Genomic DNA, 53,366 nt, shown 5'->3' with positions numbered 1-53,366 from the left:
TGGATCACGTCCTGGCTGACCGGCGCCGGGCCGCGCAGGGGCTTCAGCGTCTCGCGCCAGCCCTGCGGGGCGTGCGCCAGCGCCTTGCTCAAGGACACGCGCACGGTTCCGTCGGTGCGGCCGACCGCGCCCAGGGTGCGCGCCAGGCCGAGGACGGCGGCGACCAGCAGCAGGGCGGCCGCGCCGGCCCGCACCCACGGGTTGCCGGTCAGGCCGCGCAGGGAAAAGGCGCCGGCGGCGCCAGACAGGCGGGGAAGGTGGACAGCGGCCACGGCGGGGTGCTCCTCGCGGCGGAGACTCCCAAAACAGGGTTAACGATCACTTCAGATCGCGCCGGTTGGCGGCGGAATTCGCTTGGGCTGCGCGAATCTGCCGCCCCGGCGTGAACCGGGACGATCGGCGCTTAGGGCTGCTTCGGGGCCGTCGGCTTGGCCTCGGCGACCTTGGACTTGGACAGGATCGCGGCCAGACGCGCAGTGGGGGCGGCCAGCTTCGGCGTGGCGGCGACGGAGCCGTACTTCAGCACGTCCTCGGCGCGGGTCAGCTGGAAGTCCTTCTTGACGTCGAAGCCTTCCGGCGGCGCCTCGGCCGGCTCGTGGGCGCCCTTGCGGGCCTTGCCCTCGTCGGCGTTCAGCGCGTTCTTGAACGAGGCCTCTGAGAAGCCGAACGCCTTGTTGGCGATCTCCTGCGCCTCGTCCTTGCTGGCCGCCACCTCCAGGTCGGGCTCGATGCCGGTCTTCTGGATTGAGCGGCCGGAGGGCGTGTAGTAGCGCGCGGTGGTCAGCTTCAGCGCCCCGTCCAGGCCGCCGCGCAGCGGGATCACCGTCTGCACCGAACCCTTGCCGAAGCTGGTCAGGCCGACCACGGCGGCGCGCTTGCGGTCCTGCAGGGCGCCGGCGACGATCTCGGCGGCCGAGGCGGTGCCGCTGTCGATCAGCACCACCATGGGCAGGCCGTTGGTGATGTCGCCCGGACGGGCGTTGTAGCGCTCCACGTCGCGCGGATCGCGGCCGCGCTGGCTGACGATCTCGCCGCCTTCCAGGAACAGGTCGGAGATGCCGACCGCCTGGTCGAGCAGGCCGCCCGGATTGCGGCGCAGGTCGAGGATCAGCCCCTTCATGTGTGGGTTCTTGGCCTTGATCTCGGCGAAGGCGGCTTGCGCCTCGTCGGTGGTCTTCTCGTTGAAGCCCGAGACGCGCAGGACGCCATAGTCGCCGTCCAGCTTCGCGGTGGCGGACTTCTGCTTGATGATCTCGCGGGTCAGCTTGACGTCGAAGGGGTCGGATTTCTCGCGGGCGATGGTGAGTGTGACGCTCTCCCCCGGCTTGCCGCGCATCTGCTTGACCGCGTCGGTGACCGACAGGCCCAGCACGCTGTCGCCGTTCACGGCGGTGATGAAGTCGCCCGGCTTCAGTCCGGCCTTGGCGGCGGGCGTGTCGTCGATGGGCGAGATGATCTTCACCACACCGTCCTCGGTGGTGACCTCCAGGCCCAGGCCGCCATACTCACCGCGCGTCTGGTCGCGCATGTCGTCGAAGCCCTCGGGGTCGAGGTAGTTGGAGTGCGGATCCAGCGAGGTCAGCATGCCGTCCAGGGCGGCGTGGATCAGCTTGGTGTCGTCCACCGGGGTCACGTACTGGCGCTCGACGATGTCCAGCACGTCGCCGAACAGGCCCAGCATGCGGTAGGTGTTGGCCTTGGGCTGGGTCGCCGCGGCCTGGGCGTGCTGGCTCACATAGGCCATGGAGCCCGCGCCAAGCACGAAAGCCGAAACGCCGATCAGGAGGTACTTCTTCATCGCCTGCCTTAGGCTCCCTTGCGGCGCTGTCCTGCTGGGCAGACGCCGCCTGCAAAAACCAAGCCCCCTTGAACGGGCGCTTCCATAAGCCCGCTCAGCCCGCTTTGTTCAGCCAGCGCCCCGGATCGACTGGGGCGCCTTGTTCCCGGACTTCCAGGTAAAGTTCCCTGGGAGCCTTTTTGTCGCCGCCCTCAGATCCGCCGCCTTCAGACCTTGCGCCTTCCGGCATGAATCCAACAGCTTCGCCCGCCGCGACCGATTGACCGACCGTCACGGACGAGCGCTCCAAGCCAGCAAGCACCAAATGATATCCGCCCGCCAGCCTTAAAATCAGAATGACGCCCCAGCCTTTGACCGGGCCGACGTATTGCACCGTTCCCGCGCCGGGGCTGCCAACGCGGGCCCCGGCGGCGGCGGCGAAGGTCAGGCCGTTCGAACGGCCGCCGCTCGATAGGGCCTGGCCGAACCGCCGCACGATGGGGCCGCTGGCCGGGATAGAGAGGCTTTGCGGCGGGGTCATGGCTGCTTCTGGGACAGCGGCGCCATTGAGCGGCCCGCGCAGCACCGGCGGCGGGTTGGCCTCGGCCCGCTCGCTCTCGTTGGTGAACAGGGCCTCGCTTTCCACCGCCGCCAGCCGGCGCTGGCGCATCATCTCGCCGGCCTCGTGGGCGTAGCCGCTGGCGCGGGCCTGCAGGCCGGGGGTCATGGCCTTGACCAGGATGGCGGCGCGCACGGCGTCCTTGGCGTCCCGGGGCGAGACCAGGAGTGCGGGCGGCGGATCGCGCTTCAGCTCCTCCAAGACCGACAACAAGCGGGCGAGCTGATCCAGATTGCGGGTCTGCTCGACGGAGAGCTGGGTCTCCTCGGTATTCAGCCGCGCCAGGCGCTCTCCGCCGGCGGCGAGCGCCACCGCGCCCAGGGAAAGGGTGAGGAGCGCGGCGGGCAGGGCGTAGGCGGAGGGTCTCATCAGTCCCGATGATAGGGCGATCCGGCCAGGATTGTGACCGCCCGATAGACCTGTTCGGCCAACATGGCGCGGGCCAGCGCATGTGGCCAGGTCTGCGGCCCGAAGGCCAGCTTGCCATTGGCTCGGGCGAGCAGGGCGGGATCCAGGCCGTCAGCCCCGCCGATGACGAAGACCAGGCGGCGCACGCCGCGGTCGCGCAAGGCCGCAATCTCCTCGGCGAAGGCGCGCGAGGGCCGCGCCGCGCCATGCTCGTCGCAGGCGATGAGGTGCGCGTCGGCCAGGTGCGGGATAAGCGCCTCGGCCTGGGCGGCCTTGCCGGGCTTGCGGCTCTCCACCTCCAAGACCTCCACGGGGCCCAGGCCCAGGGACCGTCCTGCCTGGGTCCCCCGCTCCGCGTAGGTCTTCACGAGGTCGCTCTCCGGCGAGCGGGCGAGGCGGCCGATGGCGACGATAGCGATCTTCAAGGCCGGCTCTGCGGGGGCGGTTTCTTCGGCTTCTTCGCCGGCAGCGGGGCCACCGGCTGCAGCGGCGGCAGGGGCTCGGCGTCGTCCCAGGTCTGCAGCAAGGCCGTGACCAGCTCGCCGATCGAGGCGGCGGAATAGACGTTGGCCGCGCCGCCGCCGTTGCAGACGACAGGCGCGGTGGCCTCGGCCTCCGGGTCGCCATAGATCGGCGTCCAGCCGGCCTCGGCGTTGTCCTTGTGCAGCACCAGGGCGCCGAACCGTGTGTAGACCGAAAACGCCCGCCAGCGGCTGCGCCACTTCAGGCAGTCGTAGTCGCTGATGGTGCTGACATAGCCAGCCTGCCGGGGGCCGTCGGCGGTGATCGAGCGCTGGACGGCGACGGAGCGCACGCGACGCACCTTGCCGTCGCCAGGCACGGCCTCCACCGCCGAAGGATCGATCACCGTGACGGCGCTGGCGTTCGAGCGGACGACGTCGAACAGCGCCGCCTCAGCCCGCCCCGCGCCGAGCACGGCCGCGCCAAAGGCCACGCCGGTCAGGGCGAAGATCGGCCAGGTTCCGGTTTTCCAAGCCATCGGCGATTCCTGCCCCCTGACTGCCCGGCCCATCCTGCGTCCGACCCCTTAAAGTTAGGCTTACCGACGCGCGGTTGTAACGTTGCGGCAATACTCTGGACGCCTAGCCTTGCATGTCCGCGGGTCTTTGTGATTCGCGGCGCTAGAGAACCCTGGGAGAGAAATCTTGAAACTCATCACCCTGGCGCTCGCCGCCACCATCGCCCTGGCGGCCACCGCCGGCGCCGCCGCCGCCTATCCGCGTCACCACCACCACGTCGTGCATCACCGTATGCACCATCGCCACCGCTAGCAGCGACAGTCCCGGCCGCGCGCCGGCCGGGACTCGCCCGCCTTTCGTCTAGCCTGCCGGCCGCGCCGGCGGCGGCTCCTCGTGCGTCCAGCTGCCTGCGGCGCCGGGGAAGACCACCGGGCTTTCCCAGCCGTCGGCGCTGACCGCGCTGACGCCAAAGAACCAGTCGTCGATATTGACGTCCTTCAGCACCGCCTGGCCGGTGGGCGCGGCCTCGCGGCTGTAGCGCCACTGCGGGTCGGTGGTCGAGCGCCACCACAGGCGATAGCGCGCCGCGTCGGGCGACGGCTTCCACTTCACCGTGGTGTCGGCCGAGACCGCGCCGGAGATGTCGACGGCGGTCGGCGGGGCGGGCGCGCTGGCCAAGGCGGCGAGCGAGATCACGTTCAGGCGCGTGACGTTGGCCAGGTAGGCGAAGTCGACGCCTTCCAGCACGTCGCCGTACTTGATCCCCTTCTCGGTGCGCAGGTCCTGGTGTTGGCGGTTGTAGTTCTCGTTGGCCTCGGTGACCCGCACCGCCGGGAAGCCGGCCTTCAGCATCTCGGTCTGGTCGCCGCCGCGCCCGAAGCGGTCGGTGCGGTAGACCATGGTGACGTGGAAATTGCCCAGGTAGTCGTTGGCCATGCCGTCCATGAAGCGGGCGAGCTGGCGCGAGGGGCTGTCCACCTCGCCGCCGTTGTAGCGCCGCTTGTCGGCCTCGGCGGCGGTCTCGACGGTCTTGGTGCCTTCGGAGAAGACCCGCACGCGGGTGGTCTCGCGCACCCCGTTGATGCCCTCGGAATTGCCGACGATGTCGTTGTTCAGGTCGCCCTCCACGCGCCAGCCCTGCTTGGTCGCGTAGTCGGCGAGGACGTGGCCGCCATAGAGGCCCTGCTCCTCGCCGGACAGGACGGCGAACACCAGGGTGGCGGGGAACCTGTGCTTCGACAGCACCCGGGCGGCCTCGATCACCGCCGCTGTGCCCGAGCCGTCGTCGTTGGCGCCGGGGGCGTCGGCCGTGAAGTTCTGGACGTCGGTCACCCGGCTGTCGATGTGGCCGGAGATGACGATCACCCGGCCGGGATCGGTGGTCCCCTTCTGGATCGCCAGGATGTCCATCACCTCGGTGGGGTTGGGCACGCGCCGGCCGGTGACGGTCTCCGACGGGGTCTCGACGGTCAGGCAGCCGCCGCAGTCCTTGGAAATGGCGGCGAACTCCGAGGCCACCCAGCGCCGCGCCGCGCCGATGCCGCGGGTCTCGGACTTGGTGTCCGAGAGCGTGTGGCGGGTGCCGAAGGCCACCAGCCTGGCGATGGTCGCCCGCTCGCGCTCCGGGGAGACGTCGGAGGCCAACTGATGCAGCACGGCGTGTTCGTTGGGCGAGGACTGGGCGTGGGCGGCGAGCGGCAGGGCCGCGGCAAAGGCGGCGAGGACGGGCAAAATGCGGCGCAAGGGGCGGGCTCCAACTTGAGGCGAGCGACCTTCGCTTCAGCGGTGGGCTGACGCAAGGGGAGGAGCCGCTAAGTCCGGTGGCGGATCGGCCTTGGGGGCTGACCGCGTCGAGGACGAGCATAAATTGCTCGCCGTTTCGCGGCGGCGGCCCGACACTCACCGACCACTATGCGGAGGGCTGAGGACATGCGTCGCGGACTGTTGACCCTGGCTTTGGTGGTTTGTGCGGTGGCGGGCGTGGCGCGGGCGGCGCCGACGTGCGCGCCGCGCGGCGCTTCCAAGGACGTCGAGGCCGTGGTGCGCGGCTGGTTCGGCGCCTTCGCCCGCGACGACTATGCGGCCGGCTACGCCCTGCAGGCGCCCGGCTTCTATGCCTATGACAACGGCAAGCGGTTCGACGGTACGGCGCTGGGCGAACTGCTGCGCGGCGCCAAGGCGTCAGGAACCCGGGTCGAGTGGAACATCGGAAAAGTCGACGTCCATCTGAGCTGCGACCTGGCGTGGGCGGCCTGGGTCAATACGGGCGCGTCGGGCAAGGCAGGCGGGGCGATGGCGCCGGTGACATGGCTGGAATCGGCGGTCCTGCGCTACCAGGACGGCCGCTGGCGCATGGAGTTCCTGCACTCCGGACGTGTCGCCCCGCCGACCTAGTCCGGTCGTCAGCGGGGATAGTACTGGGGGTAGTTCCACGCGGGCGGCGAGGACGGCGGCGGGGGAATCTGCTGGCCGTTGTAATAGTAGTACTGGGCGGCCCGCTGCTGGCGGACCTGTTCGGCATAGCCCTGCTGCTGGGCCTGCTCGGCGTAGGCGCGCGCCTGCACCGCCTTGGCGGCGAGCTCATCGGCTTGGGCCTGGGCCCTCTGGGCCTCGGCGGCGACGCGCTGGCGCTCAGCTTCCGCGGTGGCGGTCTGGGCCCTGGCGGTCTTCAGCTGTTCGTCGGCCACGGCCTTGGCCCGGGCGTCGGCCAGCTTCCGCTCGCGCTGGGCGTCGAACTCGGCCTGACGGGCGCGGGCCTGGCCAGCCACCTGGGCGCCGCAGGTCTTCAGGTCGGCGAGGCCCTGGCTGGCCCCGGCCAGGGAGGCGCTCACCGCCTCGTCGGACAGCCAGGCCACCTGCAGGGTCTTGCCGCGGCGCAGCGCCGCCAGGGTCTCGTCGGACAGGTTCATCACCGCCAGGCCCTCTTCGCCGGTCCGCTGGACGAGGTTGGCGAAGGGTTTGCCGTCGACGCGGATCGGCAGGAAGGCCTGGCTGGGCACGCCGGCCTTGGTGAAGCGCAGGGCGACATGGTCGCCGTCGGACAGCAGCGAGACCGGCGCGATGGCGCCGGACCGCGAGACCAGCTCCAGATCGGTGTGACAGGCCGCGTCCTCGGGCGCGATCGCCCAGGACGGCGCGTCAAGGCTCGCCGTCGCCAACGCCGGCGCGGCGACCGCTGTGCCGGCGCCGAACGGTCCCGCAACCGCCGCGGCCACCAGGCTGAAGAAAACCCCTGCCCCTAGTCCACGCATCCTGACAGCTCCGAACCCAAGAGCCGTCCCTCGACCCCCAAGCTACGCCGGGCCGGGGCCGTCGCCTAGAGCCCGCTTTGTCACATCTCGTTAACTGTCAAGCTCTTGGGCGGCGGGGGACCCGCGTTCAGGCGGCCTGCAGGGCGTAGCGGCGGCAGTGGTCGAGATAGGCCGCCTCGTGGCTCTGGATCAGTTCGACGATCGCCGACCACAGCCAGAACGGCGCGTCGAGGGTCTTGGAATGGCCCCGCGCTAGGTCCTCGCCCCAGGCGGCCTTGGTCGCCGGATCCATCTGGCGGGCGTGGGCGCGGCCGACCACCAGGGCCAGGTAATGCGCCGCGCGCACCGCCTCGTCGCGGGAGAGGTGCTCGATATCCAGCTTCAGGTCCTGGGGCGTGAGTTCGCGGATCACCACCGGGCGGCGGCCGAGCTTGCCGGCCAGCATCCGGCGGCCCAGGAACGGCGACAGGGCCCGCGCGCCGGCCACCACCCGCTGGGCGTTGTCGGCGGGCATCTTCGCGCCGGGCGCGGCCGGGGCGGCGGCGGGCGTGGCCTCCTTGATGTCGACCAGCAGCGGCTCCTGGCGGCCGTCCTCGCCGCCGACGCCGACCAGCAGGGCGTAGCGCAGGCGGCCCAGGGAGCTGCAGCCCTTCATCCAGTAGGCGCCGTCCAGCACCTCGATGGGCGCGTCGTCCGGGCGGTGCTGCAGGCTGGTGATCAGCTTGCGCAGGCCCTCTTCCTCAGCCAGCGCGGTGAGCGTCGCGCGTTCGGCGTCGGACAGCGGCCAGAAGCGCTTGCCCAGCGGGATGGTCGGGCGCGGATTGTCGATGCGCTCGCGGGCCAGGTCCTTCCAGCGCCGGCGCAGGGCCTGCTTCAGCACCCGGCGGACCTCCTTGGGCGTGGTCTCCTCGTCCGGCGCCAGGGTCTCGCCCTGCAGGCCGGCGACGTAGCCCTCCACCATCCGCTCGGTCATCAGCGCGGTCGTGACGCCGGGCAGGTTGGAGCCGCGCGCGGCGGTGGCCAGCGACAGGCCCAGCCGGATCAGGTCGTGGGCGGGATTGCCGATCACCGTCTGGTCGAGGTCGCGGATCTGCACGGCGACCTGCCCGCGCCGGCTGGCGACGGGGCCCAGGTTGCCGGAATGGCAGTCGCCGCAGATCCACACCGGCGGCCCTTGCGGGACCTTGCCGGCGCTGGCCTCCAGCCACTCGTAGAATTTCTCGGTCGAGCCGCGCACATAGGCGTGGGCCGAGCGGGTCATCTTGTGGCGTTGGGCGTCGCGCAGCAGGGCGGCGCGCGCATCGGGCGCGGGATAGAGAGGCTTGGCCATATCCAGCCAAGGTCCGCCGTGGATGGAAGGTTCCCGTCGACCCGCGGGCCGGCGGCTAGGCCGCGTAGCTCATGGGATGCGGCTCGGCGCCGAGGCCGGCCTCGAAGTCCTGCAGCAGCTCCAGGATCTCGCCCATGGAGGCCATCAGCGGCTTGCCCTGCGGGAAGCGGTAACGCCAGAAGGTGGCCACGTGGCTGAGCGTGCCGGCGCCTTCGCCCAGCGCCATGAACATCTCCGGCGAGGCCAGCAGGAAGTCGCGGAAGGCCGCGGCGTTGCCCTCAGTGAGCTGCAGGAACACCGCGTCATAGGTCTTCAAGTAGCCCATGACCGCCTTGACCTGGCCCTCCATGGCCCCGCGCAGGCGCAGCTTGGACTCGTCGATCAGCACCATCAGGTCGCGGTCGCGCGGGCCGATGACCCTGAGCTTCATCACCTCGACCAGCACTTCCTTCAGCTTGGGCCAAAGGGTGTTCAGCACCCACTTGTAATAGAGGAAGCCCTTCCAGCTGAAGATGCCCTCGCGGTAGCTCTCGCCCTCGAGCTGCAGGGTGAGCCGCAGGGGCTCCAGCCGTTCGTCGGTCTTGGAGGAGAGCAGCGCTTCCACCAGGCGGCTGGTGGCGCCGCCGCTGCCCGCGCCGCCGTAGGCCAGCTCGATCAGGCGGGCGATTTCGCCGCCTACGAACCGCTGCATCTTGTCGGCGTCGCCGGAGGAGATGTCGAAGTGGGTGGGGCTGACCTCGAAGCCGCGCCGCTTCAGGTGCTCGCGCAGCAGGAAGGGGTCGAGGGACGGCAGCTGGTCGACGGCCTCAAGGATCTCGACGTCGCGGATCAGCTCGTCGGCGCCGCCGCGCAATTCCTGCAGGACCGGCATCCAGCCCTTCTCGCCCACGAAGACGGCGCGGCCGCCAAGCGACAGGTCAGACTTGTCGAAGGGCACGATCAGCTTGGTCGCCGTGCGGGTCAGGCCTTCGAAGAGGTCGGCCTCGTCGACGCGCAGGCGGTGTTTCAGCACCACCGAGCCGTTCAGGACGGGGCTGCGGAACAGGGGCTGGGCGGCGTGTTCGGGGTTGCCGGCGTGACGCACGGCCAGCGCGGCCAGGTTCAGCACCCGGCTGGTGGAGGCCGTCTTCTCCAGCCCGCGAAGGCTGCGGTAGATGCGTTCGTTGGAGCCTGCCACGGCGGCTGTCCGGATCCTGTTCAGGCCACCCCCTGCGGCCTTGACCCTCCCTGCATCCCATGGAAACCCGAAAGGACCGTTAAGGACGCCCGGCGAGCCTGCGGGTCCGGGGGCCTCAGGCGGGGTTCGGCGGGGCGACCACATGGGCGCTGACTTCGCCGGACGCCACCTCGCCGCGTAGGAAGACCCAGGTGTTCTCGCGGGCCGCCGCATGGCGGATCTCCGCCGCGCCGAACCAGGCCCGGTCGAGGGAAGGATCGGGGTCGAGCCGGATCGCGGCCTCGCCGCCCTCCTGCACCAGGCGGGTCAGGTCGGCCATGGAGGCCTCGATCCACAGGACCTCGAAACCCAGGCCGGTGAGTTCGGCCAGCTTGGCGCCGAGGGCGTCGGTGAGCCGCCAGGACGGTTCGGGCGCCACGGCGCGCTGTTGCGAGTGATTCGCCATGCCCGCTAAGGTAGCGCCTGCGGCGTCAGGCCTCAAATATCACGTTACACGGGTTGGCGAACCCGGGCCGTCACGTCCCTTTTCTCATCCGTTTCGCCAGATAGTAGAAAACTGAGAAGTTTTGCGCGCATTATCGCCCATGGCCACGAAGCTTGACCATGACACCGGGTGTGCAGACGCCGCGACGGCGTCGGTGACCTATCACCTGCCGGCCCAGGCCCTGCGGGGCGCCGTGACCACCTACTATCAGGTCAAGGTGACCGGGCCAGGCACAGTCTGGGACCAGATCTTCCCCGAATGGCCGAACTTCCGGCTGATCCTCGACGGCGATTGGGAGGCGCATTTCCCGGGCGAGCCCAACCAGTCGGTGCCGAAGATCGGCATGAGCGGCGCGCTGGAAAAGGCGCTATGGGCCGGCGGCTCGGCCGGGGTGATGGTGGGCGTAGGCCTGATGCCGGCGGGCTGGCCGCAGCTGGCGACCGCATCGGCCGACCTCTTCACCAACCGCCTCGCGCCCCTGAGCGAGGTCATCGGCCCGGCGGCCGACGAACTCTACCGCCGGCTTAGAGCGGCGCAGGGCGACGCGGCGATCTACGCCGTCCTCGACGAGGTGTTGCTCTCGATCCTCACCGAGCGGCCGGAGGCCGCCACCGTCGCCGCCGCCCACACAGCGCTGCAGGATCCCCACATGCAGACCGTGGCCGACTGGGCGGAGATCGTCGGCCTGTCGTCGCGCCAGCTGGAGCGGTTCTCCAACCGCTATTTCGGCATGTCGCCCAAGCGGCTGCTGCGCCGCCAGCGCCTGCTGCGGACGCTGGCCGCCATGCGCGAGGCGCCGGAAGGGACCTGGACGCAGTTCCTCGACGACCAGTTCACAGACCAGGCCCACTTCATCCACGAGTTCAACTACTACATGGGCCTGTCGCCCAGCGCCTATCTGGCCCGAGACCAGCCGTTCATGGCCGAGGCCTGGAAACGGCGGAAGGCGCTGCTCGGCTCGCCGGTCCAGGTGCTGCAGCCCCCGGAAAACCCCGCCGCCTGAGCGGTTGAAGCGATCGCCGCGGCGTGTCGCGTAATTACAATTCTCCACTCGCCGGACGCGGTTCACTGACTGTGCTTTTCGAGTCTGGCTGGTGGGTGAGTGCGATGATTGACAATGTGGACGTGGTGGTTGGACGGCGGATCCGGGCGCGTCGCCGGCTGCTGGGCTATTCACAACAGGACCTCGGCGTCGCCTGCGGGGTGACCTTCCAGCAGATCCACAAGTACGAGGCTGCTGTGTGCCGCCTGTCGGTGGTGATGCTGTGGAAGCTGGCCAAGGCGCTCGAAGTCGACATCGGCTACTTCTTCGCCGCCCTCTCGGAAGAGGAGGCCATCGTCATCCGCCGCCGCGAACGGACGATGGCGCAGCAGGTGAACGACGCGGCCTAAGGGCGGTCAGGGCTGGCCCGGATAAGGGCGTAGAGATAGAGCGCCGCGGTCCCGAAGATCACCACGCCCCGCGGCGGACCGTCGCTTAAATCCCGGGCATGGCCGCAAGCCCCTTGCGCTCCGCCCAGGTCTTGGCCGAAGAGATGGCCCCCGCGGTTGACAGAACGTGTTCGGCGACGGCCCCGGCCGCCTAGGCGTGCGAAGTGTCCAGGCCGCGCCGTTCTGTCGCCGTTTCCTTACCTCCCGAGTGATGTCCCAGCGTCCGCCTTCACCCTCCGACCGGCCGGGCACCGTCCAGGAAGCCCTCGACCGGGCCGTCCTGGCGCTGCGGGCGCAGCGCCTCGCCGAGGCGGAGGGCCTGGCCGCCGGCGTGCTGCGGTCGAACCCGGGCAATGTGGCCGCCGCCCAGGTCCTGGGGCAGGCGCTGCTGCTGCAGGGCCGCGCGAAAGACGCCGAGGGACCGCTCACCCGGGCCGCCCGCCGCAGCGGCGATCCGGCGATCGAGACCCTGCTGGCCCGGGCCCTGGCCGACCTCGGACGCGGTGACGAGGCGCTGGAGCGGTTGCGCCAGGCGGCTGCCCGGCGGCCGGCCTATCCGCTGGCCTTCCTCGAGCTCGGCGATGAGCTGCGCAAGCTCGGGCGCTTCGACGAGGCGCAGGCCGTGTTCGAAGAAGGCATTGCGCTCGCCCCGGATGCACCGGGCCTGCTGGTGGGGCTGGGTTACGTCCGCCTGAACCGCAACGACCGCGCCGGCGCGCGCCGGCTGTTCCTTGCGGCCCGCGCCGCCGCGCCGCAGCGGCACGACGCCCAGGTCGCGCTTGCCGGGGTGATGGTCCAGGACGGCGACTACGCCGCCGCCGCCGAGGTCTACCGCCAGGCGCTGCAGGCGCGGCCGGACGACGCGACGGTCCGGATCAGCCTTGCCAAATGCCTGCTGGAGATGGGCGAGCGCGCCGCCGGCGAGGCGAACTTACGCGCCGCCGCCCACAGCGCGGCGCAGATGGCCGGGCCCGCGATGACCGCCCTGGCCTCGACCGCGCACGGCCGCTTCTTCCTGCGCCCGAGCGCGGCGGCGAAATTCCTTGGGGCCGGAGCCTAGGCCCGGAACTGGCGGCGGTAGACGCCTTTTTCGCGGGCGATGGAATGCACCAGGTCGTGGGTGCGCTGGGTCTCTTCCTCGGTGAAGGCGGCGGTGCGCGGGACCCAGTTCTCCCGCTTCACCGGGAAGCACTGCGCCACCGGCGTGCCCTTGGGCAGCACCCCGCTGAAATTGGCGTCGTGCCAGTGGGCCGGGAAGTTGATCCAGGCGTCATGGTAGCGGTCGCAGTCGACCAGGCCGGTAAGCGTGGTGAAGGGCAGGTCGAAGCGGTTGACCGGGTGGGTGAAGAGCAGCGCGTAGCCCTCCGGCGCCTCGACGGTCCACAGGTTGTGGAACTTGATCAGGAAGCGGTCGGCGTCGAACAGCGGCGTGCCGGTGACCTGGCTGGCGTCATGGATGCCGATGGGCGATCGCGGGAAGCTGACGGCGCCCCCCGGCGGCAGGTCGTTGTCCCAGGTGAACTCGCCGTTCTCCACCTTCAGGTCGCAGATCAGCGGGATCAGGAAGCCCGAGGTCATGGCGTCGATGAACGGCGGGCAGCGCTTGGCGGTGTCGTCCTCGCCGGAGACCACCGCGCTGAACGCCTGGGCCGGCATGGTCTTCAACCAGCCGGGCAGGCCGGCCGCCGCCGGCACCGGGGGCGGCAAGAGGCCCTCCAGTTCCTTGGGGCAACGGAAGGTCAGCATCATGGGGTCTTGCTGCTCGAACATGATGCCTGTCAGCCGTACTCTATGTTCTAAGCCGCGTCGGTCCCAGAGAGCCGCGCCGCCGCCTCCGATACCCCTGCAGGTAGTATCTGGCAGGACGGAATCCAGGGGCAAAGCGCAAGCTTGCCGTGTGCCGTGGCGCGGCGCGCGCAGTACCGGACCTACGATTCGGCCATCCGTGCGACTGGCGTATTGCTGCCGGGCGGCAAGCTTGAAATCTGGGGCGGGGCGGCAGGGGTTGATCCGCCACCCACGCGCAGGCCGTTCTGGTCAGGCCTGCTCTCCTCAGAGGGCTGGCCGTCCTTAGATCCCATGGCCGCAAGACAAACGGGCCGCCATGGAATTAAGGGGAAATCTGGCCGCTTCCCTTAAACCGTCGTCCCCCGGATCGCCTCTGCGGGCGACCGGAGGACGACGATGCGAAGAGCGGAGCAGAATAGAACCGGCCGAGCCCCCGGTTCAAAATGCGTCGCAGCGATCGCCCCTCTATTCGTTGACACTCTGCGCTCGATCCGTATAAGTCCCGCCCTCTCGCCCGCGGGCCATCTCGCGGGCGCATTCCGTTTTGCACAAACACTAGTGATTTAAGGCGCGAACGATGTACGCGGTGATCAAGACCGGCGGCAAGCAATACCGGGTTTCCCCCGGCGACCTGATGGTCGTCGAGAAGCTGGACGGTGAGCCCGGCGCCAACGTGGCCTTTGGCGAGGTCCTGCTGGTGGGCGAGGGCGACGCGGTCGTCGTCGGCGCCCCGACCGTGGCCGGCGCGTCCGTGTCCGCGACCCTGGTGGAAACCCGCAAGGGTGAGAAGGTGAAGATCTTCAAGAAGATCCGCCGCCAGGGCTATCGCCGCACCAAGGGCCATCGCCAGCACGAGACGGTGCTGCGGGTGACCGCCATCGCCGGCGCCGACGGCAAGGAAACCAAGTGGGACGGCACGGTCGACCTGACCACCAAGGGTGAGCTGAACGCCCGCGCCCGTGGCCTGGTGTTCGTGAGCCCCGAGGCCCAGCGCGAAGCCGCCGCGGCCGCCAAGGTCCAGAAGGTCTCCGCGCCGAAGCCGGCCGCGCCTGCGAAGGCCAAGGCCGCGCCCAAGGCGAAGGTTGAAGCCGAAACGGTCCCCGCGACCGAAGCCAAGGCTGAGAAGGCTCCGGTCAAGAAGGCCGCCGCGCCGAAGGCCGAAGCCAAGGCCGACACCACCGAAAAGAAAGCCGCCGCGCCGAAGAAGGCCGCGGCTCCCAAGAAGGACAAGGACGCCGAGTAAGGCGTCCTCGCGTAGGACCTAGGAGAGCGACATGGCTCACAAGAAATCGGGCGGCTCCTCGCGCAACGGGCGCGATTCCGCCGGTCAGCGCCTCGGCGTGAAGAAGTTCGGCGGCGAAGCGGTGCTCGCCGGCAACATCCTCGTGCGCCAGCGCGGCACCAAGTTCTGGCCGGGCGACAATGTCGGCCTCGGCCGCGACCACACCCTCTTCGCGACCGCTACGGGCGCGGTGTCGTTCACGACCAAGCGGGACAACCGCACCTACGTGAACATCGTGATGGCCGACGCGAAGACCGAAAAGTAGGCGAACCAGCCTTTCTCCGGTTCGCCCACGGGCTGAACCGGACAGACGACCTCGCGGGGAGTCCGGACAGCCGGGCTCCCCGCTTTCGTTTTGGGCCCTGTACGCACCCTCGAAGGGCGAAGGGCCGGGAGGTGAAGATGTGTGCAGTTGACGTGAGCCCCGTCATATCGACGGAACGGCTGATCCTGCGTGGGCCGGTGATCACCGACGCCCCGGCGATCGCCAATATCGCCGGCGATTTCAATGTGTCGGCCATGACCACCTCCATGCCGCACCCCTATGGCCTGGAGGACGCCGAGACCTGGATCGGCAAGTGCCGCGGCCTCGACTGGCGCCGCGAGGCGATGTTCGTGATCGAGCACCGCGCGTTCGGGGTCGTGGGCCTCCTGGGCTTCGACCGCAAGCGCGGCTCGGGCACGGAGATCGGCTATGCGCTGGGCCGCCCGTTCTGGAACCGCGGTTACGCGACGGAGGCGGCGCGGGCGGGGCTGAAGTGGGCCAAGCGCGACTGGGGCCGCAAGGTCGTGGTCGCCGGCCACTTCGCCGACAACCCCGCCTCGGGCCAGGTGCTGATCAAGGCGGGCTTCCTCTACACCGGTGACGTCGAGCAACGGGCCTGCACGGCGCGCGGCGGCGAACTGGTGCCGACCCGGCTGATGGTGTGGCTGGCTTGACCCATCTGAGGTGTCATCCCGGAAAGACGCGAAGCGGCTTGTCCGGGATGACACCCGGTTTTCGTGTTAAAGGCCGCCGGTCATGAAGTTCCTCGACGAGTGCAAGATCTATGTCCGCTCCGGCAACGGCGGCGGCGGCGCTGTGTCGTTCCGGCGGGAGAAGTACATCGAGTACGGCGGCCCCGACGGCGGCGACGGCGGCAAGGGCGGCGACGTCTGGATCGAGGCGGTCGAGGGGCTGAACACCCTGATCGACTACCGCTACCACCAGCACTTCAAGGCCGAGACCGGCGTCCACGGCATGGGCCGCAACCGCCATGGCCACAACGGCGAGGACGCCGTCCTGCGTGTGCCAGTGGGCACCCAGGTGTTCGCCGAGGACAAGGAGACCCTGCTGGTCGACCTGCAGACGGCGGGAACGCGCGTGCGCCTGCTGAAAGGCGGCAACGGCGGTTTCGGCAACACCCATTTCAAGGGCCCGATCAACCAGGCCCCGCGCCACGCCAATCCCGGCCAGGACGGCGAGGAGTTGTGGATCTGGCTGCGGCTGAAGCTGATCGCCGACGTGGGCCTGGTGGGGCTGCCCAATGCGGGCAAGTCCACCTTCCTGGCGGCGGCCAGCGCGGCCAAGCCGAAGATCGCCGACTATCCGTTCACGACGCTGGCCCCCAACCTCGGCATGGTCGACCTGTCCGAGGGCGAGCGCTTCATCCTGGCCGACATCCCGGGCCTGATCGAGGGCGCGTCCGAGGGCGCGGGCCTGGGCGTGCGCTTCCTGGGCCATGTGGAGCGCACCGCGACCCTGATCCACCTGGTGGACGGGACGCAGGACGACATCGTCGAGGCCTGGCGCACCGTGCGCCGCGAACTGGAGGCCTATGGCGAGGAGCTGGGCGACAAGACCGAGATCCTGGCGCTTTCCAAGGTCGACGCCCTGGATCCTGAGACCCGCAAGGCCAAGGTCGCCGAGCTGAAGAAGGCCTCCAAGGCCAAGGTGCGGCAGGTGTCCGGCGTCTCCGGCGAGGGCGTGACCGAACTGCTGCGCGAGGCCTTCGCGCTTGTCCGTGAACGGAAGGGCGAGGCGGCCGCCGAGATCGCGGCGCAAGAGGCCCCCGACGCGGGCGGCTGGACGCCCTGATGGAGCTGGCGCGCGCCAGGCGGGTGGTGGTCAAGGTCGGCTCGGCCCTCTTGGTGGGCGAAGCCGGCGCCGACGCCCATTGGTTGGCCGCCTTCGCCGCCGACGTCGCCCGCCTGCGCGCGCGCGGCCAGCAGGTGCTGGTGGTCTCGTCCGGCGCCGTGGCGCTGGGGCGGCGGCGGCTCGCGCTCACCCGGCGCGCGCTCACCCTGCCGGAGAAGCAGGCCGCCGCCGCCGCAGGCCAGTCGGCCCTGATGCGCGCTTGGGAAGAGGCGCTGGAGCCGCACGGCATCGCCGCGGCCCAGGTGCTGCTGACCCGCGACGACACCGAGGTGCGCCGCCGCTGGCTGAACGCCCGCGCCACCGTCGAGACGCTGCTGGGCCTGGGTGTCGTTCCGGTGGTCAACGAGAACGACACCGTGGTCACCGAGGAGATTCGCTACGGCGACAACGACCGGTTGGCCGCCCGCGTCGCCCAGATGATCGGCGCGGACCTGCTGGTCCTGCTCTCCGATGTCGACGGGCTCTACACCGCCGATCCGCGCAACGATCCGTCAGCGGAGCATCTGCCGCGCGTAAGCCGGCTGACCCGCGAGATAGAGGCCATGGCGGGCGGCGCCAACGCCTCCGCCGGGGTCGGCACCGGCGGCATGGCCACCAAGCTTGCCGCCGCGCGGATCGCCAGCGCCGCCGGCTGCGCCACGGTGATCACGCTCGGCCACCGCCCCTCGCCGCTGCAGGCGGTGGAGGACGGCGAGCGCGCCACCCTGATCGAGGCCTCCACCACGCCGGCCGCCGCCTACAAGGCCTGGATCGCCGGATCGCTGGCCCCGGCCGGCGCCCTGGTGGTGGACGCCGGCGCGGCCGAGGCTGTGCGCCGGGGCAAGAGCCTGCTGGCCGCGGGCGTGCGCCGCGCCGAGGGCCGCTTCGACAAGGGCGATGCGGTGGTGATCCGCGATGAGGCCGGCCTGGAGATCGCCCGCGGCCTGGTCCGCTACGAGGCCGAGGACGCGGCGCGCATCCTGGGCCTGAAGAGCGAGGCGATCGAGCCGGTGCTGGGCTACACGTCCGGCCCACTGGTGCACGCCGACGACCTGGCGCTGGCGGCCGGTGTCGGGGCCTGAAGTCCCCACCGCCGTCATCCTCCGGTCGCCCGAAGAGGCGATCCGGGGGACCCAAGCGGCGTCGCCATTTTCTGAAGTTCGGCTTGGGTCCCCCGGATCAGCCTGCGGCTGACCGGAGGATGACGATCTATGCTGCACTGGGCGCCGGCCGGTCCGCCAGCCTGTCCACAGGTCTTGCGCAACAACCCACACAGCCGCTTGAGATTTAACCCCTCGGAAAGGTCTCGGATACGGCTTCTTAGGCATCATGGGCCCAACATGTGGGCTCGTTGGAAGCGCCCCGAGTCGCCTGCACAGATGACCCCGCCCCTCAGCAAGCTTGGCCTTGGAACCGGCCAGTTCGGCCTGGATCAGCAGGCCGGCCCCCGTGGCCGCCCGCGCGACCAGGAAGCGCGCGAGATCCTGGCCATCGCCGCGCGTTCGGGGATGACGGTGCTGGAGGTGGGCCGCCATCCCAACCCCGCCGAGATCACCCTGGGCCAGGTGCTGCCCAAGCCCCAGCCCTTCAAGCTCACCGTCACCACCGTGCGCCCCGACCGCGGCGCCGACCTGGTCGACGCCGAGATCCGCGCGCAGCTGGCGCGCCTGGGTGTGGGCTCGGTCGACGCGATCCTGGCGCCTTCGGCCACCGACCTGTTCAGCGCCCACGGGCCGGAGCTGTGGGACCGGCTGCGCAAGCTGAAGGACGAGGGCCTCACCAAGAAGATCGGGGTCTCGGTCTACGCCTCGGACGATCCGGTGGGCTTGGCCAGGCGCTTCAAGCCGGACCTCGTCCAGGCGCCGGCCTCCCTGCTCGACCAGCGCCTGCTGATCGACGGCACGCTGGCCGAACTGGCCGGCATGGGGATCGAGGTGCATCTGCGCTCGATCTTCCTGAACGGCCTGCTGTTCCTGCCGCCCGACCGGGCGCCCAACCATCTGAAGGCCGCCGCCGGGCGGATCAGCCGCGCGCGCCGCCTGATCGCCGAGGGCCGCTCCGATCCGCTGCAGGCCGCCCTGGGCTTCGCCCTGTCGCGCCCTGAAGCCGCCTGCGTCCTGGTGGGCGTGGCCTCGGCCGCCGAGATGTCGGCGGTGATCGCCGCGGCCATGAGCCCGCCGCCGGACCTCGACTGGGACGAGATGGCGCTGGACGATCCCGACGCGCTCGATCCCCGCGCCTGGGCCGCGGCCTAACGCCATCCGGGAAACGGGGGCGCTATTGCCAGCCCCTAGGGAATGCCGCCATCTCTCGTGAAAACGGGGGGATTTCATGGCGTATCGGGTTTCGGTTCTGCGCGCGGCCACAATGCTCGCGATGGCCTTGGCTCTGGGGGCCGGCGCGCCGGCGACCGCGGCGCCCAAGCAGGTCGACCCCAAGGTCTCATCCATCGTCCCGGGCGATCCCGCCGCGCTGGGCTTCGACCAGGCCAAGTTGAAGGTCGCCGAGGACGGGCTGAAGGCCGACGTCGCCTCCGGCAAGATCGCCGGCGCCTATCTGCTGATCGGCCGCCACGGCAAGGTCGCCTTCCAGGAAGGCTTCGGCGTCCAGGGCCCCGGCCAGACGGCGCCGGTCACCGACAAGACCATCTTCCGCGTCTTCTCCATGACCAAGCCCATTGTCTCGGTCACCGCCATGACCTTGGTGGAGGAAGGCAAGCTCGACCTCGACGCGCCGGTCTCCAAGTACCTGCCGGAGTACGCCAACCTGGTGGTCTGGCAGCCGGATGGCACGACGAAGCCGGCCACCCGGCCCATGCTGGTGCGCAACCTGATGAGCCATACTTCGGGCCTGATCTATGGCTTCATCCAGCCCAACACGCCCATCGCCCAGGCCTGGGCCAAGGGCGGCGAAAACCGCAACGACCTGACGGCGCGCGAATACGCCCGGATGTTGGCCAAGCTGCCGCTGCGCACCGAGCCGGGCACGGCCTGGTTCTATTCCCATTCCACCGACGTGCTCGGCGCCGTGGTCGAGGTGGCGGGCGGCAAGCCGCTGGACGTCCTGATCCGCGAGCGCGTCACCGGGCCGCTCGGCATGACCGACACCGCCTTCTGGCAACCGGAGAGCAAGCGGGCGCGGTTCGCCGAGCCGGTCAACACCGGGGGCGGCGGGCCGCTTGAGGGACTCTATTACGACTACGCCAAGCCCACGCCCCTGCTGTCGGGCGGCGGCGGCATCTCGTCGACGGCGGAAGACTATCTGCGCTTCGTGCTGATGCTGGAGGGGAACGGTCAGTACAAGGGCGTGCGGATCCTCAAGCCGGAGACCCTGGCCCGCATGCGCCAGGACGAGACCACGCCGCAGATCCGCCAGGCCGGGCTGTTCTTTCCCGGTCCGGGCATGGGGTTCGGCCTGGGCTTCAGCCTGGTCAACGACGACACCCAGCAGCGGCCCGGAAACGGGACCTTCAGCTGGTGGGGCATCGCCGGCACCGAGTTCTGGGTCGATCCGAAGAACGACCTCTTCATGGTGTTCATGGTCCAGAGCCGTGAGCTCGCCTCGCAGTACCAGCGTAAGAACCGCGCCTGGATCTACGACGCCCTCGTGAAGCCCTAGGGGGTGCGTTGGCGCCTGACGCTGGCGACCGCCATGGCGTTGGCGCTGGGCGCCTCGCTGGCCACGGCGGCCCCGACACCGCGGCGCTGCTGATCGACTACCTGGCCAGGACCTATCCGAAGCCCGCCGCCGCCGCCCTAGGTGGCGACTAGTTCTGCGGCCTGAACGGCTCGTCCAGGCTGGGCTGCGGCTCGGTGAACCAGGCCGCGCCGGTCTCCGTCACGTGGAAGTGGTCCTCCAGGCGCACGCCGAAGGCGTCGGGCACGACGATCATCGGCTCGTTGGAGAAGCACATGCCGGGTTGCAGCGGGGTCGCATCGCCGCGCACAAGATAGGGCGCCTCGTGGATGGAAAGGCCGATGCCGTGGCCGGTGCGGTGCGGCAGGCCGGGCAGGGCGTAGTCGGGGCCGAAGCCCGCGGCCTCAAGCACCCGGCGCGCCACGGCGTCGATCTCCTCGCAGGCCACGCCTGGCTTCACGGCGGCGAAGGCGGCGGCCTGGGCCTGCTTCTCCACGTCCCAGACCCGGCGCTGGTCGGCGCTCGGCGTCCCGAAGACGTAGGTGCGGGTGATGTCGGAGTTGTAGCCTTGCACCTTGCAGCCTGTGTCGATCAGCACGAGGTCGCCCTGCGCCAGGGCCTGCTCGCCGGGCAGGCCGTGCGGATAGGCCGAGGCCAGGCCGAACTGCACCGCGCAGAAGGACGAGCCGTCGTCGGCGCCCAGCGCCCGGTGCGCCTGGTCGATGAAGCGGCGCACGGCGGTGGTGGTGATCCCTGGGGCGAGGATCCGGGCGGCCCGGCGGTGGACCTCCAGGGTCATGGCCTTGGCCTGGCGCATCAGGGCGAGTTCGGCCGGCGACTTGATCATCCGGCAGCCGTCGACGATCGGAGCGGCGTTCATCATCGCCACCTGCGGCGCGGCCAGCCGCAGGCCGTCATAGGCGAAGAACGGCAGGGCGGGATCGATGGCGAGGCTGGCGGCCTTCGGGTCGCCCAGCACCGTCGCCGCCAGCGCGTAGGGGCTCTCGTGCTCCTCCCAGAGGACGATCTCCGCGGTGATCCCCAGCGAGGCCTGCAGCGAGCCCAGCTCGAAGCGCGGGCAGACCATCACCGGCGCGCCCGTGCGCGGCAGGATCATCGCCACCAGCCGCTCGGTGGCGTTCCAGCCGACGCCCGCGAAATAGCGCAGCGAAGGCCCCGCGCCGACGATCATGGCGTCCGCGCCGAGGTCGGCCATCAGGGCCTGGGCGTGGGCGAGGCGCTCGGCGCGCTCGGCGGGGGTGATGGCAGGTGCTGGGTTGGGCCACGGCTTTAGCGCCGCGAGTTCGGCCTCCGCCGTCGATCCGCCGATGCCGTGGGTCATCTCTCAAGTCCTCCGCACGGCCCTGAAGAGACCGCGCCTTAAATCCATGGGGGCCAGAATTGCTTGGGCGTCCGGGCAACTCAAGGACTGGCCTCCGACCAGCCGCTTCGCGGCGCGCCAAGGGCGCGTCCTTGACTTGCCCGGACGCCCAAGCTCGCAATCAGCCATGGACTTAAGGGTCAACAGCATCCTGGGAGGATGCTGGCGTTCGCCCCCGGTTTTCCCCGTCCGTCATGGCCGGGACAAGCCCGGCCATGACGGCCGAAACGAGAGCGGCTAAGAAAGCCCATGCCCGGAAGCCAGGATTTCGCCGCCGACCCGCGCAACGCGGACCTCAGGATCTACCTCAACGGCGACCTGGTGCGCCGCGCCGAGGCCAAGGTGTCGATCTTCGACGCGGGCTTCGTGCTGGGCGACGGCGTCTGGGAGGGCCTGCGCTTGCACAAGGGCAAGCTGGTGTTCCTGCAGGCGCACCTCGACCGGCTCTACTGGGGCCTGGCGAAGATCGAGCTCGACCTCGGCCTGACGCCCGCTGAGCTCACCGCCGAGATCGAGAAGACCCTGGCGGCCAATGGCATGGAGCATGGCGCGCACCTGCGGCTGATGGTGACGCGCGGCGAGAAGAAGGCGGTCAACCAGGACCCGCGCAACTGGCTGGGCCAACCCACCCTCGTGATCACCGCCGAGTACAAGGAGCCGTCGCCGGAGATCGTCACCCGCGGCCTGTCGCTGGCCACCTCGCAGGTGGTCTGCACGCCCGCCGAGATGTTCGACATGCGGCTCAATTCGCACTCGCGCCTGGCGCTGATCACCGCCCTCCTGGACGCGATCAAGGCCGGCGCGGACGAGGCTGTGATGCTGGATCCCGGCGGCCACGTCTCGAGCTGCAACGCCACCAACCTGTTCTGGGTGCGCGACGGCAAGGTGCGCACTTCGGGCGGCCAGTTCTGCTTCAACGGGGTGACGCGGGCCAATGTCATCGCGCTCTGCGAGGCCAACGGCGTGCCGATCGAGCAGGGGCATTTCCCCCTGGGCGACCTGCACGCGGCCGACGAGGCCTTCGTCACCGGCACCTTCGGGGGGCTGACCCCGGTGCGGCAGGTGGACGGCCATGTGCTGCCCGCCGCCCTGCCGGGGCCGGTGACGGTGCGGCTGCGCGGGTTCTACGAGGCGCTGAAGGACGCCGAAGCGGGCGTCACGGCATGACCGCTGTGCGCATCGCCATGTGGTCGGGGCCGCGCAACATCTCGACCGCCATGATGCGGTCCTTCGAGAACCGCGCCGACTGCGCCGTGGTCGACGAGCCGTTCTACGCCGCCTATTTGGCCCAAACCGGCCTCAGCCACCCGATGACCGACGAGGTGCTGGCCTCGCAGCCGCAGGACTGGCGGACGGTGGCTGACGCTCTGGTGACCGACGAACCCGCGCCGGTCTTCTACCAGAAGCACATGACCCACCACATGCTGCCGGACTTCGGCCTGGACTGGACAGCGGCCTGCCGCAACGCCTTCCTGATCCGCGATCCGGCTGAGGTGCTGGCCTCCTATGTCAGGAAGCGCGCCGAGGTGACGTTGGAGGACATCGGCGCCGTGCGCCAGCGCGAGCTGTTCGAGCGCGAAGCTGAGCGGCTGGGCCACGCGCCGCCGGTGGTGGAAGGCGCCGACGTCCTGGCCGATCCGCGTGGGACCCTGGGCGCGCTCTGCGCGGCGCTGGGGATCCCGTTCCGCGAGGCGATGCTGGCGTGGCCGGCGGGACGGCGCGACAGCGACGGCGTCTGGGCGCCGGCCTGGTACGAGGCGGTCGAACGCTCCACAGGCTTCGCCGCGCCGGATCGCGCGCCCGCGCCGCCGCTTACGGCCGCGCTGGCGCGCATCGCCGAGGCCGCGCGGCCGCACTACGAGGCCCTGGCCCGCCACCGCATCGGCGCATGAAAAAGGGGCCGCCCGGGAGCGGTCCCTCTCTCGACGTCGATCGCAGGCCGATCAGGCCGCGGTGGCCGCGGTGCGGACCTTCCGGCGCAGGGTCGCGCCGACGCCGCCGAAGCCCAGGATCATCAGCGCCCAGGCCGCCGGTTCCGGCGCGCCCGAGCCGACGTTCACAACGTTCTCCACCGACAGGCTCGGGTGGTCGATGCCGAACACCGAGTAGGTGATGGTGAAGGTGTCGTTCTTGTTCGGATTGTAGGCCGGGTCCAGGAAGGAGAAGCTGATCTTCTCGCTGTTCTGGAAGCCGCCCGGCGCGCCGGCGTTGGTGGCGTTGTCGCCAATCGCCGAGGGGTCGAAGCTCACCGAAAAGCCGAAGGCGTCGGTGACGGTGATCGATTGGGTCAGGCCGTCGGCGTCGACCTCGCCAGCGCCCACCGAGGGGTTGAACGAGTAGTCGAAGTTGAAGGTGTCGCCGAGCGGGATCGAATAGACGTCGCCGACCGGCGTGATCTGCGGATGGACGCCGCTGATCTTCGACCGCAGCCCGATCTCGATGCCGCCCGCCGTGTCGGTGGCGAAGGCGCCGTTCGGGTTGCCGGTTCCGAAATAGACCCCCGGCGCGGCCAACGAGGCGTTCGTGGCGCTTTGGGCCTGCGCGCCCGAGGCGGCGGCTGTCAGGGCGACGGCCGAAACGGCCGCCATGCAAACTGCGCTCTTACTCACGGGGCACCCCTATCTGTTCGGTTGACTTGATCTCCGGCGCTTGGCCAGCGTCGCACTATCGATCTCTTATGCGACAGAACAGCATTACCGGGGAGGAAATACTTCCCGAACCGCGCCCTTGAGTGCGAGTCCGGCGCCGCCGGACTCGCGAGACGCGGATTAGACCAGGTTGCGCTTGTAGAGCGCGGTCAGTTCCGCCCAGGCTTTTTCGGCGCCGGTCTCGTTGTAGACCGCGCCATTGTCCTTGACGCACCAGCCGTGGTTGCAGCCGTCGTAGACCAGGACGGTGGCCTTCTTGCCGCCATCGGCGAAGGCCTTCTTCAGCACGTCCTTGTCGGTGGGCGAGCGCTGGTCGTCGTTGGCGGCGACCGCCGAATAGACCTCGGCCTTCATCTTGGGGATGAGCAGGTGCGGGCTGGTGTCGGCCTTGGTGACCAGGCCGCCGCCGTGGCAGGTGACCGCCCCGCCGATGCGGTCGGGCAGGATGGCGGCGGTGCGGTAGACCAGGGGACCGCCCATGCAATAGCCCTGGGTGCCGGCCTTCTTCTTCTTGTTGGTCTGCGGCTGGGCGTCGAGGAAGCCCAGATAGGCCACCGCGTCGCGGTCGATGCCGGGCTCGTCCATGCCCTTGCGGTTGGCCGGGTCCATGATCTTGGCGCGGGCGACGGGATCGTTGAAGTCCAGCGGACCGTCGACCACCGGCGCCTTCTTCACCCGGTAGAACGGGTTGGGCACCAGGACCACATAGCCCTGGGCGGCCAGGCGGCGGCCCATGTCGCGGAACACCGGGCGCAGGCCGCCGATGTCGGTCCAGATCAGCACCGCCGGCCAGGTCCCCTTGCCCTTCGGATAGAACAGCGCCGCGTCGGCCATGCCGTCGGGCGTCTTCACATTGACGTCCTTCTCCTCAACCGTCGCCTGGGCGTGCGCCATGGTCGCGGCCAGCGCGGCGGCGGCCGCAGCCGACAGGCCGAACGCCCGACGCGAGACGTCGCTCATTTGGAAAAGGTCCGGACGGTTATGCTCGTCGCACATGTGGGCTGCCTCCCTGGATTGAACCGCGTAGGGTCGGCGCCAATGTTACGGCGTTATTTCCGCGGGGGAAGCGGCAGAATCCAGTCGCGTCTCGGAGACGTCAGGCGGCGTCGGCCTCGTCGATCGTCTCGTCGCCCGTTCCGCGGATGACGTCCTCCAGCCCCTGTTCGCGGACCTTGCGGTAGAGGGTGGAGCGGCCGATGCCGAGCCGGCGGGCCACCTCGCTCATGTGGCCGGCGTAGATTTCGATGGCGAGCTGGATCAGGTCGCGCTCGATCTCCTCAAGCGTGCGCAGGTGGCCGCGCTCGTCGAGGATGCGCACGGGCACGGTCTGCGGCGCGCCGGCCATCAGCTGGGCGGCGGTGGGCGGCAGGCCGGGTGAGGCGAGGCCAGGCGTAACAAAGGCGGGCGTGGCGGCCTCGAAGGCCGGGGCCGGCGGGGCCACGCCGCTGATCGCCGGGAAGTCGTGGGGCTGCAGATAGGGCGCGTCGGCCAGCACGATGGCGCGATAGACCGCGTTCTCCAGCTGGCGGACGTTGCCGGGCCAGTCGAAGGCGGAGAGATAGGCCATGGTCTCGCTCGTCGCGCCGACCACGGACTTGCCTTCCTCGACGTTGAAGCGGCGGACGAAGGCGTCGACCAGGGCCGGCACGTCTTCCTTGCGTTCGCGAAGCGCCGGGGCCTCGATCGGGAAGACGTTCAGCCGGTAGTAGAGGTCCTCGCGGAAGCGGCCTTCCTTCACCGCCAGCGACAAGTCGCGGTTGGTGGCGGAGACGATACGCACGTCGACCTTGATCGGCCGCTTGCCGCCCACCGGGTCGATCTCGCTCTCCTGCAGGGCGCGCAGCAGCTTGACCTGGACGTCGAGGGGCAGCTCGCCGACCTCGTCGAGGAACAGGGTGCCGCCGTTGGCCTCCTGGAACTTGCCCAGGTGCTTTTCGTGGGCGCCGGTGAAGCTGCCCTTCTCGTGGCCGAACAGGATCGATTCCACGAGGTTCTCGGGGATCGCGCCGCAGTTGACGGCGACGAAGGGCTTGCCGGCGCGCTCGGAGGAGCCGTGGACGGCGCGGGCGATGACTTCCTTGCCGACGCCGCTTTCGCCGGTGATCAGGATCGGGATGGCCGACCTGGCGGCGCGCTCGCCCAGGCGCTTGACCATCACCATGGCCGGCGAAGCGCCGATCAGGTCGCCGAAGCCGGTGCGGCCCGAGGCGTGCTTCTTCAGCCGGTCGACCTCGCCCTTCAGCGCGCCCATGGACAGCGCATTGGCGATGGAGACCATGATCCGCTCTGGCGCGGCGGGCTTGATGAAGAAGTCCATGGCCCCGGCCTGCATGGCCTGGACGATGGTGTCGACGCCGCCGGTGGCGGTGACCACGATCACCGGCTGGGAGAAGCCGCGGGCCCGCATCTCCACCAGGGTGTCCTGGCCGGACATCCCGGGCATGACCATGTCGAGCAGGATGATGTCGGTCGCCGCGCCGGACGCCAGGTGGGCGATGGCCGCATCGCCGTTCTCGGCGTGCGCCACGGCGAGGCCCTCGCGTTCGAGGACCGCCTGGATCAGCCGCCGCTGCGTCGGGTCGTCATCGACGACCAGGACCGTTTTAGCCATTTGAAGACACCACCATGACCGGCCAGCGCCTCATGGACGCGGGCTCCGTTGTCACGAATTGATACAGGCTCGGAGTAAAGGCCGAGTTTCGGAGAGCTGAGTCAGGCGTTAACGGCCGGCCGGCCGGCGCGGAACGGGCGCTCGGCGCTCGGAACAGGCCGCGTCAGCCGCCCTTGGCCGCCTTGCGGCTCTTCTTGGCGGGCGTGGCCGGGGGTGAATCCGCGGCTTGCGCTTCCGTCTGGGTGACGCCGCACTTCAGATTGACTTCCATGCCGCGCAGGAAGCCGCGCCGGGCGTAGCCGGCGGCGACGGCGTCGTGCAGGTCCTTGTCCTTCTTGCTGGCGCCGGTGACGAAGCGCAGCACGCCGCTGTAGGGGACGAGGCCCTTGGCCGCCTCCATGCCCCGGTGGGCCATGGTCTCCCCCGGTTGGGTGACGCCGGAGTCGAGATCAGGGCCGATGAGGTTGCTGAGCTGCAGGATCTCGGCGGGGATGGTGTCGCAGGCCGGCGCGGCGGGCGCCTTGTACGGATCGGCTTTCACCTGCACCAGCAACGCCGGCACGTCGGATCCCACCAGGCCCAGTCCCGCGGCTGCGTTGCTAAGGCTATTGCCGCCGCCCGTGCTGTTCTGCGCCAACGCCGGCGCCGCGATCAACGCGACGCTCACGCCGAGAACCGCCGTCATGCTGATGACGCGCATGCCCAACCCCATGCCCTAATCTTAACCCCAGATTAACCTATAGCACAGCTAGGGCCGGGAACCCAATCCATGGCTTGTCGCCGCCGCCTGCGGCATGTTGAAACTGTGTTGTCACGAAGCATCGCCATGTTGGCGGCATGCAAATCCTGAAATTCGCCGCCGCGGGCGCGATGGCCGCGGCGTTTTTGTGCGGGTTTCCCGCCGCCGCCGCGCCGCGCAATCTCATCATCTTTGTGGCCGACGGCCTGCGCTCGCACAGCGTGACGCCGGAGGTGGCGCCCGCCCTGGCCGCCGTGCGGTCCGAGGGCGTCGATTTCGCCAACAGCCACTCGCTCTATCCGACGGTGACCACGCCCAATTCCTCGGCCATCGCCACCGGCCATCTGCTGGGCGACACCGGCGACTTCGGCAACACCATCTTCGTGGGCGAGCCTCTGCCGCCGCCCTTCGGCGCCTCCATCGCCGGCATCGAGGACGACGACGCCCAGGCGGTGATGAACCAGCGGTTCGGCGGCGACTACCTGGGCGAGACCACGCTCCTGGCCGCCGCCCGGGCCAAGGGGTACGCCACCGCCGCCCTCGGCAAGCACGGCCCGACCGCCATCCAGGATGTGACCTCCCGCGACGGCCTGGGGACCATCGAGCTGGACGACGACACCGGCGGCCGCGACGGCGGCCACGGCATTCCGTTGCGCGCGGAGATCGCGGCGGCGATCAAGGCCGCGGGCCTCGAGCCCCTGCCGCCGGACCGCGGCCTGAACGGCGGCGGCGGGGCCTACAACATGGCCGGAACGCTGGTGGCCAATGTCGACCAGCAGAACTGGTTCGCTGGCGTGGCCACCAAGGTGCTGCTGCCGCGGTTCAAGGCCGAGGGCAAACCCTTCGTCCTGGTCTTCTGGTCGCGCGACCCCGACGGCACCCAGCACGGCCAGGGCGACAGCCTGAACGCGCTGGAGCCTGGCATCAACGGCCCGACCTCCAAGGCCGCGATCCGCAACGCCTCCAACGACCTGCAGGCCCTGCGCGACGCGCTGAAGGCCCTGGGCCTCGACGACAACACCGACGTGATCGTCACCGCCGACCACGGCTTCTCCACCATGTCGCGGCAGAGCCCGGCCAGCCCGGCGGCGAAGTTCCGCTATCGCGACGTGCAGCCGGGCTTCCTGCCGCAGGGCTTCCTGGACATCGACATGTCCATCGGCCTGAAGCTGCCGCTGCGCGACGCCACCGGCGACATCGTGCATCCGGAGCAGGGCTTCTATCCCAAGCACGGCTCGCTGCTGGGCGCCGATCCCAAGCATCCTGAGGTCGCCATCGCCCCCAACGGCGGCTCGGACCTGCTTTACCTGCCCGGTCCCGGCGCCAAGGCGCTGGCGCCCAAGGTGGTCGCCTTCCTGACCCGCCAGGACTACGTCGGCGCGATCTTCGTCAACGACGCCCTGGGCGCGATCCCGGGCAGCCTGCCGATGAGCCGGATCGGCCTGATCGGCTCGGCGCGCACGCCGCAGCCCTCGATCATGGTCTCGTTCAAGAGCTGGTCCACGGGTTGCGCCGACCCGGAGATGTGCGGGGTCGAGATCGCCGACAGCGGCCAGCAGCAGGGCCAGGGCATCCACGGCTCCTTCGGCCGTCAGGACACCCACAACTTCATGGCCGCCATCGGCCCGGACTTCAAAACCCGCTTCGTGGATCCCGCGCCGGTCTCCAACGCCGACTGGGCCAATACCCTGGCCCACATCATCGGGGTCCAGCTCTCCGACAACGGCCACCTGCGCGGCCGGGTGATGGGCGAGGCGCTGACCGAGGGCGCGGCGGTTCCCGAGGTCCGCCCGGCGACCCTGCGCTCCGAGCCCGCCGCCAACGGCTTCGTCACCGTGCTCAATATCCAGGAGGCCGGCGGCGAGACCTATTTCGACGCCGCCGGCATGCCGGGCCGCACCCTCGGCCTGAAGCCCTAGGGTCGGCCCCTTAGGATTGGGGCCTGCGGCCCGGCCGCGCCTGGTCGCCGATCCCCCAGCCGGCGGGGCAGGGCCCCAGGCGCTGGAAATGCTGCGACTGTTTGACGGGCTCCACCTCGCGGTCGAGGGCCACGAGGGCGAAGTCGAGCCGGAAGTCGCGGGTCCGGTCGCCGTGCATCGCCGAGCCCACCGAGAACAGCCGCCCGTCGACCTGGCAGCGCAGCGACCATCCGTCCGGCGTCGCCGCCGGGCCGCCCACGTCCAGGCAGGGCGCGCCGTTGATCTCGGCGCGGGTGCGCGTGAAGATCTGGGCGAGGCTGCTGTCGGCGCAGATATAGGTCGAAGCCCCCGGCGCGCCGTCGGGGCGGACCACCTCGATGCGCCAGAGGTGCGGCGGGTCGACGGCCTGTTGGCGCGCCAGCAGCCGCTCGGCGGCGTCGGGCCCGCCGCAGGCGGCGAGGCCCGAGAGGAGCAGGCTGGCGGCGGCCAAGCGCCAGCCGCCGGCGGCGGGTCCGGTCATGCGGTCGTCCTTGGGTCTGCGAAAGGCGTCTAGCGGCGCGCGGCGTAGTAGTGCGACCAGCGCACGATGCTCAGCTGGACGTGCGGCGCGGGATTGGGAACGGCGACGACGATCGGCGGCATGCCCTGCGCTTCGGCCATCGGCTGGGCCTTCCAGGCGACGAAGGCCGACAGCGCGACCAGGGCCGCCAGGGCGAGCGCCCCCAGGTCGCGGCGCTGGAAGGTGGGCATCGGCTGGCGCAGGGCCGCGATCCGCAGCTCCAGCGGGTGCGCCGCCGAACCGGCCAGCCAGTGGCAGCCGAACGGGGCGGCGACCGCGCCGAGCTGGGTCTTCAGCAGGGTTTCGGCGTAGCGGCGCTTCTGGCCGGCGCGGTGGCGAAGCACCGTGGCGTCGCAGGCCAGTTCCTGGTCCAGCCGCGCCTGATGCGCGGCCATGTGGACCAGCGGGTTGAACCAGCACAGGCATTGGGCGATCGCGATCAGAGCGTTGGCGCGTGGGTCGCCGCGCAGGATGTGGGTGCGCTCGTGGGCGCGGATCAGGGCGCGCTCGTCGTCGCTATAGAGGCGGTCGGCGTCGGCGGGCATGACGATGCGCGGGGCGATCACCCCGGCCACCGCCGGCCCCGCCAGGCCCTGGCGCGCCAGGTCGAGGAACCTGAGCTGGCCCGCCGCCAGGCCGATGGCCAGGCCGCCGCGCCCACAAGCCAGACCCCGATCAGGAGGGCCGCCGGCGCCTCGGCCAGCGTCCGGGACGCCAGGTAGACCGGGTCGAAATGCGGCCCAACACCCGGCGGGACGATGCGAGTGGCCGCCGCGGCGGGAACCAGGGTGGCCAGCGCGGCCATCGGCACGCAGGCCCACAGGCCATAGGTCAGCTCCGCGCCGAACGGACGGCGCGCCAGGGGCCGAAGCGCCAGCACCGCCAGCACCGCCGCGGCGGCGGCGAGGTTCAGGTGGAGCAGACCCGCCAGCACATCATTCGCCATCGTCGAGCTCCGCGATCAGGCGCTTCAGGCGCGCGACCTCCTGGGCCGACAGGTTGCGGTGCTTGGCGTAGTGGGCGACCAGCGGCGCGAGCTCGCCGCCGAACAGGCGGTCCAGCAGGCCCTGGCTTTCGCCCTGCACATAGTCCTCGCGGCTGACCAGGGCGCGGTAGCGGGTGCGGCCCTCGCTGCGTTCCGACAGCAGGGCCTTCTTCTTCAGGAGGCGGTTGATCAGGGTCTTCACCGTGGCCTCGCCCCAGCCCTGCGGCTGACCGACCTCGGCGACGATCTCGTCGGCGGCGAGCGGGCCTCGGCTCCACACCGCCTCCATCACCTGGCTTTCGGCAGCGGATATCTTGGCCATGCTCTTACGTCCGTGAATTCTCCCGAACGTTACATCCGTAAATTTTCTCGTCAAGTCACCGATCCGCGAGATTGACAGCCGAGCTTGCACACGGCTCTCCTCATTGGAATTACAAGCGTAATGTCGAGGGCGGGATGACCACGGACGGGACGGCGGCGATGCCCGGCGAGGCGCGACATCGGCGCGACATCGACGGCCTGCGCGCGCTCGCGGTGCTGGCCATCGTGATCTACCACGGCTTCCCGAAGTGGGTCCCGGGCGGCTTCGTCGGCGTCGACGTCTTCTTCGTGATCTCCGGGTTCCTGATCATCGGGATCATCGTCCGGGCGCGGGACGAGGGCCGGTTCTCCTATCTGAGGTTCTATCTGCGGCGGGCCCGGCGGATCGTGCCCGCCTATCTGGTGGTGTTGACGGCGATCGCGGGGCTCTCGCTCTGGCTGCTGCTGCCGCTGCGCCTGACTTGGGTCGGCGCCGCCCTGGCTGCCGCCGGCCTGTTCCTGACCAACCTCGGCTTCACGATCAGCTTCGGCTATTTCACGCCCGCGGTGCAGCAGAACCCGCTGCTGCACCTCTGGTCCCTCGGCGTCGAGGAACAGTTCTACCTGCTCTGGCCGCTGTTGTTGGCCTTCCTGTCGCTGGCGGCGCTTCGCCGCTGGCGTTTCGCCGTGGCGGCTGGGCTGGCGATCCTCTCGCTCGCCGGCGCACAGTGGCTGGTGAGCCACGACGGCGCGGTCTGGTCCTTCTTCCTCCTGCCGCCGAGGGCCTGGGAGTTCCTGGCCGGCGGGATCCTGGCCCTCGGCGCCACAGGCGGACCGCGCGGCGCCCTGGCGGCCAACGCCGCGGCCGGGATCGGCTTGGCGATGCTCGTCGGGTCTATGGCGTTGCTGAACGAAGCCACGCCATTTCCAGGCCTTGCGGCGGTTCCCGCCTGCCTGGGCGCGGCGCTCGTGCTGTGGAGCGGGATCGGCCGCGATCCGGTCGCGAGCGCGGCTCTGAGAAGCCCGCCGGCCGTGGGCGTCGGGCTCATCTCCTATTCCCTCTACCTCTGGCACTGGCCGGCGCTGATCTTCGCCCGTGAGTACGCGCAGCGCGACCTGAAGCCGCTGGAGATCGCTGGCGTGTTGGCCTTGAGCGCGGTCCTGGCGGCGGCCAGCTGGCGGTTCGTGGAGCAGCCGTGGCGCCGTCGCCCCGCGCCGCCGCGGCCGGGCAGAACGCTGGCGCTGACCCTTTCGCCGCTGCTCGTTTTCGTGGCGTTGGGCGCGGCGCTGTTCCTGACCCATGGCCTGCCGCAGAGGTTCTCGCCTGCGGCGCGCCAGGCCGCCGACATCGAGGAGACCGACATCAACCCGCGCCGGCTCGAGTGCTTCGTGAACGGCAAGCCGGTTCAGGCTGACGGCTGCCGCTATGGCGCGGCGGCCGGCGCCAAGGGCTACGACGTGCTGGTCTGGGGCGACTCCCACGCCGACGCGGTGGTCCCGGGGGTGGTGGACTGGGCGAAGGCCCGCGGCTGGAGCGTGCGCGAGGCGACTGAGGGCGGCTGCCCACCGCTGGTGGGCGCACGGTCCATGCAGCCGAAGACCGGCGAGATAAGGGGATGCCGGGCCTCCACCCGCTTGGTGATGAACGAGATCGCCGCCGATCCGAAGCTGAAGCTCATCGTGCTGGCGGCGCGCTGGCCGCTCTACGACGGCGACAAGCCCTACTACGACACCGGCAATCCGCCGCACAGCATGCTGGACGCCGCCGCGCCCGGCGATCGGGTCTATCCCCTCGATGAGGCCCTGGCTCGGACCTTGGCCGCCATCGCCGCCAGCGGGACAAGGGCGCAGGTCCTCGTGCTGGGTCCGGTCCCGGAACTCACCTTCTCACCCTCCTACTGCGTGGCCATGGCGCGCCATCTGGGGCGCTCGGAATGGCCGTGCTGGGATGCGCCGGCCACCCTGCCTCTGGCCCGCGCCCGGCCGGCGGAGGCGCAGATCGCGACGGCCCTGGCGGCTTGGCCGGATGTGAAGGTGTTCTATCCGTCGCGCCGGCTCTGCACACAGACGAGCTGCCTCACCGTCCTGAAGCATCGGCTGATCTACTTCGACGACGACCACCTGAGCGCCAGCGGCGCGCGGATGCTGGTCCCCGGCTGGCTGGACGCGGCGCTCAGGCCACCCGCACCCGCGCCGGTCCCGCCGTCATCCGGCCCACCGCGGCCGCCGCGCTGAAGCCCTGGTCGCGGACGAGGCCCAGCACCGTCTCGGCGGCCTCGGGCGCCGCGGCGATCAGCAGGCCGCCGCTGGTCTGGGGATCGGTGAGCAGGTCACGCGTCCAGTCGGCCAGGCCGTCCGCCAGCTCGACATCGGCGCCATAGCTCGCCCAGTTGCGGCCCGAGGCGCCGGTGCGCACCCCTGCCTCCGCCAAGCCCTCGACGCCCGCCAGCAGGGGCGGCGCGGCGATGAGCTCGGCGCCCAGGCCCGCGCCGCGGCAGAGCTCCAGCGCGTGGCCCAGCAGGCCGAAGCCGGTGACGTCGGTGACGGCATGGACACCGTCGATCCCGGCCAGCTCCGCGCCGACGCGGTTCAGCTGGGTGGTCGAGGCGATCAGGGCGGCGTAGCCCGCCGCGTCCAGCCGTTCCTGCTTGAAGGCCGCGCTCAACACGCCGACGCCCAGCGCCTTGGTCAGGATCAGCACGTCGCCCTCGCGCGCCGTGCGGTTGGTCAGCACCTTGTCGGGATGCACCAGGCCCAGCGCCACCAGGCCGTAGATCGGCTCGACGCTGTCGATGGAGTGGCCGCCGGCCACCGGGATCCCCGCCGCCGCGCAGACCGAGGCGCCGCCCTCCAGGATCGCGCGGATGGTCGCCGGCGGCAGCTTGTCCACCGGCATGCCGACCAGGGCCAGCGCCAGGATCGGCGTCCCGCCCATGGCGTAGACGTCGCTGAGCGCATTGGTCGCCGCGATCCGCCCGAAGTCGAAGGGATCGTCCACGACGGGCATGAAGAAGTCGGTGGTCGCCACCAGGGCCTGGCTGTCGTTCAGCCGCCAGACCGCCGCGTCGTCGGCGGTGTCGGTCCCCACCATCAGGTTGGCGAAGGCCGCGGTCGCCGGCATGCCCTGGAGGATGTCCTGCAACACCGCCGGGGCCAGCTTGCAGCCGCAGCCGCCGCCGTGGGCCAGGGCGGTGAGGCGGACGGGTTGGACGGCGAGGGTGGCTTCGGTCGTCGTGGCTGTCATAGGCTGCAGGATAGCGCGGCCCACGTTCCGAACCGAAGGCGATTTCCCTGTCCGGCATCGAGATCCTTGAGACGGCCGATCTGAAGAGCCTCGCGGTCTTCGATGCGGTGATCGACGTTCGCAGCCCGGGCGAGTTCGCGGAGGACCACGCGCCGGGCGCGGTGAACCTGCCGGTGCTCACCGACGCCGAGCGGGCCGAGGTCGGGACCATCTATGTGCAGGAGAGCCGCTTCCGCGCCCGGCGGATCGGCGCGGCCTACATCGCCCGCAACGTGGCCAGGCACCTGGAGACCGCGCTCGCCGACCGGCAGGGTTCGTTCCGGCCGCTGGTCTACTGCTGGCGCGGGGGCCAGCGGTCGAACGCCATGGCGACGATCCTGTCGCAAGTCGGCTGGCGAACGGGCCTGCTGGCCGGCGGCTACAAGACCTGGCGGCGGCACGTCACCGCGCGGCTCTATGACGGTGCGCTGCCGCTGCGTCTCGTGCTGATCGACGGCGGGACAGGCACCGGCAAGACCGAGGTGCTGGTCCGGCTGGCCGAGCGCGGCGTGCAGGTGGTGGACCTGGAGGGCCTGGCCGCCCATCGCGGCTCGCTGTTCGGGGCGCTGGCCGGCCAGCCGCAGCCGCCGCAGAAGCTGTTCGAATCCCGTCTGCTGGCCATCCTCGATGGCCTCGATCCGGCGCGGCCCGTGGTCGTCGAGGCGGAGTCCAGCAAGATCGGCGAGCGGATGACCCCGCCGGCGCTCTGGCAGGCCATGACCAGGGCGGGCCGCTTCGAACTCACGGCCTCGCCGCAGGCCCGGGCGCGCTACCTGGCGCGGACCTACAGCGACATCTCCCGCGACCGCCCCGCACTCGACGAGGCTCTGCGACGCCTGCCGACGCCGCCCGGACGCAAGCGGCTGGAGGCCTGGGGCCAGCTTGCCGACGCCGGCGCCTTCGAGGCGCTGGCGCTGGCGCTGATGGAGCTGCACTACGACCCGGCCTACCGCCGCTCCAGCCGCGGCGAGACGCGCGCCAGCCTGGGGGTCATCGACCTGGGCGAGATCGCCCCTGCCGACCTCGACCGCGCCGCCGACATGATCGCCGCGCGGTTGGCGGACGCCTGAAAGAAAGCCCCCGGCGCGACCGGCCGCGTGCTAAATAGCCGCCAACCCAGACGCGCGGCCCGGTCACGCGTTCGCGTCGGCCCGCCGCCTCAAGAGGCAGGACGGCCATGAAAACCTACCAAGGCACGATGACCCCGAACCGGCGCGACCTCAGCGATCCGCGCTCTTCCGGCAAGCCGGCCAGCGCGCCGCGCACGCCGGTGCTCAACGATCGCCGCAGCACCCGCTGATCAGGAGTCCGACATGGCCAAGGGTCAGAAGAAGTCCAACAAGGAAGTCCGCAAGCCGAAGCAGCCGAAAGCGAAGCCGCCCGAGGTGATCTCGCTCAGCACGAACCAGAAGCGCTAGCCCGGCGGCGTGCGCCGCTTGCCCGCGGCCGCAGTCCGCGCATAGTTCCTCCCAAGGCCGAGGTTACGGCCATTCGGGAGAGGCGTTCATGAGGATCATCAAGCTCGCGCTGGCCGTTGCGCTGGCCGCGGCCGTGGCGGCCTGCGGCAAGCCCGTCGCCAACGTCGACGGGGCCCGGATCGCGGCGGCGGACGCCCCGACCAACACCGAGTGGCTGTCCTACGGCAAGGGCTACTCCGAGCAGCGCTTCTCGCCGCTGGACAAGGTCAACACCGGCAACGTCGGCCAGCTCGGCCTGGCCTGGTACGCCCAGTTCGACACCGACCGCGGTCAGGAGGCGACGCCCCTGATGGTCGACGGCGTACTCTACACCACCACCGCCTGGTCCAAGGTGTTCGCCTTCGACGCCGCCACCGGCAAGCAGCTCTGGTCCTTCGATCCCAAGATCGATGGGGCCAAGGGCTTCGACGCCTGCTGCGACGTGGTCAACCGCGGCGTCGCCATCTGGAAGGGCCGCGTCTACGTCGGCACCATGGACGCGCGGCTGATCGCGCTCGACGCCAAGGACGGTCACGTCCTCTGGCAGGCCCAGGTCGGCGATCCCAAGCAACCCTTCACCATCACCCAGGCGCCGCGGGTGGTGAAGGACAAGGTGCTGATCGGCGAGTCCGGCGCCGAGTACGGCGTGCGCGGTTTCCTGGCCGCCTACGACGCCGCCACCGGCAAGAAGCTCTGGCGCTTCTACACCCTGCCCAACGCCACCGGGACGCCGGACGGCGAACCCTCCGACAAGCCGCTGAAGGAAAAGGCCATGGCCACCTGGCCCGACGGCCAGTGGAAGACGGTGGGCGGCGGCGGCACGGTCTGGGACGCCATCGTCTACGATCCCGCACTCAACCTGATCTACTTCGGCGTCGACAACGGCACGCCCTGGAACCAGGAAGACCGGTCCGGCGGCAAGGGCGACAACCTCTTCCTGTCGTCGATCGTGGCGATCAACGCCGACACCGGCGACTACGTCTGGCACTACCAGGTGAACCCCGGCGAAAGCTGGGACTATTCGGCCGTGCAGCCGATGATCCTGGCCGACCTCAAGATCGACGGCCAGGTCAGGAAGGTGCTGATGCAGGCGCCGAAGAACGGCTTCTTCTACGTCCTGGACCGCACCAACGGGAAGCTGCTGTCGGCCAAGAACTATGTGCCGGTGACCTGGGCCAAGAGCATCGACATCGCCACCGGCCGGCCCGTCGAGAACCCCGAGGCGCGCTACAAGAACGGCAGCGTCGACCTGCAGCAGCCCGGTCCGCTGGGCGGCCACAACTGGCATCCCATGTCGTTCAGCCCGAAGACCGGCCTGGTCTACATCCCGGCCCAGTCGGACCCCTTCGCCTACCAGGGCGCCAAGACCTTCGGCTACAAGGCCGGGGCCTGGAACCTGGGGATCAACACCCTGGCCAACGCCGGCCCGATGACGGCCGATCAGGCCAAGGCCGCGGCCGCCTCCTACAAGGGCTATCTGATCGCCTGGGACCCGGTGGCCCAGAAGGCGGTCTGGAGCGTCGAGCATCCCTACTTCTGGAACGCCGGGGTGCTGTCGACCGGCGGCGGCCTGGTCTTCCAGGGCGCGGCCGAGGGCCAGTTCTACGCCTACGACGCCGCCAGCGGGAAACAGCTCTGGTCCTACCAGACCGGCAACGGGGTGATCGCCGCGCCCATGACCTATGAGCTGAACGGCGAGCAATATGTGGCGCTGATGGTGGGCGCGGGCGGCGGCGGCCAGATCTCCGCGCCGGCCTACATGCCTACCCGGCCGCGCCTGCCCGGGCGGCTGCTGGTGTTCAAGATCGGCGGCACGGCGAAGGCCAAGGACTTCATCCTGCCGGCCCAGCCCACCATCGACCTCAGCCAGGTCACGACGACGGGCGACAAGGCGCACGGCTATGTAGTCTTCAACGACAACTGCGGCGTCTGCCACGGGACCAACGCCACGGGCTCCTGGCTGCCGGACCTGAAGCGCTCGCCGATGATCACCACGCCCGACGACTTCAACTCCGTCGTCATGCAGGGGGTGCGCGCCCACAACGGCATGGTCAGCTTCGCCAGGTTCCTGTCGGCCAAGGACGTCGAGGACGTGCGCGCCTTCCTGATCTCCCAGGGCAAGGGCGAGCCCCTGCCAGCGACGACCGCGGTGGCGGCGAAGTAGCGTCCGGCGCCTGGGCCGGCGGGGCTATTTCCCCGCCGGCTTGAACGCGATCAGGACGTTGCCCGGCGTCTGGCTGAAGGAGCCATAGCCGGAGGTGACGAAGACCATGCCGGCGCCCGCCGAGATGGCGTGGGCGTCGATGGAGCCGCCCTTGCCGGGGACGCCGTTGACGGTCTTCACCGGGCCGGCGGTGTCGAGGGTCTTCAGCACCGCGCCGGTCTTGCCGTCGAAGATCACCACCTTGCCGTCGAGGGTCGCGGCGATCAGGGCGCCGTCGACCACCAGGGGCGCCGCCGAGAAGCCGTACTTGGTGTCGCAGGCCACGAGGTTCGCCTTCCGCGCCGGCGCGCAATCGGCCGTCGCGTGATGGGCCCAGACCTGCTTCCCGTCGCTCAGGCGGTAGGCGTAGACGCCGGGCTTGGCCCGGGTGGCCATCTCCTCCGGCAGGAACATGGAATCGGCGATGGGCGCGAAGCCCAGGGGGCCGTCGACCGCCACGCCCCAGTGGACGCCGCCCAGCGCCGTACCCTCGCCGATGCGGTCGCCCCACAGCTTCTTGCCGGTGGCCGCATCGATGACCCAGACGCCGCCCGACTTCTGGCCGTCGAAGATGATGTCCTTGCCGCCGGCGCCCTTGGTCAGGATCGGCGTCGCGCCGAAGTCGAAGTCGTGGCCCTTGTCGTTGTCATAGAGGTTCGGGCAGTTCGGGCCGCTCTTCTGCAGCTCGCGGTCGTTGCAGGACATGTTCCAGACGTCGAGCGCCTCGGCCTGAAACACCCAGGCTGATTTCCCGGTGTCGAGGTCCAGCGCGATGATGGCGTCGGAGGTCTCGGTCGCCGGGAAGGACGTGTTCTCGCCGGTGCCCACCAACACCCGGTTGCGCGCCTCGTCGATGGTCGGCAGCGCCCAGATCGGGGCGCCCGAGGGGCCGCGCTGCTTGACGCCGGTCTTGGACAGCTTGCCGGTGTACTCGGCGTCCTTCATCGTGTGGTATTCCCACAGCTTCTTGCCGTCCTTGAGCGACAGGGCGACGACCGCGCCGTGGAAGGCGCAGCACTCGAAGGCGGGGTTCTGGCCCGTGCCGACGCCCGAGGCCGAATAGGGCACGATGATCTTGTCCTTGTAGACGACCACCCCGCCGCGGATGCCGATGCCCTCGTCGTGGCTCGGTTGCGCGTTCACCGTCCAGACCGTGTCGCCGGTCTTCGCGTCCACCATGCTGAGGTCGTGGCGGCCGTTGGCGAGCAGCAGCACCTTGCGGCCGTCCAGGTCGGCGATCTGCGGGGTGTTGCGCGAGTTCAGCGCCTTGACCCAGCGCGCGCAGCCCTTGGCGGCGTCCAGCGCCAGGAGCTTGCCCGCCCCGTTCACGAAGACCGTGTCGCCCAGCACGACGGCGCCGGTTCCCAGGCTCTGGGTCTGCGGGAAGCCGATGGCCCAGGCCATCTCCAGGTGCGCCATGTCGGACTTCTTCAGCCCGGCCTTGGCGGCGGATAGGTTGCGGGTCGAGTGCGGATCGACGCCGAAGCCGCCGAAGGCGACCGGCTTGGCCACGTCCACCGTCCGGTTGTCGGCGGCGCACATCATCGCGTCGGTCCAGTTGGCGTTCACCGCCCTCTGGCCGGAGGTCAGGTAGCCGATCAGGGACGTGAGGTCCTCCGGCGACAGGCTCGCCGCCATCGGTTTCATCACGCCCTCGGTGAGGGTCGTCCGAAGCTGCGCCGGCGCCGTGCCGGTGATCTGGCTGAAGGTCGCCGCCCGGCTGCCCGGGGCCGGGTTGGCGTGGCAGCCCGCGCAGGCGCGGTCGAAGATCGCCTTTCCGGGGTGGTTGGGGTCCGGCGTGTTGGCCGGCGCCTGGGCGAAGGCGGCGGGCGCCCACAGGATCGCAAGGCCGCCGCTCAGTAGGGCGAAGGCCCCGGCCGCGGCGCGCGCGAAATAGTTCGCCTGGAACATCGTCTTCCCCCTTGCCGCTCTTGGGCGGTTTGACGGGCCAGGGCGCAAGTCGCGCACAAAGCCGTCGGAGGAATTAGACCAACTCTCCAGTCACCCGCTACCGTCGATCAAGGATCGAGGACGACTTCTTGGCTTCCAGATTGAAACAAAGCTCCTGACTCTGGTCTTCCGGGTGGAATTGGCAGGTTTCTCTGAGAGAGTTTCCCTAGAAACGCCGGGAAAACTTCCTGGCCTTTAGATCCGAGTATCCAACGCGCCGTCGGTTGAATGCGCGTCCTACGCCGTTGTCAGCGCAGCACCGCGGCGAACTGCTCGGCGATCCAGTCGGCCTGGGCCTCGGTGAGGATCAGCGGCGGGGCGATGCGGATGGTATGGTCGTGGGTCTCCTTGGCGAGCAGGCCGCGGGCCTGCAGGGCTTCGCAGACGCGCCGCGCGCCGCCGGCCTCGGGATGCAGCTCGACGGCCAGCATCAGGCCGCGGCCGCGGACCTGCCTGACGCTGTCGGCGCGGATCGCGGCGAGCGAGGCCTGCAGGCGGTCGCCGACCCGGGCGGCGTTCTCGACCATGCCCTCCTCGACTAGCACCCTCAACGCCGCGCGGGCGACGGCGCAGGCCAGCGGATTGCCGCCGAAGGTCGAGCCGTGCTCCCCGGGATGCAGCACATCCATGACCTCGGAGTTCGAGAGCACCGCCGACACCGGATAGAAGCCGCCGGAGAGCGCCTTGCCGATCAGGGTCAGGTCCGCCTCGACGCCCTCGTGCTCCTCCGCCAGCAGCTTGCCGGTGCGGCCGAGGCCCGTCTGGATTTCGTCAAGGATCAGGATCGCCCGGCGTTCGGTGCAGAGCGCGCGGGCGCGCTTCAGATAGCCCGCCGGGGGCACGATCACGCCGGCCTCGCCCTGGATCGGCTCCAGCAGGACGGCGGCGGTGTTGGGGCCGATGGCGGCCTCCAGGGCCTGGGCGTCGCCGTAGGGGACGATCCGGAACCCCGGCGCGAAGGGGCCGAAGCCGCCGCGCGAGACCGGGTCGGTGGAGAAGCCCACGATGGCCACGGTGCGGCCGTGGAAGTTGTCGGCGGCGACCACGATCTCGGCCCGGTCGGTGGGGACGCCCTTGACCTCATAGGCCCATTTGCGGGCGACCTTGACGGCGCTCTCCACGGCCTCGGCGCCGGAGTTCATCGGCAGGACCTTATGGCTGCCGGTGAGCGCGCAGAGCTCCTCGTAGAAGGGCGCGAGCTGGTCGTTGCGGAAGGCCCGCGAGGTGAGCGTCAGACGCCCGGCCTGCTCGACCATGGCCTCAAGGATCTTCGGATGGCAGTGGCCCTGGTTCACCGCCGAATAGGCCGACAGGCAGTCCAGGTAGCGGTTGCCGTCCACGTCCCAGACGTGGACCCCCTGGCCGCGGGTCAGCACCACGTCCAGCGGCTTGTAGTTCTTGGCGCCGTAGCGGCCCTCGAGCGCGATCAGGTCGGCGGACTGCGAGCGGGCGAGGGCGATGTCGTTCATGGTCTTCTCCCCCTATTCGGCGGCGAGGATGACGGGGCGCGCGGCGCTGGCGCGGTCGAGGCGCAGCGTCATGCAGTAGGCCGCCCCGCCGGAGCGGATGAAGGGCGCGAGGTCGACCTCGACGAGGCGATAGCCCTGCGCCTTGAGCTTGGCGCGCAGGGACGCCGGCGCTTCGGCCATCACCAGGGTGTCGGCCAGGTTCACGGCGTTGACGCAGAAGGCCGCGGCCTCGGCCGCATCCGCTTCGATGCGGTCGGCCGGCGCCACCCGCTCGCGGATCGCGGCCAGGGCGTCGGGCGTGAAGGCCTCGGGGTGATAGAGCACCTGGCCGCCCGACAGCGGGCAGAAGCAGGTGTCGAGGTGGTAGAAGCGGTCGGAGACCAGCTCCAGGCCCACGACCTCCTGGCCGAAGGTCCGGCGGATCACCCCCAGCGAGGCGCGGTTGGAGCGCGGGCCGAAGCCGGCCCAGAAGTGGCCGCGCTGGGCGTCCCAGATAGCGTCGCCGGCGCCCTCCTGCAGCATGCCCTCGGGCAGGTCGACGACCTCGCTGATCAGGCCGCGGGCCTTCAGCCGGGCGAAGACCGCGCGGAACACCGTCTCCTCGCCCTGCCGCTCCGGATGGCGGAAGCGGGCCAGCAGCACCTTGCCGTCCAGCACCACCGCGGCGTTGGCCGGGAACACCAGGTCCGGCAGGCCGCGCACCGCCTCGACGGTCTCGACATGGGCGCCCAGGTCCTGCAGCGCGTGGCGCAGATCGGCGGACGCGGCCTTCGCCCGGTCGGCGCAGGCGGCGGTCCAGGCGGCGGGGTCCATCCAGGGGTTGATGCGGTAGCTCACCTCGAAGGCCGAGGGATCGGTCATCAGGAAGCGCGGGCGGGCGTCCATCGCAGGGCTCCTTCAGGGGGCGGCGAACCGAACCCCAGGATCGCCCGCGCTGGCGCTAGCGAATAGCGCCCAAGCTGCTACATTTGGCGTCCAGTGCTGGCGATATGTTCAGTCGGATTTGCGATATGCTCGATGACCTTGACCGCAAGCTGCTGGCCCTGCTGCGGGTCGATTCGCGGCTGCCGGTAGCCTCGCTGGCCGCCCGGCTGAAGGTCTCGCGCGGCACGGTGCAGAACCGCATCCGCCGCATGCAGGCGCCGGGCGGCGCGATCCAGGCCTTCACCGTGCGCACCCGCCCGGAGATGGAGGCCGCCCGCGTGCGCGCCATCATGTGCATCGAGGTCGAGGGCGGCCGCTCCGGGGCGGTGGTCCAGGCGCTGCGCGGCTTCCCGGAGGTCGACAAGGTCCACACCACCAACGGCCGCTGGGACCTGGTGGCCGAGCTCGACACCGAGACCCTGGCCGAGTTCAGCCGCACCCTCGACCAGGTCCGCCTGATCGAGGGCATCGCCTCCACGGAGACCTCGATCCTGCTGGCCACGCAGAAGATGTGAGGGGCTGACCAAGACGCTCCCCCTCAGGGGGAGCTGTCAGCGAAGCTGACTGAGAGGGTTCCGCTCCGGCATTGGGGAGGTCGGCTGTCGCGGACCTCGCGGATGAAACCCCCTCCGGCGCTTCGCGCCACCTCCCCCTGAGGGGGAGGATCGGCTATCACGCGGGCATGAACGCCCCCTTCAAGACCGACGCCCTGCCGCAGTGGAACCTGGGCGACCTCTATTCCGGCCGGGACGATCCGAAGATCGAGGCCGACCTCGCCCAGGCCAAGGCCGACAACGACGCCCTGGTGGCGCTGAAGGGCCGCTTCGTGGCCAGCCGCCGCGACGCGCGCCTGCTGGGCGAACTGCTGGACCGCGGCATCGGCCTCTATGAGGCGGCGACCAACGGCCTGTGGGGCGTGGGCGCCTATGCGGGCCTGGCCGCCTCGGTGGCCCGCGACGACCCGGCCTGGGCCAAGTTCGAGGGCGACCTGCGCGCCCGCTCCGCCCAGATCGCCGCGGAGAGCCTGTTCTTCACCCTCGAGCTCAACGAGCTGGACGACAACGAGATCGAGGCGGCGTTCCGCGCCCACAAGCCGGCGGCGCGCTGGCGGCCGTGGATCCGCCGCGTGCGCCTGTCGCGGCCGCACGAACTTTCCCCCGATCTGGAGCGGATGCTGATCGACCGCGGCCCGGCCGTCGCCAACTGGAGCCGGCTGTCGGAGGAGACCCTGGCGCGGCTGACCGCCAAGGTGGGCCGCGAGACCCTGAGCCTCTCCGAAGTGCTGAACCGGCTGTCCGACCCGGACGGCGCGCGCCGCAAGCAGGCGGCCCAGGCCCTGTCGAAGGCCCTGGCAGAACGGGTCCCGACGCTGGCGCTCTGCCTCAACACCTTGGCCTTCGAGAAGCAGGTGGAGGACCGCTGGCGGAAGTATCCGGACCCGGCCGCCTCGCGCCACTTGGCCAACGAGGTCGACGCCGACGCCGTGGCCGCCCTTGAGGCCGCCGTGGTCGAGGCCTATGAGCCGGTCAGCCACCGCTACTACCGGCTGAAGGCCAAGGCGATGGGCCGCGACGTGCTGGACCACTGGGACCGCAACGCGCCCCTCGATACCGCGCAGCCCAAGACCTACGGCTGGGACCAGGCCAAGGCCATGGTTCTGGAGAGCTTCTCGGGCCTCGCGCCCAAGTTCGCCGACACTGCCCAGACCTTCTTCACCCACCCCTGGATCGACGCGAAGCCCCGGCCCGGCAAGCAGTCGGGCGCCTATTCGCACCCGGTGACCGCCAACCGCCATCCGTACGTCCTCTTGAACTACATGGGCGAGCGGCGCGACGTGCTGACCCTGGCGCACGAACTGGGCCACGCGGTGCATCAGACGCTCTGCGCCCCGCTCGGCACCCTCCTGGCCGACACCCCGCTGACGCTGGCCGAGACCGCCTCGATCTTCGGCGAGGGACTGGTGTTCGAGCGCCTCCTGGCCAACGCCACCAAGGCCGAGCGCAAGGGTTTGCTGGCCGGCAAGATCGAGGACGGGATCAACACCGTCGTCCGCCAGATCGCCTTCCACCGCTTCGAGACCCGCTTCCACGCCGCGCGCCTGGCGGGTGAGGTCGGGCCCGACGAGATCGAGGCCATCTGGATGCAGGAGATGGCGGAGAGCCTGGGGCCGGCCATCAAGCTGAACCGGGGCTACGAGCACTACTGGGCCTACGTCAGCCACTTCGTGCATGCGCCCTTCTACGTCTACGCCTACGCCTTCGGCGACCTGTTGGTGCGCGGCCTGATGGAGAAGCGCTGCGAGGACCCGGTCGCCTTCGCGCCTCTGTACGAGGACCTGCTGGCCGCCGGCGGCACGCGCACCTACGTCGAGGCGCTGGCCCCCTTCGGCCTGAACCCGCGGGAGAAGGCCTTCTGGGCGGCCGGGATGAAGCAGCTCGAGCGGCTGGTGGACGAGTTCGAGGCGTTGGTTTGAACTAGCCCTACCCCGACGTCGTCATCCTTCGCTCAGCCGAAGGCTGATCCGGGGGACCCAAGCTGAGGGGCAGGGCATGGCGCGGCCGTTTGGGTCCCCCGGATCGCCTCTTCGGGCGACCGGAGGATGACGGTTCATGGAGAGCCGTCAGACGGCAGCTTAAATCTCATGCCGGCCAGTTTGCCTTCGGGCCCGGGCTACTCAAGGACGCGCTTCGCGCGCCGCGACGCGGCCGGCCAGGGGCCGGTCCTTGTCTTGCCCGGGCCCGAAGGCTCGCATCATCCATGAGATGTAAGGGCGGGATTGTCCCGGAGGGAGGTCTCAAAACCCGTGTCATCCCGGAATCGGCGCAGCCGATGTCCGGGACCCATAAGCACCGATCTCCCCCAGAAGGAGCGCGGCGGCGACGCTGCGAATTGCCGGCTACGCCGCGCGAAAGGGTCCCGGTCTTCGCCGATGGCGAAACCGGGATGACACCGTTGGGGTGTTCTAAGCCCCCCAAGTCTCCGGCGGCGGCGGCAGGCTGGCGATCAGGGCGGAGAGGCCCTCGGCGTAGGTGCGGCGCAGGGCCTGCCAATAGGGGTCGGCGTCGTCGACGGTGACTAGGTTGTCCATGCTGAACCCGCCCGCCCGGTAGAGCACGAGGTCGATGGGCGGCCCCACCGACAGATTGCTGCGGATGGTGGCGTCGAAGGAGATCAGCGCCAGGGTGGCCGCCTGGGCCAGGGAGGCGCCGGGCGCCAGCAGGCGGTCGAGGATCGGCTTGCCGTACTTGGTCTCGCCGATCTGCAGGAAGGGCGAGCGGGCCGAGGCCTCCACGAAGTTGCCGGCGGCGTAGACTTGGAAAAGCCGTGGCGGCTCGCCTTCGATCTGGCCGCCCACCAGGAAGCTGGCGCTGGGGTCGCCGTAGGGCGTCACGAAGTCGGCGTCGGCGGCGACGGTGGCGCGCAGCTGGGCGCCGACGATGCCGGCGACCTCGAACATGGTGCGCGCATGGCGCAGGTCGTGGGCGACCTCGCCGGAGCCGAAGGCCTCGTGCAGGGTGGTCACCACCGCCTGGGTGGTGGCCAGGTTCCCCGACGACTGGATGGAGATCACCCGGTCCGGCGCCTGGGGCATCAGGTTCAGCTTGGAGACCCGGACCACCTGGTCGACGCCCGCGTTTGAACGCGAATCCGAGGCCAGGACGAGGCCGTCCTTCAGGAGGATACCGAGGCAATAGGTCATGGGGGGCCAGACTAGCTTGAAACGCGCGCGTCGGCTTTCTTCACGTCGATGTCGGATCGCGTTGGTCTGATCCGTCCTCGGGGCGAACGAGACTGGGAGAGAGACTATGAACACCGTCCGCGCCATGGCCGCCGCCAAGGCCATGTCCGTCCTGCTGCTGGCCGGCCCCGCCGTGGCGGCCACGGCGCCCGCGGCGTCGCCTCAGCCGCCGGCCGGGGCCTATGTGATGGACAAGGCCCACACCTCGGTGACCTTCCGGGTGAGTCACATGGGTTTCTCGCACTACACTGCGCGGTTCTCGCGGATCGATGGGCGGCTGAAGTTCGACCCGGCCCATCCGGCGGCCATGGCGGTCGAGGCGACCATCGATCCCATGTCGCTGGAGCTGAACACGCCGCCCACCGGCTTCCACGACCAGCTGATGAGCAAGGCCTGGTTCGACGCCGCCCACTTCCCGAAGATCGCCTTCCGCTCCACCGGGGTCGAGGCCACCGGCGCCCATACCGCCCGCGTGACGGGCGACCTGACGCTGCACGGCGTGACCAGGCCGGTGGTGTTGGAGGTGACCTACAACGGCGGCTATCCGCCGAACGCCATGGACCCCGGCGGCGCGCGGGTGGGCTTCTCCGCGCACACGAAGTTCAAGCGCTCCGCCTTCGGGATCAGCGCCGGCATTCCCGCGCCCGGCTCGACCATGGGCGTCGGCGACGATGTGGACGTGGCCATCGAGAGCGAGTTCAGCTCGAAGGCGCCCCCGGCGGCGAAAGCGCCCGCGAAGTAGCCGCCGCCGCGCAGGCGTCCAGGAAGGCCGCGTCCAGCCGGGCGAAGGCGATGCGGCGCTTGTCCTCGATGGAGAAGGCCACGCCCCAGGCGCCCGCGGCCATCGGCGTCACGGCGGGATAGGCCGCCTCGCCATGTGCGCCGGGGGCGGAGAGGTCGCAACCCTCGGCGAAATGCGCGCCGTCCATCGAGAAGGCGAGGCTCAGGCGCCGCCGATCCTTACGGCCGGGATTGTGGATCAGCACGATCCGCCCGGCGCCGTCGCGGAAGGCCTCGATCGCCGCGCCGGGATTGGGCAGGTCGGTGGGCTCAGCCGGCGACCAGCGCCCGGCGGCGGCGTCATAGGCCGACACGTAGACGAAGCGCCGGCGCGGATCGCGCATATAGGCCCGCGCCGGCTCGCCGGCTCGGGCGGGCGCGGCCAGGGTTGGTTGGATCAGGGGCGTCCTAGCCGGGATCGGCTGCGGCGCGGCGGCTGGCCGCTGGCCGGGCGTGAGCGCGGCGAGGTCGAGGGCCAGGACGCTCGCGCGGCCCGCCTCCTGATAGACCGGCAGCAGGTCCTGGCCCGCCCAGCGCAGCGGCCGGCTGCGCGGCAGGGCGCCCGGACGGTCGTCCAGGCGGGTCGGGGCCGACCAGCTGTGGCCGAGGTCCGTGGAGACGCGGAAGTCGATGCGGCCGCAGCGCCAGGACTTGCAGGTCTCCAGCCCCGCGATCCGGCGGCTCTGCACCTCGCCGGAGATCATCGCCAGCCGCCCGCCCGCGTCGCGGGCCAGCACCACGTTGCCGACGCTCTTGGCCGGCGCGGGCGCGCCCAGCGCGGTCTCGCGCGGCGTTGAGACGGCCTGGGGCTCAGCCCAGGTGCGGCCCGCGTCGCCGCTGCGGGCGCAGAGGATGCGCGCGTCCGGCCCCGCCTCGCTGCGGCCGGAGTACCAGCAGGCGAGCAGGGCCTCGCCGTCCAGGCCGATCAGGCCGGCGCCGTGGTTGGTCCGCGCCGGCGCTGACAGGACGACCAGCGGCGGCGGTTCCGGCGGGAGCCCTGGCGTCATCGCCCCGCCAGCCAGCTCCGTATCTCGGCCGCCTCGCGCCGGCCGCCCATCAGGTAGCGGATGTCGGAGCCGACGGTGACCAGGTCGAAGCCGCGCCCGATCATCTTCTGGGAATAGGCCAGGCTGTTGGTGTGGACGCCGGCGCGCACGCCCGCGGCCTTGCAGGCGGCGACGATCCGGTCGAAGGCGGCCAGCAGCGCCGGGGCCTCGGAGTCCTGGCCCGGCGGACCGCCGATGCCGAGCGACAGGTCCGAGGGGCCGATGTAGACGCCGTCCAGGCCCGGGGTGGCGACGATGGCCTCGACATTGGCCAGGCCCGCCGCGGTCTCGATCATCGCCAGGGCCAGCATCTCGTCGTTGGCGTGGGCGTGGTAGTCGGCCCCGCCATAGACCGCCGCCCGCGTCGGGCCCGACGAGCGGATCCCTTGCGGCGGGTAGCGGCAGGCCGCGACGAAGGCCGCGCATTCGGCGGCGTCGTTGACCATCGGGCAGATGACCCCATAGGCCCCGGCGTCCAGCGCCCGCATGATCTCGCCGGGCTGGTTCCAGGCGACCCGCACCAGCGGCGTGGCCTCCGTGGTGGAAACCGCCTGCAGCATGGCCAGCATCTCGCTGTAGCCGATCACCCCGTGCTGGGTGTCGATGGTGACGCTGTCCCAGCCCTGCTGCGCCATCAGCTCGGCGGAGAAGCCGCCCGGCATGGAGCACCAGCCGTTGATCGCGGGCTTTCCTTGCGCCCAGAGGGCCTTCAGGCGGTTGGCGCGCATGGCGGTCTAAGTCCTTCACAACGATGGGTCGGTCGAAGTCTAGGACGGCGCGGCTAGGCTTGCAGCCCAAACTGCGGCCTGCATCGTGCGCTTCCGGTTGGCGCCCGGCCTGGTCTAGGCTGGGGGCCTTCGGCGCCGGATCGGCGCGGCGGAGGCTTCCCATGAAGGCGCCCGCGATCGGCCTCACCGCCGCCTTGTCGTTCACCCTCCTGTCGCTGGCCCTGCCGGCTTCGGCGCTCGCTGGGCCGAGTTGCGTCGACCGCCAGGGCGAGATGATCCGCTGCGGAACGCCCCGCGCCATGCCGGTGGGCTGGAGCCTGCCGCCGGCCGAGGCCCGCGCCCGGCTGGCCGCCCGCAGCGACGGCCTGGACGCCCGCCAGCTGATCGGCCTGCTTTGCGTGCTTGGCGGCCTCTTCACCCTCTTCGCCCTGCTGCCCGACTTCGATGGCGCCTGGGACCGGCAGGAAGACGACGCTAAGGATGAGCGCAAACAGGGGAGGCGAGGATGAGGATCGCGATGGGAGCCGCCGCGGCGGGTGTGGCGCTGGCCCTGGCCGGCGCCGCCCGGGCCGAGCCGCAGGTGATCGTCAAGTGCGACGGGCCGCTCACTGACGCCATGCGCTTCACCCACGACACCGGCTGGAAGCCGTTCCCCAACCCCGACGCCGGCGTCACCATCACCCGCGACAAGGGCCGGTTCGGCATCGAGGTGAAGGGTGAGGACAGCTACAGCTCCAGCGCCGTCCTGCCGATGCCGCTGCAGAACCCGAAGAGCTTCAAGGTGCTGCGCGGCACGGGCAACGAACTCTTCCACCTGGAGAAGGGCGACGGCGGCAAGCCGGTCCTGAAGCACACCATCCGCGGCGGCCGCGACGGCAGCCACGTCTACAACATCCGCGAGATGATCCTGGCCAACTGTTCGGTGGTGGCGCCCGACGTGGTGGTGAGCGAGCCGGGCGCGGCGGACACGGGCGGCTAGGGCCGGCGCTAGCGGGGCTGGATCGCCAGCGTCACCCAGTCGTGGCGGAACTGCTCGTAGACCGCCTGGGTCGGCGCGCCGGGGCTGTCGTCGGCGAAGCAGCCGATGGCCACGCCGACCCACTGCGGCCGGAACTGCGGATACCAGAGGATCGAGGTCCCGCACGTCGGGCAGAAGTGGAACGCGACGGTCTGGCCGCTATCGCCGGGCCGAGTGAAGGTCTGCGACGGCCCGGTCATCGTCACCCGGTCGCGGTCGTAGAACACCGCCACGCTGAAGGCGCTGCCGGTGCGCCGCTGGCAGGCGTGGCAGTGGCAGGCGGAAACCTTCAACGGCTCGCCCTCGGCGGTGACCGAGAGTGCGCCACAGACGCAGCGGGCGGTGCGGGTGGTCATGGGGCGCGAGCATAACGCGAACCCCCGGATTCCGCTTTCCCCCTTGCGCGAGGAAGGCGGGGTTTTGACGTGAAAGCCCAGCGCGCCAGCGCGGAGCGGTCCTTAAATCTCACGGTGGATGCGAGCCTGCCTCTCCAGCTCAGTCAAGGACGCGCGGAACGCGCGCCGCATCGCGGCTGGCCTTCGGCCAGTCCTTGAGTGAGCTGGAGAGGCAGGCAAACATGGCTGCCACGAGGTTTAGGGCGGAGCATGGCCGCTGCTGGACAATAGCTCGATGACCTCACCCCTGCCGACGAGCCGGGCGCCTTCTTGAATCAGCCACCCCCGCCCCGGATAGAGTTCGCCTTCGGGCCAGGTGATGAAGGTCAGGTCGAGCACACGAATCTCATCGGGGTTCAGCGTCTCGCCGGGAAGCAGATCGATGAGACCGATGGCCATGTCTCGGTTCTCGGGGCCAAAGAAGTTGTGGTTCGGCCGATAGCTAGTCGGGCCGACGATCAGGGAGGTTCGCCCACCCTCCGTCGTCGCGAGCATGCTGATGCGCGCCCGAACACGGGTTTCTCCAGCCGCGAAATTAATACTGCCCATACCGCCCCTTCACCGACTCCAGCAACTTCGGCGCGTCGTAGCCAATCCCGTCCTTGAACACGATCTCGACGTTCTCGATGTCGGCGATGGCCTTCGACGGGTCGCCCTTCACCACCACCAGGTCGGCGTCCTTGCCCGGCGCGATGGAGCCGATCCTGTCGGCGAGGCCCAGGTAGGCCGCGCCGTTCAGGGTGGCGATCTTGATGGCCTCCAGCGGGGTGAAGCCGGCCTCGACCAGCAGCTCGACCTCCCGCTGGTCGCCGAAGCCCGGGATGACGCCGCCGTTGCCGGTGGGGTCGGGCCCGGCGATCAGCAGGCCGCCGGCGGCCACGAACCTGTGCTCCAGGCCAAGGTCGTTCTGGAATTCCTTGGCCGCGTCGGCATAGCGGTCGCGCGGCGCCTGGTTGGTCAGGTTGCGGGCGTAGAGGTAGGCCTCCCGGGCCTCGACGGTCAGCACCGCCATGGCCTTGGGGTTCAGGGGTGAATGGCCGGGCACGCGCTGCTCGAAGACCGGCAGGGTCGAGGTCAGCGCCACGTGGTGGTCGACCATCAGGCGGATCAGCTTGTCGGCCTCAGGGCTGTCCGGCGTCATGGCCAGCAGGGTCGGATCGCCCGAGGTGCGCGGGCAGACGTCCGGCTGCTTGCCGGGGTCCAACTGGGTGTTGACGAAGAAGCCGTGCTCCAGGTCGTCGATGCCCAGCGCGATCGCCTCGGGATAGGTGACCGAGCAGAGGTGGCCGGTGAGCTTCAAGCCGCGCTTGTGGGCCTCGACGATGGCCGCGCCGAGTTCGTCGCGGGTGATGTTCATGTAGGCCTTGAACGAGGTCGCGCCCATGTCGGCCCAGTAGGCGACGGTGCGGGTGGCGTCGGCGGCGTCCTTCAGCGGGTGCATCTGGATGAAGGCGCTGCCGGAGCCTTCCAGATAGGGGCCGGTCACGTCCATGTGCGGCCCGATCATGCCGCCGGCGTCGATCAGGCTTTTGACGTTGAGGTCGACGTAGGGCTCGACGGAGCCGGTGGTGCGCATGGTGGTCACCCCCGCCGCCAGGTACAGGCGCGGCGACGAGAAGGTCATCTGCGGCACCATCAGCGGCGGCTCGGAGTGGCCGGCGGCGTCCATGTTGGGCCGGGCGATGTAGTACATGTGGTCGTGCATGCCGACGAGGCCGGGGATGACCGTATGCCCCGGCAGGTCCAGCACCTGGGCGCCCCCCGGCGCGGCCAGCTCCGGTCCGCCGACGGCCGCGATCTTGCCGCCCTGCACGACGAGGGTGCGGTCCTCCTGCGCCGGCCCGCCCGTCCCATCGATCAGCCGCACATGCTTCAGCACCGTGACCGGCCCGCCGACCTTCACATAGGGCTGCACGGAGGCGGCTGGCGGCGCGGGTGGGGCCAGAATCTGTGGCGCGGCGTGCGCGCTCGCCGCCAGCGCCAGCGCCGCGGCGCTTCCCAGGAACATGGATTTCAGCACGCGGAACTCCCCCTCAGGCGTCTGCCGGCGCGGACCCTAGCGCCGGGACGAAGCGCTTGCCATTTTTCAAACGCTTGTTAGTCACGTGACCCCATGTTGCCGGGCCTGCCTCCCCCAATTGTCGGCCCCACCCTTCTCAAGGACCATCCGCATGGCTGAAGACGTGAAGCCGGAGATCCATGACGACCGGCCGGTGCACGTCGAGGACGCCCTGCCGCCGGAGGTTCAGGCGCCGCTGGCCGCCTTCGCCGGCGCCGAGCCGCCCTCGCCGCAGTGGTTCAAGGACGCCATCGCCCAGCAGCCGGAGCGCAGCTTCGTCGAAAGCCTGGGTTCGAAGCTCGAGGTGCTGACCTGGGGCGAGGTCGGCAAGCCCGGCCTGTTGTTCGTGCACGGCAACTCCGCCCACGCCGACTGGTGGAGCTTCATCGCGCCCTTCTTCGCCGAGCACTATCGGGTGGCCTCGATGTCGCTGGCCGGCATGGGCGCCTCGGACTGGCGCGAGCGCTATTCCTTCACCGACTTCGCCGACGACGCCGAGGCGGTCAGCCGCGCGGTCGGGCTCTATGAGGGCGGGCGGAAGCCCACCTACATCGGCCACTCCTTCGGCGGCGGGCAGGTGTTCTTCGCCGCGGTGCGCCATCCGGAGCGGATGCATGCCGCGATCATGGTCGACACCGGCTTCGGCCCGCCGCCGGAGGAGCTGGCCAAGCGCCAAGCGCAGTTCGAGGCGGTGCGCAACATCCCCACCGTCGACCGGCCGAGCCGGGTCTATCCGACGCTAGAGGCGGCGCTGGCCCGCTTCCGCCTGATGCCGCCGCAGCCAGCCGGCAACGCCTACATCGCCGACTTCATCGCCCGCCGCTCGCTGAAGCGCGCGCCGCTGCCCGATGGCGAGACCAGCCCCGACGGCTCCGGCGAAGGCTGGACCTGGCG

The 53,366-nt window shown here is 70.4% G+C and carries 57 protein-coding genes (2 of these 57 cut by a window edge); 27 read left to right on the top strand and 30 right to left on the bottom strand.

Annotated elements, in window-relative coordinates; all coding sequences use genetic code 11:
• From E8A49_RS19605 to E8A49_RS19585, 5 genes are all read right to left on the bottom strand, one after another.
• A protein-coding gene (locus tag E8A49_RS19605; protein WP_293385620.1) for a divergent polysaccharide deacetylase family protein crosses the window boundary here: on the bottom strand, positions 1-272 show its start. The gene continues 856 nt to the left of window position 1, outside the view; 272 of the gene's 1,128 nt are visible here — the first part of the coding sequence; its start codon is at positions 270-272; the stop codon falls past the left edge of the window.
• A 131-nt stretch (positions 273-403) separates the two neighbouring features.
• A complete protein-coding gene (locus E8A49_RS19600) occupies positions 404-1,798 on the bottom strand; it encodes a S41 family peptidase (protein ID WP_293385617.1) in 1,395 nt (464 codons plus the stop codon).
• Between the two features lie 94 nt (positions 1,799-1,892).
• Positions 1,893-2,765, bottom strand: a complete 873-nt coding sequence (locus E8A49_RS19595; RefSeq protein WP_293385615.1) for a peptidoglycan DD-metalloendopeptidase family protein — start codon at positions 2,763-2,765, stop codon at positions 1,893-1,895.
• The gene (gene rlmH / locus E8A49_RS19590; RefSeq protein WP_293385612.1) at positions 2,765-3,229 is read right to left on the bottom strand and encodes a 23S rRNA (pseudouridine(1915)-N(3))-methyltransferase RlmH; all 465 of its coding nucleotides are present in this window, start codon (positions 3,227-3,229) and stop codon (positions 2,765-2,767) included. Before rlmH ends, E8A49_RS19595 begins: the two co-directional genes overlap by 1 nt.
• Complete coding sequence (locus tag E8A49_RS19585) at positions 3,226-3,804, bottom strand: hypothetical protein (RefSeq protein WP_293385609.1); 579 nt, start codon at positions 3,802-3,804, stop codon at positions 3,226-3,228. Before E8A49_RS19585 ends, rlmH begins: the two co-directional genes overlap by 4 nt.
• A gap of 166 nt (positions 3,805-3,970) precedes the next feature.
• Between E8A49_RS19585 and E8A49_RS19580 the strand changes: the two genes are divergently transcribed.
• Positions 3,971-4,096: a hypothetical protein gene (locus E8A49_RS19580; RefSeq protein ID WP_293385606.1), complete on the top strand. Its 126-nt coding sequence runs from the start codon at positions 3,971-3,973 to the stop codon at positions 4,094-4,096.
• Positions 4,097-4,144: 48 nt separating this feature from the next.
• Here the strand turns inward: E8A49_RS19580 and E8A49_RS19575 are convergent, their stop codons facing one another.
• Positions 4,145-5,527, bottom strand: coding sequence for a M28 family peptidase (locus E8A49_RS19575; RefSeq protein ID WP_366928839.1), 1,383 nt, complete (start codon positions 5,525-5,527; stop codon positions 4,145-4,147).
• 186 nt (positions 5,528-5,713) lie between these two features.
• Between E8A49_RS19575 and E8A49_RS19570 the strand changes: the two genes are divergently transcribed.
• A complete protein-coding gene (locus tag E8A49_RS19570; RefSeq protein WP_293385603.1) occupies positions 5,714-6,178 on the top strand; it encodes a nuclear transport factor 2 family protein in 465 nt (154 codons plus the stop codon).
• An 8-nt stretch (positions 6,179-6,186) separates the two neighbouring features.
• Here the strand turns inward: E8A49_RS19570 and E8A49_RS19565 are convergent, their stop codons facing one another.
• The 4 genes from E8A49_RS19565 to E8A49_RS19550 all read right to left on the bottom strand — a co-directional run bounded on the left by E8A49_RS19565 (position 6,187) and on the right by E8A49_RS19550 (position 9,987).
• Complete coding sequence (locus E8A49_RS19565; protein WP_293385601.1) at positions 6,187-7,035, bottom strand: hypothetical protein; 849 nt, start codon at positions 7,033-7,035, stop codon at positions 6,187-6,189.
• A 127-nt stretch (positions 7,036-7,162) separates the two neighbouring features.
• A complete protein-coding gene (locus E8A49_RS19560; RefSeq protein ID WP_293385598.1) occupies positions 7,163-8,365 on the bottom strand; it encodes a DUF2252 family protein in 1,203 nt (400 codons plus the stop codon).
• 55 nt (positions 8,366-8,420) lie between these two features.
• On the bottom strand, positions 8,421-9,542 hold the full coding sequence (locus E8A49_RS19555; RefSeq protein WP_293385595.1) for a hypothetical protein: 1,122 nt from the start codon (positions 9,540-9,542) through the stop codon (positions 8,421-8,423).
• Between the two features lie 115 nt (positions 9,543-9,657).
• Positions 9,658-9,987, bottom strand: a complete 330-nt coding sequence (locus E8A49_RS19550; protein WP_293385592.1) for a hypothetical protein — start codon at positions 9,985-9,987, stop codon at positions 9,658-9,660.
• Between the two features lie 139 nt (positions 9,988-10,126).
• Between E8A49_RS19550 and E8A49_RS19545 the strand changes: the two genes are divergently transcribed.
• From E8A49_RS19545 to E8A49_RS19535, 3 genes are all read left to right on the top strand, one after another.
• Complete coding sequence (locus tag E8A49_RS19545) at positions 10,127-11,029, top strand: AraC family transcriptional regulator (RefSeq protein ID WP_293385589.1); 903 nt, start codon at positions 10,127-10,129, stop codon at positions 11,027-11,029.
• 104 nt (positions 11,030-11,133) lie between these two features.
• Positions 11,134-11,418 (top strand): helix-turn-helix transcriptional regulator, encoded by a 285-nt coding sequence (locus tag E8A49_RS19540; RefSeq protein WP_293385586.1) that lies wholly within the window; start codon positions 11,134-11,136, stop codon positions 11,416-11,418.
• 250 nt (positions 11,419-11,668) lie between these two features.
• Complete coding sequence (locus tag E8A49_RS19535; RefSeq protein WP_293385583.1) at positions 11,669-12,517, top strand: tetratricopeptide repeat protein; 849 nt, start codon at positions 11,669-11,671, stop codon at positions 12,515-12,517.
• Here the strand turns inward: E8A49_RS19535 and E8A49_RS19530 are convergent.
• Entirely contained in the window at positions 12,514-13,227 is a 714-nt protein-coding gene (locus E8A49_RS19530) for a hypothetical protein (protein ID WP_293385580.1), read from the bottom strand. The two genes, E8A49_RS19535 and E8A49_RS19530, sit on opposite strands and share 4 nt — an antisense overlap.
• Before the next feature lie 595 nt (positions 13,228-13,822).
• Between E8A49_RS19530 and rplU the strand changes: the two genes are divergently transcribed.
• The 8 genes from rplU to E8A49_RS19490 all read left to right on the top strand — a co-directional run bounded on the left by rplU (position 13,823) and on the right by E8A49_RS19490 (position 20,413).
• Entirely contained in the window at positions 13,823-14,488 is a 666-nt protein-coding gene (rplU, locus tag E8A49_RS19525) for a 50S ribosomal protein L21 (RefSeq protein ID WP_293385577.1), read from the top strand.
• Positions 14,489-14,519: 31 nt separating this feature from the next.
• On the top strand, positions 14,520-14,792 hold the full coding sequence (gene rpmA / locus E8A49_RS19520; RefSeq protein WP_293385574.1) for a 50S ribosomal protein L27: 273 nt from the start codon (positions 14,520-14,522) through the stop codon (positions 14,790-14,792).
• 152 nt (positions 14,793-14,944) lie between these two features.
• Complete coding sequence (locus E8A49_RS19515) at positions 14,945-15,466, top strand: GNAT family N-acetyltransferase (RefSeq protein ID WP_293385571.1); 522 nt, start codon at positions 14,945-14,947, stop codon at positions 15,464-15,466.
• 82 nt (positions 15,467-15,548) lie between these two features.
• Complete coding sequence (gene obgE / locus E8A49_RS19510; protein WP_293385568.1) at positions 15,549-16,604, top strand: GTPase ObgE; 1,056 nt, start codon at positions 15,549-15,551, stop codon at positions 16,602-16,604.
• Positions 16,604-17,725 carry a glutamate 5-kinase gene (gene proB / locus E8A49_RS19505; protein WP_293385563.1) on the top strand — a complete coding sequence of 374 codons (1,122 nt, stop codon included), beginning with the start codon at positions 16,604-16,606 and terminating at the stop codon, positions 17,723-17,725. Before obgE ends, proB begins: the two co-directional genes overlap by 1 nt.
• Positions 17,726-18,022: 297 nt before the next feature.
• A complete protein-coding gene (locus E8A49_RS19500; RefSeq protein WP_293385560.1) occupies positions 18,023-18,898 on the top strand; it encodes a bifunctional regulator KidO in 876 nt (291 codons plus the stop codon).
• Between the two features lie 121 nt (positions 18,899-19,019).
• Positions 19,020-20,261, top strand: coding sequence for a serine hydrolase (locus E8A49_RS19495; protein ID WP_293385557.1), 1,242 nt, complete (start codon positions 19,020-19,022; stop codon positions 20,259-20,261).
• Positions 20,262-20,269: 8 nt separating this feature from the next.
• Complete coding sequence (locus tag E8A49_RS19490) at positions 20,270-20,413, top strand: hypothetical protein (protein WP_293385554.1); 144 nt, start codon at positions 20,270-20,272, stop codon at positions 20,411-20,413.
• Here the strand turns inward: E8A49_RS19490 and E8A49_RS19485 are convergent.
• The gene (locus E8A49_RS19485; RefSeq protein ID WP_293385551.1) at positions 20,410-21,621 is read right to left on the bottom strand and encodes a Xaa-Pro peptidase family protein; all 1,212 of its coding nucleotides are present in this window, start codon (positions 21,619-21,621) and stop codon (positions 20,410-20,412) included. The two genes, E8A49_RS19490 and E8A49_RS19485, sit on opposite strands and share 4 nt — an antisense overlap.
• Positions 21,622-21,909: 288 nt before the next feature.
• On the opposite strand from E8A49_RS19485, the gene E8A49_RS19480 reads away from it, so the two are divergent.
• Together E8A49_RS19480 and E8A49_RS19475 are read left to right on the top strand one after the other, a co-directional pair.
• Positions 21,910-22,827 (top strand): aminotransferase class IV, encoded by a 918-nt coding sequence (locus tag E8A49_RS19480; RefSeq protein ID WP_293385548.1) that lies wholly within the window; start codon positions 21,910-21,912, stop codon positions 22,825-22,827.
• Positions 22,824-23,552: a hypothetical protein gene (locus E8A49_RS19475; protein WP_293385545.1), complete on the top strand. Its 729-nt coding sequence runs from the start codon at positions 22,824-22,826 to the stop codon at positions 23,550-23,552. Before E8A49_RS19480 ends, E8A49_RS19475 begins: the two co-directional genes overlap by 4 nt.
• A gap of 51 nt (positions 23,553-23,603) precedes the next feature.
• Here the strand turns inward: E8A49_RS19475 and E8A49_RS19470 are convergent, their stop codons facing one another.
• The 4 genes from E8A49_RS19470 to E8A49_RS19455 all read right to left on the bottom strand — a co-directional run bounded on the left by E8A49_RS19470 (position 23,604) and on the right by E8A49_RS19455 (position 27,619).
• The gene (locus tag E8A49_RS19470; protein ID WP_293385542.1) at positions 23,604-24,248 is read right to left on the bottom strand and encodes a PEPxxWA-CTERM sorting domain-containing protein; all 645 of its coding nucleotides are present in this window, start codon (positions 24,246-24,248) and stop codon (positions 23,604-23,606) included.
• A gap of 180 nt (positions 24,249-24,428) precedes the next feature.
• A complete protein-coding gene (locus tag E8A49_RS19465; protein WP_366928838.1) occupies positions 24,429-25,268 on the bottom strand; it encodes a dienelactone hydrolase family protein in 840 nt (279 codons plus the stop codon).
• Between the two features lie 136 nt (positions 25,269-25,404).
• Positions 25,405-26,919 carry a sigma-54 dependent transcriptional regulator gene (locus tag E8A49_RS19460; RefSeq protein WP_293385536.1) on the bottom strand — a complete coding sequence of 505 codons (1,515 nt, stop codon included), beginning with the start codon at positions 26,917-26,919 and terminating at the stop codon, positions 25,405-25,407.
• 163 nt (positions 26,920-27,082) lie between these two features.
• On the bottom strand, positions 27,083-27,619 hold the full coding sequence (locus tag E8A49_RS19455; protein ID WP_293385533.1) for a hypothetical protein: 537 nt from the start codon (positions 27,617-27,619) through the stop codon (positions 27,083-27,085).
• A 137-nt stretch (positions 27,620-27,756) separates the two neighbouring features.
• Between E8A49_RS19455 and E8A49_RS19450 the strand changes: the two genes are divergently transcribed.
• Positions 27,757-29,577, top strand: a complete 1,821-nt coding sequence (locus tag E8A49_RS19450; protein ID WP_293385530.1) for an alkaline phosphatase family protein — start codon at positions 27,757-27,759, stop codon at positions 29,575-29,577.
• Positions 29,578-29,587: 10 nt separating this feature from the next.
• Here the strand turns inward: E8A49_RS19450 and E8A49_RS19445 are convergent, their stop codons facing one another.
• The 4 genes from E8A49_RS19445 to E8A49_RS19430 are packed head-to-tail and all read right to left on the bottom strand — an operon-like array spanning position 29,588 to position 31,443.
• Complete coding sequence (locus E8A49_RS19445) at positions 29,588-30,097, bottom strand: hypothetical protein (protein WP_293385527.1); 510 nt, start codon at positions 30,095-30,097, stop codon at positions 29,588-29,590.
• 29 nt (positions 30,098-30,126) lie between these two features.
• Positions 30,127-30,711 carry a M56 family metallopeptidase gene (locus E8A49_RS19440; RefSeq protein ID WP_293385524.1) on the bottom strand — a complete coding sequence of 195 codons (585 nt, stop codon included), beginning with the start codon at positions 30,709-30,711 and terminating at the stop codon, positions 30,127-30,129.
• Positions 30,699-31,082 carry a M56 family metallopeptidase gene (locus E8A49_RS19435; protein WP_293385521.1) on the bottom strand — a complete coding sequence of 128 codons (384 nt, stop codon included), beginning with the start codon at positions 31,080-31,082 and terminating at the stop codon, positions 30,699-30,701. The genes E8A49_RS19440 and E8A49_RS19435 overlap by 13 nt, the downstream gene beginning before the upstream one ends.
• Entirely contained in the window at positions 31,072-31,443 is a 372-nt protein-coding gene (locus E8A49_RS19430; protein ID WP_293385518.1) for a BlaI/MecI/CopY family transcriptional regulator, read from the bottom strand. Before E8A49_RS19430 ends, E8A49_RS19435 begins: the two co-directional genes overlap by 11 nt.
• A 134-nt stretch (positions 31,444-31,577) precedes the next feature.
• Here E8A49_RS19430 and E8A49_RS19425 point away from each other — a divergent pair, with 134 nt between their 5' ends.
• Positions 31,578-33,656, top strand: coding sequence for an acyltransferase family protein (locus E8A49_RS19425; RefSeq protein WP_293385515.1), 2,079 nt, complete (start codon positions 31,578-31,580; stop codon positions 33,654-33,656).
• Here the strand turns inward: E8A49_RS19425 and selD are convergent.
• Positions 33,595-34,665, bottom strand: coding sequence for a selenide, water dikinase SelD (gene selD / locus E8A49_RS19420; protein ID WP_293385512.1), 1,071 nt, complete (start codon positions 34,663-34,665; stop codon positions 33,595-33,597). The genes E8A49_RS19425 and selD overlap by 62 nt on opposite strands.
• Positions 34,666-34,706: 41 nt before the next feature.
• Between selD and mnmH the strand changes: the two genes are divergently transcribed.
• The 4 genes from mnmH to E8A49_RS19400 all read left to right on the top strand — a co-directional run bounded on the left by mnmH (position 34,707) and on the right by E8A49_RS19400 (position 38,325).
• Positions 34,707-35,774 (top strand): tRNA 2-selenouridine(34) synthase MnmH, encoded by a 1,068-nt coding sequence (mnmH, locus tag E8A49_RS19415; RefSeq protein WP_366928840.1) that lies wholly within the window; start codon positions 34,707-34,709, stop codon positions 35,772-35,774.
• 107 nt (positions 35,775-35,881) lie between these two features.
• On the top strand, positions 35,882-36,004 hold the full coding sequence (locus E8A49_RS19410) for a hypothetical protein (protein WP_293385509.1): 123 nt from the start codon (positions 35,882-35,884) through the stop codon (positions 36,002-36,004).
• Positions 36,005-36,017: 13 nt separating this feature from the next.
• Positions 36,018-36,122 carry a hypothetical protein gene (locus tag E8A49_RS19405; RefSeq protein ID WP_293385506.1) on the top strand — a complete coding sequence of 35 codons (105 nt, stop codon included), beginning with the start codon at positions 36,018-36,020 and terminating at the stop codon, positions 36,120-36,122.
• Between the two features lie 88 nt (positions 36,123-36,210).
• On the top strand, positions 36,211-38,325 hold the full coding sequence (locus tag E8A49_RS19400) for a PQQ-dependent dehydrogenase, methanol/ethanol family (RefSeq protein ID WP_293385503.1): 2,115 nt from the start codon (positions 36,211-36,213) through the stop codon (positions 38,323-38,325).
• Between the two features lie 24 nt (positions 38,326-38,349).
• Here E8A49_RS19400 and E8A49_RS19395 read toward each other — a convergent pair whose 3' ends face one another.
• From E8A49_RS19395 to E8A49_RS19385, 3 genes are all read right to left on the bottom strand, one after another.
• Positions 38,350-40,275: a PQQ-binding-like beta-propeller repeat protein gene (locus tag E8A49_RS19395; protein ID WP_293385500.1), complete on the bottom strand. Its 1,926-nt coding sequence runs from the start codon at positions 40,273-40,275 to the stop codon at positions 38,350-38,352.
• A gap of 287 nt (positions 40,276-40,562) precedes the next feature.
• The gene (rocD, locus tag E8A49_RS19390; protein WP_293385497.1) at positions 40,563-41,783 is read right to left on the bottom strand and encodes an ornithine--oxo-acid transaminase; all 1,221 of its coding nucleotides are present in this window, start codon (positions 41,781-41,783) and stop codon (positions 40,563-40,565) included.
• 12 nt (positions 41,784-41,795) lie between these two features.
• Positions 41,796-42,668 carry a dimethylarginine dimethylaminohydrolase family protein gene (locus tag E8A49_RS19385; protein WP_293385494.1) on the bottom strand — a complete coding sequence of 291 codons (873 nt, stop codon included), beginning with the start codon at positions 42,666-42,668 and terminating at the stop codon, positions 41,796-41,798.
• Positions 42,669-42,793: 125 nt separating this feature from the next.
• On the opposite strand from E8A49_RS19385, the gene E8A49_RS19380 reads away from it, so the two are divergent.
• Together E8A49_RS19380 and E8A49_RS19375 are read left to right on the top strand one after the other, a co-directional pair.
• Positions 42,794-43,222: an Lrp/AsnC family transcriptional regulator gene (locus E8A49_RS19380; RefSeq protein ID WP_293385491.1), complete on the top strand. Its 429-nt coding sequence runs from the start codon at positions 42,794-42,796 to the stop codon at positions 43,220-43,222.
• Positions 43,223-43,389: 167 nt separating this feature from the next.
• Positions 43,390-45,180, top strand: a complete 1,791-nt coding sequence (locus tag E8A49_RS19375) for a M3 family oligoendopeptidase (RefSeq protein ID WP_293385488.1) — start codon at positions 43,390-43,392, stop codon at positions 45,178-45,180.
• 489 nt (positions 45,181-45,669) lie between these two features.
• Here the strand turns inward: E8A49_RS19375 and E8A49_RS19370 are convergent, their stop codons facing one another.
• Positions 45,670-46,407, bottom strand: coding sequence for a peptidase (locus E8A49_RS19370; protein ID WP_293385485.1), 738 nt, complete (start codon positions 46,405-46,407; stop codon positions 45,670-45,672).
• Between the two features lie 106 nt (positions 46,408-46,513).
• On the opposite strand from E8A49_RS19370, the gene E8A49_RS19365 reads away from it, so the two are divergent.
• Positions 46,514-47,188 (top strand): YceI family protein, encoded by a 675-nt coding sequence (locus tag E8A49_RS19365; protein WP_293385482.1) that lies wholly within the window; start codon positions 46,514-46,516, stop codon positions 47,186-47,188.
• Here E8A49_RS19365 and E8A49_RS19360 read toward each other — a convergent pair.
• Complete coding sequence (locus tag E8A49_RS19360; RefSeq protein WP_293385479.1) at positions 47,145-48,233, bottom strand: exo-alpha-sialidase; 1,089 nt, start codon at positions 48,231-48,233, stop codon at positions 47,145-47,147. The two genes, E8A49_RS19365 and E8A49_RS19360, sit on opposite strands and share 44 nt — an antisense overlap.
• Positions 48,230-49,000 carry an aldolase/citrate lyase family protein gene (locus E8A49_RS19355; protein ID WP_293385476.1) on the bottom strand — a complete coding sequence of 257 codons (771 nt, stop codon included), beginning with the start codon at positions 48,998-49,000 and terminating at the stop codon, positions 48,230-48,232. The genes E8A49_RS19360 and E8A49_RS19355 overlap by 4 nt, the downstream gene beginning before the upstream one ends.
• A gap of 161 nt (positions 49,001-49,161) precedes the next feature.
• Between E8A49_RS19355 and E8A49_RS19350 the strand changes: the two genes are divergently transcribed.
• Together E8A49_RS19350 and E8A49_RS19345 are read left to right on the top strand one after the other, a co-directional pair.
• Positions 49,162-49,509, top strand: a complete 348-nt coding sequence (locus E8A49_RS19350) for a hypothetical protein (protein ID WP_293385473.1) — start codon at positions 49,162-49,164, stop codon at positions 49,507-49,509.
• Positions 49,506-49,979 carry a hypothetical protein gene (locus E8A49_RS19345; protein ID WP_293385470.1) on the top strand — a complete coding sequence of 158 codons (474 nt, stop codon included), beginning with the start codon at positions 49,506-49,508 and terminating at the stop codon, positions 49,977-49,979. The genes E8A49_RS19350 and E8A49_RS19345 overlap by 4 nt, the downstream gene beginning before the upstream one ends.
• A gap of 8 nt (positions 49,980-49,987) precedes the next feature.
• Here the strand turns inward: E8A49_RS19345 and E8A49_RS19340 are convergent, their stop codons facing one another.
• From E8A49_RS19340 to E8A49_RS19330, 3 genes are all read right to left on the bottom strand, one after another.
• Positions 49,988-50,374: a GFA family protein gene (locus E8A49_RS19340; protein ID WP_293385467.1), complete on the bottom strand. Its 387-nt coding sequence runs from the start codon at positions 50,372-50,374 to the stop codon at positions 49,988-49,990.
• A 237-nt stretch (positions 50,375-50,611) separates the two neighbouring features.
• Complete coding sequence (locus tag E8A49_RS19335; protein ID WP_293385464.1) at positions 50,612-50,962, bottom strand: hypothetical protein; 351 nt, start codon at positions 50,960-50,962, stop codon at positions 50,612-50,614.
• The gene (locus E8A49_RS19330) at positions 50,949-52,433 is read right to left on the bottom strand and encodes an amidohydrolase family protein (RefSeq protein WP_293385462.1); all 1,485 of its coding nucleotides are present in this window, start codon (positions 52,431-52,433) and stop codon (positions 50,949-50,951) included. The genes E8A49_RS19335 and E8A49_RS19330 overlap by 14 nt, the downstream gene beginning before the upstream one ends.
• Positions 52,434-52,584: 151 nt before the next feature.
• Between E8A49_RS19330 and E8A49_RS19325 the strand changes: the two genes are divergently transcribed.
• On the top strand, positions 52,585-53,366 hold the 5' portion of the coding sequence (locus E8A49_RS19325) for an alpha/beta hydrolase (protein ID WP_293385459.1). The gene runs 286 nt beyond the window's last position; 782 of the gene's 1,068 nt are visible here — the first part of the coding sequence; its start codon is at positions 52,585-52,587; its stop codon lies off the right edge, out of view.

The organism is Phenylobacterium sp. (genome assembly GCF_004799515.1).
Taxonomy (GTDB): Bacteria; Pseudomonadota; Alphaproteobacteria; order Caulobacterales; family Caulobacteraceae; genus Phenylobacterium.
This window is presented reverse-complemented; position numbering and strand designations above follow the sequence as displayed.

What these genes read in the sequence shown, in the direction of transcription:
- E8A49_RS19370 (WP_293385485.1), bottom strand. Translation starts at nt 46,407, where the DNA reads ATGACCTATTGCCTCGGTATCCTCCTGAAGGACGGCCTCGTCCTGGCC.
- E8A49_RS19355 (WP_293385476.1), bottom strand. Translation starts at nt 49,000, where the DNA reads ATGCGCGCCAACCGCCTGAAGGCCCTCTGGGCGCAAGGAAAGCCCGCG.
- E8A49_RS19445 (WP_293385527.1), bottom strand. Translation starts at nt 30,097, where the DNA reads ATGACCGGACCCGCCGCCGGCGGCTGGCGCTTGGCCGCCGCCAGCCTG.
- E8A49_RS19405 (WP_293385506.1), top strand. Translation starts at nt 36,018, where the DNA reads ATGGCCAAGGGTCAGAAGAAGTCCAACAAGGAAGTCCGCAAGCCGAAG.
- E8A49_RS19365 (WP_293385482.1), top strand. Translation starts at nt 46,514, where the DNA reads ATGAACACCGTCCGCGCCATGGCCGCCGCCAAGGCCATGTCCGTCCTG.
- E8A49_RS19430 (WP_293385518.1), bottom strand. Translation starts at nt 31,443, where the DNA reads ATGGCCAAGATATCCGCTGCCGAAAGCCAGGTGATGGAGGCGGTGTGG.
- E8A49_RS19595 (WP_293385615.1), bottom strand. Translation starts at nt 2,765, where the DNA reads ATGAGACCCTCCGCCTACGCCCTGCCCGCCGCGCTCCTCACCCTTTCC.
- E8A49_RS19345 (WP_293385470.1), top strand. Translation starts at nt 49,506, where the DNA reads ATGAGGATCGCGATGGGAGCCGCCGCGGCGGGTGTGGCGCTGGCCCTG.
- E8A49_RS19425 (WP_293385515.1), top strand. Translation starts at nt 31,578, where the DNA reads ATGACCACGGACGGGACGGCGGCGATGCCCGGCGAGGCGCGACATCGG.
- E8A49_RS19495 (WP_293385557.1), top strand. Translation starts at nt 19,020, where the DNA reads ATGGCCTTGGCTCTGGGGGCCGGCGCGCCGGCGACCGCGGCGCCCAAG.
- E8A49_RS19470 (WP_293385542.1), bottom strand. Translation starts at nt 24,248, where the DNA reads ATGGCGGCCGTTTCGGCCGTCGCCCTGACAGCCGCCGCCTCGGGCGCG.
- E8A49_RS19560 (WP_293385598.1), bottom strand. Translation starts at nt 8,365, where the DNA reads ATGGCCAAGCCTCTCTATCCCGCGCCCGATGCGCGCGCCGCCCTGCTG.
- E8A49_RS19460 (WP_293385536.1), bottom strand. Translation starts at nt 26,919, where the DNA reads ATGGCTAAAACGGTCCTGGTCGTCGATGACGACCCGACGCAGCGGCGG.
- selD (WP_293385512.1), bottom strand. Translation starts at nt 34,665, where the DNA reads ATGACAGCCACGACGACCGAAGCCACCCTCGCCGTCCAACCCGTCCGC.
- E8A49_RS19480 (WP_293385548.1), top strand. Translation starts at nt 21,910, where the DNA reads ATGCCCGGAAGCCAGGATTTCGCCGCCGACCCGCGCAACGCGGACCTC.
- E8A49_RS19350 (WP_293385473.1), top strand. Translation starts at nt 49,162, where the DNA reads ATGAAGGCGCCCGCGATCGGCCTCACCGCCGCCTTGTCGTTCACCCTC.
- E8A49_RS19335 (WP_293385464.1), bottom strand. Translation starts at nt 50,962, where the DNA reads ATGGGCAGTATTAATTTCGCGGCTGGAGAAACCCGTGTTCGGGCGCGC.
- E8A49_RS19400 (WP_293385503.1), top strand. Translation starts at nt 36,211, where the DNA reads ATGAGGATCATCAAGCTCGCGCTGGCCGTTGCGCTGGCCGCGGCCGTG.
- proB (WP_293385563.1), top strand. Translation starts at nt 16,604, where the DNA reads ATGGAGCTGGCGCGCGCCAGGCGGGTGGTGGTCAAGGTCGGCTCGGCC.
- E8A49_RS19465 (WP_366928838.1), bottom strand. Translation starts at nt 25,268, where the DNA reads ATGAGCGACGTCTCGCGTCGGGCGTTCGGCCTGTCGGCTGCGGCCGCC.
- E8A49_RS19385 (WP_293385494.1), bottom strand. Translation starts at nt 42,668, where the DNA reads ATGGACGCCCGCCCGCGCTTCCTGATGACCGATCCCTCGGCCTTCGAG.
- E8A49_RS19550 (WP_293385592.1), bottom strand. Translation starts at nt 9,987, where the DNA reads ATGGCGAATCACTCGCAACAGCGCGCCGTGGCGCCCGAACCGTCCTGG.
- E8A49_RS19485 (WP_293385551.1), bottom strand. Translation starts at nt 21,621, where the DNA reads ATGACCCACGGCATCGGCGGATCGACGGCGGAGGCCGAACTCGCGGCG.
- E8A49_RS19360 (WP_293385479.1), bottom strand. Translation starts at nt 48,233, where the DNA reads ATGACGCCAGGGCTCCCGCCGGAACCGCCGCCGCTGGTCGTCCTGTCA.
- rplU (WP_293385577.1), top strand. Translation starts at nt 13,823, where the DNA reads ATGTACGCGGTGATCAAGACCGGCGGCAAGCAATACCGGGTTTCCCCC.
- E8A49_RS19565 (WP_293385601.1), bottom strand. Translation starts at nt 7,035, where the DNA reads ATGCGTGGACTAGGGGCAGGGGTTTTCTTCAGCCTGGTGGCCGCGGCG.
- E8A49_RS19380 (WP_293385491.1), top strand. Translation starts at nt 42,794, where the DNA reads ATGCTCGATGACCTTGACCGCAAGCTGCTGGCCCTGCTGCGGGTCGAT.
- E8A49_RS19535 (WP_293385583.1), top strand. Translation starts at nt 11,669, where the DNA reads ATGTCCCAGCGTCCGCCTTCACCCTCCGACCGGCCGGGCACCGTCCAG.
- E8A49_RS19545 (WP_293385589.1), top strand. Translation starts at nt 10,127, where the DNA reads ATGGCCACGAAGCTTGACCATGACACCGGGTGTGCAGACGCCGCGACG.
- E8A49_RS19585 (WP_293385609.1), bottom strand. Translation starts at nt 3,804, where the DNA reads ATGGCTTGGAAAACCGGAACCTGGCCGATCTTCGCCCTGACCGGCGTG.
- E8A49_RS19340 (WP_293385467.1), bottom strand. Translation starts at nt 50,374, where the DNA reads ATGACCACCCGCACCGCCCGCTGCGTCTGTGGCGCACTCTCGGTCACC.
- E8A49_RS19455 (WP_293385533.1), bottom strand. Translation starts at nt 27,619, where the DNA reads ATGCGCGTCATCAGCATGACGGCGGTTCTCGGCGTGAGCGTCGCGTTG.
- E8A49_RS19410 (WP_293385509.1), top strand. Translation starts at nt 35,882, where the DNA reads ATGAAAACCTACCAAGGCACGATGACCCCGAACCGGCGCGACCTCAGC.
- E8A49_RS19450 (WP_293385530.1), top strand. Translation starts at nt 27,757, where the DNA reads ATGCAAATCCTGAAATTCGCCGCCGCGGGCGCGATGGCCGCGGCGTTT.
- E8A49_RS19500 (WP_293385560.1), top strand. Translation starts at nt 18,023, where the DNA reads ATGACCCCGCCCCTCAGCAAGCTTGGCCTTGGAACCGGCCAGTTCGGC.
- E8A49_RS19600 (WP_293385617.1), bottom strand. Translation starts at nt 1,798, where the DNA reads ATGAAGAAGTACCTCCTGATCGGCGTTTCGGCTTTCGTGCTTGGCGCG.
- E8A49_RS19435 (WP_293385521.1), bottom strand. Translation starts at nt 31,082, where the DNA reads ATGGCGAATGATGTGCTGGCGGGTCTGCTCCACCTGAACCTCGCCGCC.
- E8A49_RS19395 (WP_293385500.1), bottom strand. Translation starts at nt 40,275, where the DNA reads ATGTTCCAGGCGAACTATTTCGCGCGCGCCGCGGCCGGGGCCTTCGCC.
- E8A49_RS19475 (WP_293385545.1), top strand. Translation starts at nt 22,824, where the DNA reads ATGACCGCTGTGCGCATCGCCATGTGGTCGGGGCCGCGCAACATCTCG.
- E8A49_RS19570 (WP_293385603.1), top strand. Translation starts at nt 5,714, where the DNA reads ATGCGTCGCGGACTGTTGACCCTGGCTTTGGTGGTTTGTGCGGTGGCG.
- E8A49_RS19375 (WP_293385488.1), top strand. Translation starts at nt 43,390, where the DNA reads ATGAACGCCCCCTTCAAGACCGACGCCCTGCCGCAGTGGAACCTGGGC.
- obgE (WP_293385568.1), top strand. Translation starts at nt 15,549, where the DNA reads ATGAAGTTCCTCGACGAGTGCAAGATCTATGTCCGCTCCGGCAACGGC.
- rocD (WP_293385497.1), bottom strand. Translation starts at nt 41,783, where the DNA reads ATGAACGACATCGCCCTCGCCCGCTCGCAGTCCGCCGACCTGATCGCG.
- E8A49_RS19540 (WP_293385586.1), top strand. Translation starts at nt 11,134, where the DNA reads ATGATTGACAATGTGGACGTGGTGGTTGGACGGCGGATCCGGGCGCGT.
- rpmA (WP_293385574.1), top strand. Translation starts at nt 14,520, where the DNA reads ATGGCTCACAAGAAATCGGGCGGCTCCTCGCGCAACGGGCGCGATTCC.
- E8A49_RS19530 (WP_293385580.1), bottom strand. Translation starts at nt 13,227, where the DNA reads ATGTTCGAGCAGCAAGACCCCATGATGCTGACCTTCCGTTGCCCCAAG.